Here is a 56,950-nt window from a genome sequence, read left to right as displayed (position 1 = left end):
TGCCCGCCAGACCGACGAAATGCATGGGGAAGAAGAGCACATTGACCGAAATGAGCGAGCACCAGAAATGCCACTGTCCGAGCCGCTCGTCATACATGTGCCCCGTCCATTTGGGCAACCAGTAATAAGCAGCGGCCAGGATCGAGAAGACGGCGCCGGTGACCAGCACATAATGGAAATGGGCCACGACAAAATAGGTATCGTGATATTGGAAATCGGCCGGGATCATGGCCAGCATCAACCCCGAGAAGCCGCCTATGGTGAACAGGGTGATGAAGGCGATGGCAAACAGCATGGGGGTCTCGAACGTCAGTGATCCCCGCCACATGGTGGCAACCCAGTTGAATACCTTCACCCCGGTCGGCACCGCTATCAACATGGTGGCGTACATGAAGAACAGCTCGGCGACCACGGGCAGCCCAGTCGTAAACATGTGGTGAGCCCAGACCATGAATGAAAGCAACGCTATGCTGCTGGTGGCATAGACCATGGAGCGATAGCCAAACAGCTGCTTGCGAGAGAAGGTGGGAATGATGCTGGAGACGATACCAAAGGCCGGCAGTATCATGATGTACACCTCCGGATGGCCAAAGAACCAGAAGATGTGCTGGAACAGCACAGGATCCCCGCCCCCGGCCGCATCGAAGAAGCTGGTCCCGAAATACTTGTCCGTCAGTACCATGGTCACCGCCGCCGCCAGGACCGGCATGACAGCGATGAGCAGGAAGGCAGTGATAAGCCAGGTCCAGACAAACAGCGGCATCTTCATCCAGCCCATGCCCGGCGCCCGCAGGTTGAAGATGGTGACGATGACGTTGATGGCCCCCATGATGGAAGAGATACCCATGATGTGGATGGCAAAGACGAACAGCGCCGTGCTGTTGCCGCTGTATTTGGTGGACAGGGGGGCATAGAAGGTCCACCCCGAGCTGGGGCCACCGCCCTCCATGAACAGGCTCGACAGCAGGATCAGAAACGCAAACGGCAGGATCCAGAAGCTCCAGTTGTTCATCCGGGGCAGCGCCATGTCCGGGGCCCCGATCATGATGGGGATCAGCCAGTTGGCGAGGCCGGTGAAGGCGGGCATCACGGCGCCAAAGACCATGATGAGACCATGTACTGTGGTCATCTGGTTGAAGAACAGGGGCTCGACCAGTTGCAGCCCGGGTTGGAACAGCTCGGCCCGAATGACCATGGCCATGGCGCCACCGGTGAAGAACATGGTCAGGGCGAACAGCAGATAGAGGGTGCCGATATCTTTGTGATTCGTGGTGTATAGCCAGCGCCTCAGGCCCGATGCAGGTTGGTGGGCGTGCTCGCTGTGCAGGGTATCCGTGATTCCATCACTCATGCTGGCGCCTCACTTGTCCTTGTTTGGATCGACTGGGTTCAGAAGGGACTGCACCTCTGCAGCCTGAATGAGATCACCGGTCTTGTTGTCCCAGGCATTGCGCTCGTATGTCACGACGGCGGCGAGTTCCTGGGCCGTCAGCTGCTTGCCGAAGGGCTGCATCGCCGTCCCGCTCTTGCCATGCAGGACTATATCCAGGTGTTGGGCCCTATGTTCTGGCAGCGTCGCCACCTTGCTGCCCTTGAGGGCCGGGAAGATGCCGGGCAACCCCGTACCCGCGGGTTGATGGCAGGCGGCGCAATGACCCAGGAACACCTTCTCCCCCAGCTCCATGGCCTGCGGCAGCGTCATGGTCTGGTTGGCCAAGTCTTGCTGCTGGGCCTTGGCTGCCGCCTGATCTGCCGCTGTCTTGGCGATCCAGCCATCGAACTCCCCGGCCGGTTTGGCCACCACCACTATGGGCATGAAGCCATGGTCTTTGCCGCACAGCTCGGCACACTGCCCCCGGTAGGTGCCAGCCTTGTCAATGCGAGTCCAGGATTCATTGATGTAACCGGGATTGGCATCTTTCTTCACGGCAAAGGCCGGAACCCACCAGGAGTGGATGACGTCGTCCGAGGTCATCAGGAATCGGATCTTCTTGCCGATGGGCAACACCAGAGGCTGATCCACTTCCAGCAAATAGGTGCCGCTCTTGGGCTCGTCCCCCGAGATCTGCTTCTTGCTGGTCGCCAGCAAGGAGTAGAACTCCACCGGATGCTCGAGGTATTTGTAATGCCATTTCCATTGCGAGCCCGTTATGAGCACGGTCAGATCGGCTTTGGAGGTGTCCTCCATCTTCAGCAGCGTCGAGGTCGCCGGGGCCGCCATGGCGACCAGGATCAGCACCGGGATGGCGGTCCATAACAGCTCGATGCGGGTGCTCTCGTGGAATTGGGCGGCCTTGGCGCCGCGAGACTTTCTGTGGTGGACTATGGACCAGAGCATGGCCCCGAAGACGATCAGGCCAATGGCGCAGCAAATATAGAAGATCGTCATATGCAGGTCATACACCTGCTGGCTGATGGCGGTCGCCCCGCGCGTCATGTTGAATGTGATGTCGTTGGCGGAAACACTGCTACTGGCGAGCCACACCATCCATGCGCCATGGTTGATTGCATTTTTTCCCACATTGCACTCCCTGTGCACGTTAGAAAAGATGGCAAGCATTGACAGTTCAAACGCTAACCATCTGAAAATAATGCATTTATTAAACGTTCAGTCACACTCAAGTATTAGTCGATATTCTGAAAAAACCAAAGTGATGCCAGCCGACGAGGGACTCGTCAGAGCAGTTGGCATCCTATCCGGGGTAAACGAGGGATGTGCTGGCGGCAGCCATTGCCCCATGGCATAACCCAGAACGGCTCAATCACAGGATCCCTCCGGTAGCGAGCAGCCAAAGCGCTCGACAAAAAAAGAGAAGGGGCCACCCGGGCCCCTTGTTCATCTGTGGTGACCAGCGGTGCCTTCTCGCGCCGCCGCGGCCAGGTCGTTCGTCGTCAGGCCATGGGCGCCGGTTTGTCCAACAGCCGGGCCAGCAGGCTGCGCAGCTGCTTGATCAGCGCAGGCTTACCAGCAACACCCAACGTCTTTGCCAACTCGGCCCAGGGCACATACTGCCAGATGGAGGCGATCAGCAGCCGACGCTCGTCGGGAAGCAGTTCATCCAGCACAGTCAACCGACTGGCCAGCCAGCGTTGCAGGCTGGCTTGGCACAGCTCGAACGGTTTGTGATGATGGGCAAAGCAGTCGATCTCCTGATACTGGAACTCATCCAGATCGGGCGCCTCTGCGGCCGCGTTTCCTCTCAGGCATAGCCAGACCAGCTCAGGATCCAGCCCCTTGAGCTCTCCTGCCAGCAGGGTGGGCAACTGGTTCACGAAGCGCCGTCGCCATTGGGCCAGCTCCGAATCGAGCTCCGCTTTCAGCGGTTTGAGCAACAAGGCCGCATGGCTGCCGCTGGCCGCATCCCGCTGCAGACCGATGCGCAATACCGTCAAGCCCCCCTTGAGCCAGAATGGCAGCACATCGGGACTCGCAGAAAAGGCTGACCCCAGATAGTCGTATCCCTGCGTGCGGTAGTGTGTTTCCAGCTGCACCAGCAACAGAGAACCCAGTCCCAGCCGATGCAAGGCGGGATGAATGGCGATGCGCATCACCCTGGCATAGGTACGCTCCCCTGCCGTGATGAAGCCCGCGTGTGCCAGCAGCGACTGGGGCAAGAGATGACCGCGGGGGCGTCTTCGCCCGCCCCAGATGTCATGAGCCAGCGCCGGCGCTATGTTTCCTTCCCGGGCCACCAGGGCAACACCGAGCAACTCTTTATCCTGCTCCAGCAGGTGGATATCGAGATCCGGGCTCTCCAGCAAATACCGCAGATCACTCGGACTGGTCTGATAATGGGCCAGGACGAGCAGACCGAACACCCGATTGAGCAGAGCCTCATCCCCGGCCAGCGTCTCCTGTTCCAGCCGTTGCCAGCTCGGTGCTTTCGGGGGAGCCGGTGCCACTATGTCGGCATTGAGGCCGAGCAGCCGGAAGATCAGCGGCTCCAGCGGATCATGCCGGCTCCAGCGGATGGGTTCCGCCAGATGCAGCTCCTGCCAATCCGGGGTCTGCCTGTCGAGCACCCGCTTGAAGCGCAGATGAAAACCACGCCCCGTCCCCTCATAGCCGTGCTCAGTGGTAGCGAATACGATGCGGCTGTGACGGGCCAGGATGGCTTCCAGCAGCGGGGTCGGAATGGCGGCGGCCTCATCCACCAGCAGCAGATCCGCTTGCACATCCCCTTGAACCACTCGGTCTGGCGACACATAGGTCAGTCCCGCCAGTCGCTCTGGCGTGTCTGCCAGCGCGGTCGAGGCATGGGCAAAGAGTGTGGCGACGGTCGCCTGGGAAGGAGCCGTCACCACTATCCGCAGGCCGGGATCCTGGCGCAGCAGATCGGCGCTGGCCAGACCCAGCAGCGCACTCTTGCCACGGCCACGATCCGCACTCAGCACCAGCGGACGGCGACGATGACCATGCAACACCTTGTGAATGGCTGGCAGCGCACGGGCTTGATCGGTGCTGAGTGGCCGGCTTGCGTCAAGAGGACACCAGGGCTCACCGCCGACGGGAGGGTTCAAAGAGAGGGCAGGATCCCCTGTCAGCAGCCGCACCAAGCGGGCGATAAAACCATGACCCGCCAGCTTTGCATCCTCAGGCTGGGCGACCAGTCGCAGCCTGTCCGGATCCGGGTAGGCTGGCCATGTCTCTCTGGGGGGCGTCAGCAGCAGCAGCAGACCACCGGCGCGCAACGTGCCCGCCAAGGCGCCGAAAGCATCGGGATGAAAGCCGCTGAAGGCGTTGAACACCAGGGTATCGCACTCCTGACCCAACCGTTGCAGCGCCTTGGCAGCGGGCAGCGGGCCATGGCATGCGGGGCCGTCCCCCAGCCAGAAGACAGCCTCCCCCAGCAAGGGTTCGGCACGGGTGATGCAATCGGCTTCGAGCCCTTCCAGCCAGATCAGGCGCCGTTCACCGGTGCGAGCGAGGGCCTGACGCAAGAGATCCACCTCGGATGGGATCATGAGGCTGAACTGTCGTCCGGCTTCACCCGTGGCTCAAACATGCGCTCCCCCATCTGATCGATGAAGGTATGGGCTTTTTGCACCATGAAACGCTCGGCGTCGGCCGGGTTGGCGAACAGATCGGAGCGGATGAAGCGGTGAGTTTGCAGCACACCATCCACATCCTTGGTGATGCGCCCTGCAAGCCGGAACTGCCCCCCTTCCGCCATGGGTTCGGGATAAATGAGATAGCCGGCGTATTCGGTGGGCGTGACGTCGGCGGTCTGGGCGGGTTGCCCCTTGAACAGGGCACTGAATAGTTTCTTGAGCATGTTCGTCTCCTCTCTGATGGTTGCATTCTCCTCAAGGGGGGAATCACTGGCAAGCAGGGGATCTTATTACCATTCGTTCTTTGCACTACGAACCATTCTCATTTAGATTTCATCTCATTCCAGCATGAGGTCCATTATTATGTACGTGTGTTTGTGCCGCGGCATCACAGATAACCAGATCCGCAAGGCGGTACAGGCAGGCAAGACCGAGTTCAGACAGCTGAAACAATCGCTGGAAGTCGGTGCCCAATGTGGCAAGTGCGTGCGCATGGCGATGGAGATCATCGCCACCGAGATCGACAAGATGGAGTCGGAGCAGGCGCCCCTTTATTACGAAGTGGCATGAAATACCTCTCCCCTCACCTCATCGAGCGGATGCTCTTCCTTTCGGGGTAGGCGATTCGCCATCCTCTTATGGTCATTTTTCTCGACTACGCTCTAGTGATCGGTGCCCTAGGCTCGAACACGAGGAGTAATGTCGATGAAAGGAGATCCCAAAATCATTGCCCACCTCAACAAGGTGCTGGCCAATGAGCTGGTTGCCATCAACCAATATTTCCTGCATGCCCGCATCTACGATGACTGGGGCCTCAAGGGGCTTGGGCACAAGGAATATCATGAGTCCATCGATGAGATGAAACATGCCGACGAGCTGGTCAAGCGGGTGCTGTTTCTGGAAGGACTGCCCAACTTGCAGGATCTGGGCAAGCTGCGTATCGGTGAGACAGTCGAGGAGATGTTGCGCTGCGATCTGTCACTGGAAATGGATGCCATTCCCGACCTGAAAGTGGCCATCACCTATGCCGAGTCCGTCCATGATTATGTCAGCCGTGACCTGTTCCAGGATATCCTGGAAGACGAGGAGGAGCACGTCGACTGGCTGGAAACCCAGCTGGATCTCATCGCTCGCATCGGCCTGGAAAACTATCAGCAATCCCAGCTTCATACCGCATCATCCTGAGTGCGGATGTCATTAAGACCTGCCCCCAACCCGCCAAGGCGGGTTTTTTCTGGGCCACCACCTTGAAGCCCAGGCATGAATTTGAAACATACGGGCATTACTCTCTGCCAGGCAGCTGGCCAACCGGGGTGTTTCCGTCAGCCAACCCCCTTCACGATACTGGGCGCACCGCCGGATCCGGCGAACGAGGCACAGCCCAAGCCGGATTGAACCATTGCAGTGATCACAGTTACGATGCAGGGCAAAGCAGCGCACGCCGCTTTCGATTAGGATACGGCCCTATTCCCATCACTTTGCTACGGATGATTTCCATGGAACTGATTGCACGTGAGATGGCCCCCCACAAGCGGGTGGCCCTGGTGGCTCACGACAACATGAAGACCCCATTGCTGAACTGGGTGCTGCGCCGCAAGGAGGAGCTCAAGCTCCACCACCTCTATGCGACCGGCACCACGGGTACCCTGCTCGGCAAGAAGGCACAGTTGCCCATCACCTGCCTCTTCTCCGGCCCCATGGGCGGCGATCAGCAGCTCGGCGCCCTGATTGCCGAGGGCAGGATCGACGTGATGATCTTCTTCTGGGATCCCCTCAATGCCGCGGCGCACGATCCGGACGTGAAGGCGCTGCTGCGCCTCGCGGCGGTCTGGAACATCCCGGTCGCCACCAACGAAGCGACGGCGGACTTCATCATGGACAGCCCGCACATGCAGCAGGCATTCAGCGTACAGGTGCCCGACTACGCCGGTTATCTCAAGGCAAGAACCGAGTAACCCCAACCAGATAGCAAAGAGCCGGACAGTGTCCGGCTCTTTTGTCTGAAGAATGGTGACGGCTCAGCGCTGGAAACTCTTCTGGGCGAACTTGGGTCTGGCGTTCATGATCTGCTCCACCTGCTCGTCGCTCATCTTGCCGCGCGACAGCCCCAGCACCTTGTAGGTCAGCAGCGGCCGTGCCGGCAGCGCAATCATCAGGGCGCGGATCTGGTTTTCGTCCTCTTTCTCTCGCACCGGCTTGCCATAGGCATAGGTCAGCACCCCGGCATCCATCAGGTTTTTGACGGCAGGCTCGGTGATCGGCAGGTTTATGACGCTTTTGCGTTGCAGCACGAACTCGCGCAGCACCGCCTTCTCGTTGAAGTCGAGGAAGCCTATCATCTGGGCCAGCTGATCCTGTTGACGACGGGATTGCCACTCGTCACAGGCCCATTCCCAGGCGATCAGGAAACCCTGGCTGCAGAAGTAGGAGATGGCAATCAGCATGCCGACCCCCAGCCAGGCGGCGTGAGCCGTAGCCCACTGGCTGACGGCGCCTTTCATCAGCCCGGCCGGGAACAGCAATATGATGCTGCAGCAGAGCAGCAGCCAGACCATCAGCCAATTGAGACGATTCAGCTGGTAAAAATGTTGGATCCACCGTTTCATCGTTCACCCTTCCCAAGTCAATGTGGACAGTAGTCAACTCATAGCAATCCCTGTGCCAAGGCGAGGATCCTGTGGGCGGGATCTGGATCCTGGCGGGCAGAACTGATGGGATGAGTCTGTGGCCAGGTTACATCCCCTTACAAGTTGCCGAGGGGACGAGCCGCCATTTTCCTTGTGGGGCGGCCCATCTCTTGGTAAAAAGCCCGCACTGTCATTGGGGAGTAGCAACCCGCCCGTGATCCGGGCAGGGCTCATGTCAACATTCTTGGATCATCAGATCCATGGCATGAGCGGCGATAGCATCTATCGCCCTGCAAGACCTTTGGCCTCGATACGCAAGCCAGCCGGGCGAGCCGTATCGGGTCCATCGGTTGTTCTGCTCGCCTGGCGGTTGCCTATTATGTTGATCACCCTGCTGTTATTTCTGCTCTCTGCCGTCACCATCTACCTGGCCTGCGAATATTTCGTCAACGGCATCGAATGGACCGGCCATCACCTCCAGTTCTCCCAAAGCGCCACCGGCTCCCTGTTGGCGGCCCTAGGCACTGCCTTGCCCGAATGCATAGTTACCCTGACCGCGCTGCTGATGGGGGATGCCCCCGCCCAGCAACAGATTGGGATAGGCGCCGCCCTCGGTGGCCCCCTGCTGCTCTCCACCATAGGCTATGCCGCCGTCGGCCTGACCCTGCTGCTGTGCATGAGCCCTGAACACAGGGCCATAGATGGCGAGGTGCAGCGAGAGACTGGTCGGGATCAGGCCTGGTTTGTCGGTATCTTCCTGGTGGCGGTGGCCCTCGGCATGGTGGCCTTTACCGGCAAAACCTGGCTGGCCCCGCTGTTCGTGCTGGTGTATCTGGTCTATGTGCGGCGCGAGCTGAAACAGACCGACAGCCACGAGACCCCGTTGCCAGAGCCCCTCAAGCTGGATCCCAAGGCGGGGATCCCGGCCCTTCGCAAGGTGCTGCTGCAGACCCTGGGAGCCCTGGTGGTAGTGGCGCTGGCGGCGCAGCTGTTCGTTCATCAGCTGGAGAGCATGGGCGAGTTGTTCGGCCTCTCCCCCGTGCTGGCGGCCCTGCTGCTGAGCCCGGTGGCGACCGAGATGCCGGAGCTGATGAACGTGCTGATCTGGGTGCGTCAGGGCAAGAACCGGCTGGCGCTGGCCAATATCTCCGGCGCCATGATGATCCAGGGCACGATCCCCAAGGCATTCTGCCTGCTGTTCACCCCCTGGTTGCTCGACAGCACCATGATGGTCTCTTCGCTGGTGACCCTGCTGGCGGTAGTGCTGCTGTGGTGGGGCTTCAGCCGTGGGCGGATGACGGCGGGCAGGCTGGCCTGCGTGGGACTGGTGTACCTGGGTTTCTGCGGCTGGCTGATGGTGAGCTGACAGCGCGCGCTATGTGAAGATGACGCCACGAACAAGGGCAGGATCCGATCCTGCCCTTTTTTCATGGATTTAGGTTAGCGGGTTGAGCCCCGGGATCAGAACTGCTGGAACCAGCGCTGGATCTGGGCCGGATCCTTGCTCTGGGTCAGGGAGAGCATCAAGAGGATGCGCGCTTTCTGCGGGTTCAGGGTGCCGGCGGCCACGAAGCCGTACTTGGCGTCATCGATCTCGGCATCCAGGGTGGTGGCGCCGGTCGGCACGCGGGCGGAGCGCACCACCCGGATGCCATCCTTGCTCGCCTTGGCCAGGGTGTCGAACAGTGTGTGGTAGAGGTTGCCGTTGCCCACCCCGGCGCTGACGATGCCGTCAAACTTGGCATCCACCATAGCCTTGGCCGGCAGATCGGTGGCGTTGGCATAGTTGTAGACGATGCCCACTTGCGGCAGCTTGTCGAGCTTGCTCACGTCGAACGGCGTCTTGCTGGTGTGCAGGCGGGCCGGGCTGCGCTGGTAGTCGATCTTGCCGTTGTGGATGTAGCCGAGCGGGCCGAAGTTGGGGGCGGCAAAGGTCTGCACCCCTGTGGTGTTGGTCTTGGTGACGTCCCGGGCGTCCAGCACTGTGTCGTTCATGGCGACCATGACGCCACGTCCCTTGGAGCTGGGGTCCGAGGCGGTGACCACGGCGTTGTACAGATTGAGCGGGCCGTCGGCACTCATGGCGGTGGAGGGACGCATGGCACCCACCAGCACCACCGGCTTGTCACTCTTGACGGTCAGGTTGAGGAAGTAGGCGGTCTCTTCCATGGTGTCGGTGCCGTGGGTGATGACGATGCCATCCACGTCATCCTTGGCCAGCAGCTCGTTGACCCGCTTGGCCAGCTTGAGCCACACCTCGTCGTTCATGTCCTGGGAGCCGATCTTGACCACCTGCTCCCCCTGCACCTCGGCCACGTTCTTCATCTCGGGCACGGCGGCGATCAGGGTCTCGATGGCCACCTTGCCTGCCTCGTAGTTGGATTGGGTGGCGGACTGCCCCGCACCGGCTATGGTGCCACCGGTCGCCAGAATATGAACCTGCGGCAGGGCCATGGCCAGGGGGGATAGGGTCATGCCGAGGACGACGGCGAGCAGGGTCTTGCGGATAGGGTGAGTCATGCTGCAATCCTTTTGGGTTAGTTGACTGCAGCATTTTCATCCACTTTAAATCGTTTTTAAGTGATCACTCTCAACAATAAAAACAAGTAAACAGAATATTGGTCTGATTTTTACCCATATAGGGATAAATCACTCCGCATTGAATCCCTGGGCTTCGATCAGCGCGATCAACTCGCCCTTGCTCAGTTCGCTCTCGATAACGGCCTTGCGGCTGCCAAAATCGACCCGGGCCTGGCTGACAGCGCTCTGGGCCAGCAGTGCCTTCTGCAGGCTGGCGGCGCAGCCACCGCAGGACATGCCGGAGACAGTGAGTTCTATGGTCATGGGATATCTCCTCTGTGGATGTGTTCCCAGCCTAAAGCTGACGCCCGCGGCAAGGTCAAGCCCTAGCGGGCTACCACGGATTCACGCACCACCAGGCGTCCCTGGAATTTCTGCTGCTCATCGGCTGGTCGCAGACTCTGCGCCAGCTGTGCTTGCAACACCCGCACGCTCTCCTGGGCCAGCCGCTCACTCGGGTATTCGATGCAGGTCAGCGGTGGGGTCAGCTGGCTCGCCAGGGAGGAGCCTTCCAGGCTGATGACGGAGACATCTTGAGGGATATGGAGGTTGAACTCGCGCAACAGCCGCATGGCGTCGGCAGCCTGGGCATCTTGCTGCACCACCAGCGCGGTGAAGGGCAGGTAGCGATTGAGCAAACCGAGCAGCGCCTGCTGGTTGTCGGTACCGTCGATCACCAGCTGGCTGTTATAGGGCAGGGATTGCTGCTGAAGTGCCTGCTGATAACCCTGGATGGCGCTCTTTCCGGCTGGGGACAGTTTGTCATCCAGCATCAGCACCAGCTGGCGATGACCCTTGCCGAGCAGGAAGCGACAGGCGCTCTCGGTGGCAAAGGTCAGGTCATAGCTGAGATTGAGGTTGCCGGTGTCGCTCACCCCATCGAGCTGAATGAGGCGCGGGTCCGGATTCAGAGCTTGTTTGGTACCGAGGACCAGGACGCCGTCACAACGCCCTCCCAGCAGTTCATCGACCGCCAGCTGCTGTTGCTGCGCCTCGTCGGCAAAGCGCACCAGCATGCTCTTGCCCGTCTTGGCCAGCGCTCCTTCCAGCAGCGGCAGCATGCTGGCCAGACGATTGCCAAGCTGGGGGGAGAGGATGATGCCCACACAATCCGTCGCCTGGGTCGCCAGGGAGCGAGCAGTGGCATTGGGTCGGAAATTCAGCTGTTCGGCGGCTTGCAGCACGGCCAACCGACTCTCTTCACGCACGCCGCGCGAGCCGCTCAGGACGCGGGAAACGGTGGCTTTAGACACATTCGCGAGGCGCGACACATCGGTAATATTGGCCATGGCTTCATCAACGGTAACCGGTTAACAGGCCTCCATCCTAGCACAGGCCAGCGACCTCCGGTAAGGGCCGGCAGCCTGACCAATGGAAAAGGGGGGCCCTTGCCCCCCTCTGCCAATATGACTTCCATCAGAAGAAATATTTGAAACGCACCCGGCCACCGTAGCGATCCATGTTGTCCACCTCGCCGCTGTCGACATTCAGCTGGGACCAGTAGGCTCCCAGATAGATATCGAAGTTACTGAGATCCAGCACGCTCGGGATCTTGTAGGAGGCGTAGACGGTGTTGATGCTGTGCTTGCCGACCATCTTGCTGAAGTCGGCGCTGGTGTTGTTCAGATTGGCGCTGCTGATGTCGTTGATGGCGTAGACATAACCCAGGCCGGCATTGTGCCAGAGCAGGTTGGCGCCCAGGGTGGTATCGGTTTCAGCCTCGGCATCCATGCGGGCCAGGTTGGCATTGATGACCAGGGCATCCTGGGTCCAGCTGGTGGTGAGGCCATAACCCATGCGATCGGACACCGAGACGTCGTCGCTGGTGACGATGGCGTCGCTGATCACATTGCCCTCGGCCCCCAGGGCGACTTTCAGGTTTTCACCTTTCCAGGCGATGACGGGACGAACAATGATGGAGTCTTTGGCCTTGGTTAGCGCATAGCCGTGGTATTGCTGGCCTGCAAACAGATTGGTGCGATCTCCGATCAGGGTGGAGAGCTCCAGATACCAGTTGCCCGCCTCCTTGTTGAGCAGCAGCTGACCCCCCTTGCCTGCCCGGCCACGACCCTCCTTGAGCATGTAAACATAGCCATTGCCATCGGAGTAGAGGTCGTTGGCGCTGTCACCGGAATGCTCGACAAAGATATCCTGACCCAGCGGGAACATGTCGTAGGCCTCGAAACGACCGACCTTCATCCCCCAGTTGCTGCGCTGGCCGAACCCAAGATACGCATCGTCGGCACCGGCACCACCATTGGTGCCTATGGTGGGCTGGATCTGGATCTGGCCATAGCGACCATCTTCCAGCTCCCGCACCCCGAGGAAGTTCAGCAGCAGGCGACCATCCTCGTCCCAGCGATCGGTGCGGGTCTCGCTGGTTTGACCCAGCACGTTGCCACGGGTGGTATTGGACGCGTTCAGGTTGATCTCCGCATCGCCCCCCAGGCTCAGGCGCCCGAAGTCAGTGTTGGTCTCCACCACGGCGCTGGCCATGAAAGGGGTGCTCAGGGCCAGGATGGCAAGGAGCTGGGCGGACAGGTTTGTCAGTTTCATTATTATCATTCCTTGAGTTTTATGTTTTTGATATACAAGCACTTATTTATCTGCCTCCCCGAAGGGAGGACAAATTCGGGCATGCCTTTCCCCCATCGCGACGCAATGTAGGGCAAAGGGCATGGATCAGATCGGGTGGAGGACTAGGGCCCGAGGCAGTGTCTCAGCCCCCGGCAGGCATAGCCCGCCGGGGCAGGCGAGTCGGCGCTCTCTCCTCGGCCAAGGCTCAGATGGCCCATGTGGTGGCTCCTTCGACGCAGCTCGGCAGCCAGGCGGCGCCGCGCACCCCGCTGCTGTCCCCGTAGCGGGCAGGCACTATGGGGGTGAGGCACTGCTCCGAGAACAGGTAGGGAATCACTGCCGCGGGCAGATCACGATAGAGGGAGGCGATGTTGGAGAGGCCTCCCCCCAGTACGATGACATCCGGGTCCAGCACATTGATCAGGCTGGCGACGCTGCGGGCCAGGGCCTGGATGAAGTGGTCATAGTGGACCTCGGCCTCCACATCCCCCTCGGCGGCGGCCGTGATGATCCCAAGCGGCGACAGCCCGCGGCCATGGCGCTCCACGAAACGGCCGGCAAACCCTGTCCCGGAGACGAACCGCTCGATGCAGTTGCTGCGCCCGCAGTAACAGGGCTGGGTTGGGCCATCAAGCGCCGGATCGTAGCCGGGCAAGGGGTTGTGTCCCCACTCCCCGGTGATGGCGTTGGGACCGACGATGAGCTGGCGATTGACCACCAAGCCGCCACCACAGCCGGTGCCGAGGATGATGCCAAACACCACCCTGCCCGCCTCTCCCGCCCCGTCGACGGCCTCCGAGAGGGCGAAACAGTCGGCGTCATTGGCGAGCCAGACCGGCTGGCCCAGGGCCTGGGTCAAGTCTTGCTTGAGGTCCTGTCCGTTGAGAAACAGACAGTTGGCATTCTTGATGCGACCCGTCTGCGGGTCGATTGCCCCGGGCAGCCCGATGCCGATGGTGAAGGCGCTGTCCATCGCCTGCCGTATCTCCCTCACCAGATCTGTGATGGCCGCCAGGAAATCGCCGTACCCCGTGGTCGGGGTCGCGATCCGTCTGCGCAGCAGGCTGACGCCCTGGCCATCGAGCAGTTGAGCCTCGATCTTGGTTCCCCCGATGTCGAGTCCGAGTCGCAACATGATCGTCTTCCTCAGGCAGCCAGCTTGCGATGCAGCTCGATGAGCTCGGTGACCAGCTCCCGGGCCAACATGGCGGTCATCAGGTGATCCTGGGCGTGGACCAGGATCAGCGTGACCGGGATCTTGCCCTCCCCTTCATCCGCCTCGATCAGCCTGGTCTGCACCCCGTGGGCCGCATTGGCTGCCTCGGCAGCCTGGCGCAGCAGGTCATCAGCTTCCGCAAACTGGCCGGCCCTGGCCTGACGCAGCGCCTCGAAACAGAGGCTGCGGCTCATGCCAGCATTGATGATAAGACCCATGACGGTCTCTTCCAGATCGAACATACACACTCCTTGGTGATGGGCGCCGGCCCTGGGGCTGGCGCTCTTTATAGGGGTCAAGTGACGGAATAATCAGTCGAAGCCATTCTCACGGGCGGCGGTGGCAAACCACTGGCCGCTCTTCTTGATGCGCCGGGTCTGGCTCTCCAGCTCCAGCTCGATGAAGCCGTAACGGTTCTTGTAGGCATTGCTCCAGGACCAGTTGTCGATGAAGGTCCAGAGGTGATAGCCCCGGCACTGACAGCCCTCCGACAGCCCCTTGTGCAGCCAGATGAGGTGATCCCGGATGAAGCCGATGCGGTAGTCATCCTGGATCTGGCCGTCCTCTCCCTTGAACCTGGCCTCCCCCTCCACCCCCATGCCGTTCTCGGAGATGTAGCTCGGGATGTTGCCGTAGTGGTCGCGCAGGTTGATCAGGATGTCGTAGATCCCCTGCTCGTAGATCTCCCAGCCCCGGTGCGGGTTCATCTTGCGCCCCGGCATCTCGTAGTAGTCGAAGAACCACTCCGGCATGAAGGGGCTGGCGGGATTGACCGCGTGGCTGCGTGCCTTGACCCGGCGCGGCTGGTAGTAGTTGACCCCCAGCAGGTCGATCTTGCCGGCCGCCAGCAGGGCGGCATCGCCCGGCTCGCAGGCCGGTAGCTGATCGTATTCCCGCAGCAGCTCGACCAGCTCGGCGGGGTATTCCCCCTTGACCGCCGGATCCAGGAAGCTACGGTTGAACATCAGATCCGCAATCTTGGCCGCCTTCAGATCCGCCGGGTGTTGCGAGCGCGGATAGGAAGGGGTCAGATTCAGGATGATGCCGATCTGACCATCCTGACCGAGCTCCCGGTAACGCTGCACCGCCATGGCGTGGGCCAGCATGGTGTGATAGGCCACGGTAGCGGCGCGGCGAAAGTCCACCACGTTCGGATAGTGGAAGTCGTAGAGGTAACCTCCCTCCACCGGCACGATCGGCTCGTTGAAGGTGAACCAGTGCTTCACCTTGCCCCCGAACAGCCTGAAGCTGGTCTCGGCAAACTCGGCGTAAGCCTCGATCACTTCCCGGCTTTCCCAGCCCCCCAGCGCCTGCATGCTCATGGGCATGTCGAAGTGGAACAGGCAGATGAAGGGCTCTATCCCCTCTGCCTTGAGCTCGTCGAGCATGGCGTCGTAGAAGGCGACGGCCTGTGGGTTTGGCTCCCCCCGGCCAGCCGGGATCAGCCTGGACCAGGCGATGGAGGTGCGGAAGCTGTTGTGACCAAGCTGCTTCAGCAGACGGATGTCATCGCGAAAATGCTCATAAAAACCTGAGGTCTGCGCCGGCCCTATCTGCTGATGGAAACGGTTGGGGGACTGCTCGAACCAGTGATCCCAGATGGTTGGGGCCTTGCCGCCCTGGAGGCTGGCGCCTTCCGCCTGGGCGGCGGAGGAGGCGCTGCCCCACCAGAACTGTTCAGGAAAACGGTATTGCATCTCGTGTTACTCCAAGCTTGAAAAAAGAGGCCGCCAGGCGGCCCCGGCAGGCAATCAACGGGTGGCGGCGGCCAGCTCCGGCGTTTTCGGACTCTCTTCCTGCTCTTCCTGTTTGAGCAGGGTGCGCTCATAGGCTTTCAGGAAGGGGTAATACATGGCAGCGGCGGAGCACATGCAGAGCAGGCTCAGCACCATGGGGCTGATGGCCCAGTTGGCAGCCCAGGAGGCGCCGATGGGACCAGGGGTGGTCCAGGGAGTGAGAGAGACAACCCGCTCCACCAGACCTATATCCAGGGCAAACCAGGCCAGAGTGGCGTTGATCATGGGTACCAGGATGAAAGGCAGGAAGAACACCGGATTCATCACTATGGGCGCACCGAACAGGATGGGTTCGTTGATGTTGAACAGGCCAGGCACCACACCCATCTTGCCGATGGATCTCAGGTGGGCGGCCTTGCTGCGCAGCAGCAGGAAGGCCAGCGGCAGGGTGGAGCCGACACCACCGATCAACAGGTAGTGATCCCAAAAGCCCTGCAGGAAGATGTGGGGCAGCGCCTCACCGGCCGCCATGGCGGCCTGGTTGTTGGCCAGATTGGCCATCCAGAACGGGTTCATGATGCCGGTGACAATCAGGGCACCGTGGATCCCCGCGAACCAGAGCACCTGGCATACCAGCACCGCCAGCAACATGGCAGGCAGGGAATCGGAGGCCGCCACCAGCGGTTTGACCAGTGACATGATGGCCTCCGGCAAAATCATGCCGGTGGTGCTCTCCAGGATCAGGTTGAGCGGGTGCAGGGTCAGGATGATCACCAGCACCGGGACCAGCACCTCAAAGGAGCGGGCGACCCCCGTCGGGACCTGGGGCGGCAACTTGATGGTGATGTTGTTGCGCTTGAGGAAGGCATAGACCTCGGCCGCATAGATGGCGGTGATCAGGGCAGTGAAGATCCCCTGGCCGGAGAAATACTGCATGGAGATGGCACCATCCTTGACGGGGGCCGCCACCAGCATGAAGGACATCAGGCAGAGCAGGCCTGTGGTGACGGGGTCCAGACCGTTCTGCCGCGCCAGGCTGGCACCAATTCCCACCGAGATGAACAGGGTCATCAGCCCCATGCTCAACTGGAACGGCAGCAGCAACTGGGACTGATAGGTCGACGAGAAGTCGAGCCAGGCACGGGCAAATCCCCATTGGGTCTGGGGCGAGAAGGGGGGGAAGATGAACACCAGCATGAAGCTGCCGACGATCATGAAGGGCAAGGCGGCGATGAAGCCGTCACGGATTGCCTGCACGTATTTCTGCTGTCCAATCCGGCCGGCCAGCGGGCTGACCCGGTTCTCTATGGTACTGACAAAGCGCTCGTAAAGGGTGTTCATGAAGGTTTCCTTGTGACATTCACTGGTTGGGGTCTGCGCATCAGCCGATCAGGGTGAGGGCGTGGTCGAGGACCTTGTCACCCCGTTGCATGCCGTAATCCATCATGTTGATGGTGTCGACAGGCACGCCATGAGCCGCCGCTCGCTGCTGCAGTTCGGCCTGCATGTATTTGACCTGGGGCCCCAGCAGCACCACCTGGTAGTGGGGCATCTGCAGATCGAACTCTGCCGCACCGAAGGCCTGTATCTCGGCGTCCAGTCCCCGCTTGTCCGCCTCCTCTTTCATCTTCTTGACCAGCAGGCTGGTGGACATGCCGGAAGAGCAGCACAACATGATTTTTTTCATTTCCCGATTCTCCAGACGTTCATAACGGATGGCGCATTCTGGATCGAATGGATTTACTTTGGAAACCGGTTTCCAAAGTAAATCCATTGATGTGTGAGCGGGATCGGCATTTTCCGGTTAAAGGGGTCGGGAAGTGTGAGCGAAGTAATGAAATGGCAAAATGGTTTCAGATATTACGGAAACAAAACCACAAAGCCGTCAAAATGGCGTCCAAGCCCCGTGATGACAAGGGGTATCAGGATGACAAGGAACCGAATAACGTGATGAATCTGCAATGGATGGCAATGCTGGTCGGCATGATAGAGCAGCGCATGGTACCGTTTGCCAACTGGCTGACCCGCAGTCGCCATGTGCTCTCGTTGCGCGATGGTTTTCAGCTGGCCATGCCCTTCGTCATCGTCGGCAGCCTGCTGGTCCCCATCCTCTATCCTCCCATAGCCCCCGACACGCCGCACGCCTTCGGACAGTGGCTGCACTGGCTGGCGCGGGCGCTGCATCCTTTCCTGTTTCCCGTCTACTCCCACACCCTGGGGTTGGTGGCGCTGATCATCGCCTTCGGTGCGGCGTCCAGCCTCGCCAAGGCATACGAAATGCCGGAGCGCCTGTGCGGCCTGGGGGGCTGCATGGCCTTCCTGATGCTGATCGACTTTCGCTCGCTGCAACCCGGGGTGTTTGGCTATCTGGGGGGGGCCGGGATCTTCACGGCCTTGCTGATGGCGTTCTATTCGGTGGAGGTGACCCGGCTCTTCTATCGTCGGGGCTGGTACATCCAGATGCCGGACGAGGTGCCGGTGATGACGAGGCGGGGCTTTCAGCTGATAGTGCCGCTGCTGTTCATCATGCTGTCGCTGAGCCTGCTGCGGCTCTGGTTGAAGCAGCAGTTCGGGATCAGTCTGCCGGACTTCATGGCCGCCCTGTTCCGGCCCCTGATCGTGGGGGCCGACACCCTGCCCGCCCTGCTGATCACCCTGCTGATCGCCCATCTGCTCTGGTTCATGGGGATCCACGGCGCCCTGATAGTGACCGGATTGCTGTCACCCTTCTGGATGGCCGGGGTGAGCGCCAACCAGGCCGCGCTGATGGCGGGAGAGCCCCTGCCCCATATCTTCCTGCAAGGGTTCTGGGACTACTACCTGCTGATCGGGGGGATTGGGACTACCTTGCCACTGGTGTTCATGGCCATGCGCAGTCGCTCTCACTCGATTCAGTCGGTGGGCAAGCTGGGTTTCATCCCCTCGATGTTCAACATCAATGAGCCGCTGCTGTTCGGTTTCCCCATCATCATGAATCCGCTGTTCTTCCTGCCCTTCATCGGCGTCCCCCTGATCAACGCGGTGCTCGCCTGGCAGCTGACCCAGTGGGGGTTTCTCGACAAGTTCATCGCCCTGCTGCCCTGGTCAATGCCCTCTCCTCTCGGTGCCGCCTGGGCGGCCAACGGCAGTTGGAGCAATGGCCTGATGAGCCTGGTCTGCATCCTCAACAGCTATGTGCTCTACCGCCCCTTCTTCCTGGCCCATGAAAAAATGGTGCTGGAGCAGGAGCGTGAACGCAGCTGAGACCCTGAGCTCGAACGATAGGCTGTTCAACCCCCAGGCCAGTGGTAGCGAGCGAACCCAGGGGCATGGCGGCAATGAGGCTCGCAGCCAATGTGCACCCCATGGCTGGGGTCATCACATCCCGACAGTGCCTTATCCCATCAGCCCCAGGTAGTTCATCAGGGCCGCCCCCAGGCTGGTAGTCACCAGCGAACCCAGGGTGGTGGTGGCGATGATGTTCGCCGCCAGGGCGCTGTCGCCCCCCATGGCGCGGGTCATCACATAGCTGGCGGCGGCGGTGGGGGTGGAGCTGATGAGGAAGAGGATGCCGAGGGCCTGGGGACTGAAACCGAGCGCCCAGGCCCCCAGCACCAGCAGCACCGGAATGCAGAACAGGCGGTTGGCGGTGGCCCAGCCGGTCAGTATGGCGCCGCCGCGCAGGGCCTTGAGGTTGAGGCTGGCGCCGGTACAGAGCAGCGCCAGCGGCAGCGTCATGCTGGCGAAGTAGTTGCCCGTGGTGATCACCAGCTGGGGCAGCTCTATGCCGAGCAGGCCGAACGGCAGGGCCGCCAGTATGGCGATGATGAGGGGGTTTCTGACGATCCCCTTGAGGATGGGCTTGAGCCCTTTTCCGCCCCCCAGGCTGCGGGTCAGGGTGATCACCGCGAGGATGTTGTAGAGCACAGTGATGGAGCCCACCAGCAGGGCGGCGGCCCCTATGCCCTCGGGGCCGTAGGCGTTCTGCACATAGGCCAGCCCCATGATCCCCATGTTGCCGCGAAAGCTGCCCTGCACGAAGATGCCGCGCAGACGCCGCTCGGGGATGAAGCGAGCCGCCAGCAGCTCGAGCACCAGGAAACCGGCCAAAGTGCCTAGCAGGCCGTAGAAGATGAGCCAGGGGCTCGGCATGGTGGAAAAGTCGGTGCGCACCATGCTGAGGAACAGCAAGGCCGGCAAGGTGACCTGAAACACCAGCCGGGAGGCGGACTCGACGAAACTGTCGGGCAAGAGACCGAGCCGCTTGAGCCAGATCCCGAGTACCAGTACCAGGCAGATGGGGCCAGTGATGGAGAGGGAGAAGTGCAGACTTGCCAACAGATCCATGATGCGCGTCCTGTGCAATGGCGGGGGAGTCGCCTGGGCAAATTGGCATTCTAACGCCATGGGCTTGTATTCACAGGACTTAATCACAACAATGTCTGCATCCCGGTTGTCGCCCTCCCCTGTCACGGATCCCCATGGAAAAGAAACTGACCATCCTCGATATCGCCCGCCTGAGCGGGGTCGGCAAGTCGACCGTCTCCCGGGTGCTCAATCAGGATCCCAAGGTCAACGCCCAGACCCGAGCCAGGGTCGAGGCGGTGATCGCCCAGCACGACTTCGTGCCGAGCAAGTCGGCCCGGGCCATGCGCAGCCAGAGCCAGCAGGTGATCGGCATAGTGGTGTCACGCCTCGACTCCAGCTCGGAGAACCAGGCGGTGCGCGGCATGCTGGAGACCCTCTATGCCCGCGGCTACGACGCCGTGCTGATGGAGAGCAAGTTCTCCCCCGCCAAGGTGAGCGAACACCTGGCCGTGCTGGAGCGGCGCGGGGTGGACGGCATCATTCTGTTTGCCTTCAACGATCTGGACTACGCCGCCATGGCGCCGCTCAAGGAGAAGCTGGTGCTGATGGTGCGCGAGCACCCAGGGTTCTCTTCCGTTTGTTACGATGACGAGGGGGCGGTGCGAGCCGTGCTCGAGCACCTCAGGGGGCTGGGCATAGACCAGGTGGCCTATCTGGGGGTCGAGCGCAGCGATCTCACCACTGGGCTGCGCCGTCACCAGGCTTATCTCGACTACTGCGAGGCGCTGGGTCGCACGCCCCGCAGCGCCCTCGGGGATCTCAGCCTGCACAGCGGCTACCGGCTGGCGGCCGAGCTGGTCACCCCCAGCATCCAGGCGCTGGTCTGTGCCAGCGACACCCTGGCCATAGGCGCCGCCAAATACCTGCAGGAGCAGGGGCGCACCGACATCCTGGTCAGTGGCCTCGGCAGCAACCCCATGCTCACCTTCCTGTTTGCCAACGCCCTCAACCTGGATTTCGGCTACAAGGATGCCGGCATTCTGGCCGCCAGACAGCTGCTTGACCAGATTGAAGAGGGCCAGGCCCCCAGAGCCACCATAGCCCCCTGTCAGCCCCTGTAGTCTATCTTTTCCTCTCATTATCGGCGTTTTGCACTTTTTGTGACCACCGCCACGAATTGGGAACGTTCCCATTGCTGATGTAGGCCGCTGGCTTCATGCTGATTGGGAACGATACCAATAAGCGGGCGGTCATTGGCCAGCCGGCAAAGAAACGACCATTATTCATCGAGTCACAGAGGGAAGGCTCATGTCAAAAGTCAACACACAGCATCTGGCACAGCTGATCGAACGGATCGGCGGCAAGGACAACATCACCACAGTCAGCCACTGCCTGACCCGGCTCAGGTTCGTGCTGGCCGATCCGGCCAAGGCCGATCCCAAGGCCATCGAGACCATACCGGCGGTGAAGGGCAGCTTCACCCAGGGCGGTCAGTTCCAGGTGGTGATCGGCAACGAGGTGGATCAGTGGTACAAGGCGCTCACCGAGGAGATCGGGGTGAGCGGCGCCAGCAAGGATGCCGCCAAGCAGGCGGCCCGCCACAACATGAATCCGCTGGAGCGCGGCATCTCCCACCTGGCGGAGATCTTCGTGCCCCTGCTGCCCGCCATCATCACCGGCGGCCTGATCCTGGGTTTTCGCAACGTCATCGGCGACATCAAGATGTTCGACGACGGGACCCATACCCTGGTGGAGATCAGCCAGTTCTGGGCCCAGGTCCACGCCTTCCTCTGGCTGCTGGGTGAGGCCATCTTCCACTTCCTGCCGGTGGGCGTCTGCTGGTCTGCGGTGAAGAAGATGGGGGGATCCGAGATCCTCGGCATAGTGCTGGGTATCACCCTCGTCTCGCCGCAGCTGATGAATGCCTACGGCATAGGTCAGCAAACCCCGGAAGTGTGGGACTTCGGCCTCTTCGTCATCCAGAAGGTCGGCTATCAGGCCCAGGTCATTCCGGCCCTGCTGGCGGGTGTCTTCCTGGCCTGGGTGGAAACCAGCCTCAAGCGCATCATTCCGGCCTACCTCTACCTGGTGATAGTGCCCTTCATCTCCCTGCTGCTGGCGGTGATAGTGGCCCACGCCTTCATCGGCCCCTTCGGTCGCTGGATTGGTGAGGGCGTCGGCTTTGCCGCCAAGGCCGCCATGACAGGGTCCTTTGCCCCCATAGGCGCCGCCCTGTTCGGCTTCCTCTATGCGCCCCTGGTCATCACCGGCATCCACCACACCACCAACGCGGTGGATCTGCAGCTGATGCAGAGCATGGGAGGCACCCCCATCTGGCCGCTGATCGCGCTCTCCAATATCGCCCAGGCCTCGGCGGTCGTCGGTATCATCCTTATCAGCCGCAAGGAGAACGAACGGGAGATCTCGGTCCCGGCCGCCATCTCCGCCTACCTGGGCGTGACCGAGCCGGCCATGTACGGCATCAACCTCAAGTACAAGTTCCCCATGCTGTGCGCCATGGTGGGCTCCAGCCTCGCGGCCCTCATCTGCGGCTTCAGCGGCGTGATGGCCAACGGCATCGGGGTGGGCGGCCTGCCGGGCATCCTCTCCATCCAGCCCCAGTACTGGGCCATCTACGCCGTCGCCATGCTGGTGGCCATAGTGGTGCCCGTGGTGCTGACCCTGCTGGTCTACAAACGCCAGCAGGCGGCCGGCAAGCTGGATCTGGCCACCGCCTGATCCCCAAGACATCGGCGGAGCCCAGGCTCCGCCCTTTTTATTGGCCTGTTCAACCCAGTTTCAACCAATGAGCGATCCAACCATGACACAGACCCCCTGGTGGCAAAGCGCCGTGATTTACCAGATCTACCCCAAGAGCTTTCAGGATTCCGCCGCCCGCGGCACCGGCGATCTCAAGGGGATCATGGCCCGCCTCGACTACCTCAAGACCCTAGGCGTCGATGCCCTCTGGCTGACCCCGGTCTACGTCTCCCCCCAGGTGGACAACGGCTACGACATCGCCGACTACCTGGCCATAGACCCGGCCTACGGCACCATGAGCGATTTCGAGGCGCTGCTGGCGGCCGCCCACGAGCGCGACATCCGCATCGTGATGGACATAGTGGTCAACCACACCTCCACCGAGCACGCCTGGTTCAAGTCGGCGCTGGGGGACAAGAACAGCCCCTACCGCGACTACTACATCTGGAAAGATCCGGTGGAAGGCGGCGTGCCCAACAACTGGCAGTCCAAATTTGGCGGCAGCGCCTGGGAGCTGGACCCGGCCACCGGCCAGTACTATCTGCACCTGTTCGCCCGCGAGCAGGCGGACCTCAACTGGGAAAACCCGGCGGTGCGCGCCGAGGTCAAAAAGATCATCCACTTCTGGGCGAAGAAGGGGGTCGACGGTTTCCGTCTCGACGTCATCAACCTCATCTCCAAGGATCAGCGCTTCCCGAGCGACGAGGCGGGGGATGGCCGCCGCTTCTACACCGACGGGCCACGCATCCACGAATTTCTGCAGGATGTGAGCCGCGACGTCTTCGCTCCCGTGGGGGCCATGACGGTGGGGGAGATGTCCTCCACCAGCCTGGAACACTGCCAGCGCTATGGTGCCCTTGATGGCTCAGAGCTCTCCATGGTGTTCAACTTCCACCACCTCAAGGTGGATTACCCCAATGGCGACAAGTGGACCAAGGCGCCGTTCGATTTCCTCGAACTCAAGCGCATCTTCAACCACTGGCAGAGCGGCATGCACGGCAAGGGGTGGTCGGCACTCTTCTGGTGCAACCACGACCAGCCGCGCATCGTCTCCCGCTTCGGCAACGAGGGCGAACATAGGGTTGTCGCCGCCAAGATGCTGGCCAGCACCTTGCACGGGTTGCAGGGCACCCCCTACATCTATCAGGGGGAGGAGATTGGCATGACCAATCCCGGCTATCAGTGCATCGACGACTATCAGGATGTGGAGAGCCGCAACATCTTCGCCATCAAGCAAGCCGAAGGGATGGAGGATGCCGAGATCCTGGCCATTCTCGGCGCCAAGTCCCGGGACAACTCCCGCACCCCCATGCAGTGGAGCGCCGCCCCCAACGCAGGCTTCACGAACGGGATGCCCTGGCTGAAACCCGCCGCCAATTACCCCGAGATCAACGCCGAGGCGGCGCTGGCCGACCAGAACTCGGTGTTCTGGCACTACCGGGATCTGATCCGGCTGCGCAAGGATCATCCCATCTTCACCCAGGGGGATTATCAGGAGCTGCTGGCGGGGCACCCGCAGATCTGGGCCTATAGCCGCAGCGCCGGCGGTCAGACCCTGCTGGTGGTGAGCAACTTCTACGGCAGGTCTGTGACTTTCGAGCTGCCCGCCGAGCTGGCCGGTGACGAGGGTCGCCTGCTGCTTGGCAACTACCCCGATAGCCCGGCCCAGCCGCAATCCTGCGAGCTGCGTCCTTATGAATCCCTGATCTGGCTGATGGAGCAATGATGACTAAGACAATCACAGCGCCGCGGGCAGCCGAGCGCTGCCCCGAATGGCAGAAGATGGTGGCGGGAGAGCCCTATGATGCGGGCCACCCCGAGCTGAAGGCGGCACGCGAGCGCTGCCGCAGCCTCTATCACAGCTTCAACACCAACTGGCAGGAGAAGCCGGAGCGGGATGCCCTGCTCCATGATCTGCTCGGCGGCCGAGGCGATCTGTGCGCCATCAACCCGCCATTCTTCTGCGACTATGGCGCCAACATCTTCGTGGGGGAGAACTTCTACGCCAACGTCAACTGCACCATCCTCGACGTGTGCGAGGTGCACATTGGTGACAACGTGCTGCTGGCCCCCGGGGTGCAGATCTACACAGCCGCCCATCCGGTGGCGGTAGCGCCCCGGGTGGCGGGGGTCGAGTTCGGCAAGCCGGTGCGCATCGGCAACAACGTCTGGATAGGGGGCAGCACCGTCATCTGCCCGGGTGTCACCATAGGGGACAACAGCGTCATAGGGGCGGGATCCGTGGTCACCAGGGATATTCCGGCGGGGGTGGTCGCGGTCGGCAACCCTTGTCGGGTGTTGCGCCCCATGACGGCGCAGGAGCTGGCGGAGATCTGACACGACCGGGGCAGCTAATACTGCCCCGGCTTGTACTCGGCCCTGTGGCCAAGACCTGCAAACCACTCTTGTTCACGACAGCCTGCCAATGGTGTGCAGGCACGACCCCGCAACGAATTCCCCACCTCAGGCTGGCAACAAGGCCCCGCAGCGCTTGTGCTGCCCCATGACCACCAGGGTCTTGAAGCTGCGCACCTGCTCCCTGGCATGCAGCACCCGCCGGGTGAACTGCTCGTAGCTCTGCATGTCCCGCGCGGCCACCTGCAGCACGAAGTCCTGCTCACCCGTCACATACCAGAGGTCCATGACCTCAGGCTCCCCCTTCAGGCAGGCAATCATCTCATCGACGATACGGCCATGATCCCGCTCCAGGGTGACGAGCACCAGCATGGTGATGGGCCAGCCCATGGTCGCCGGTGCCACCAGCGCCACCTCCCGCTCTATAAGTCCCGCCTCCCGCAGCGCCCGGACACGGCGGTAACAGGCGGGCGCCGAGAGGCCGACCCTGTGGGCCAGCTCTGGAATGGGCAGACGGGCATCCTGCTGCAGCTCGGCCAGGATGAGCAGATCGAACTTGTCGGTCATGGGGGATAAGGAGATAAAAATTATCGAGTGGGGCCAGTTTTAGACCGAAATTACGGCTATCGCCAGATATATTTTACTTCCCCCTCCCTGCTCAGGTTTGAACAAGATGCCACCGACCACCACAGCCCTCTCCTCCCTGCTGGCGGTCATGCTCGCCATGCTGTCGATCACCCTCGGCGCCTCCCTGGCCAAGTCGCTGTTTCCCTTGATCGGAGCCGCCGGCACCACCTTGTTCCGGCTGGGATGTGCCGCCCTCCTCCTCTCCCTGGTGTTTAGAGTCTGGCGAGCGCCACTCGACAGACGCACCCTGCTGGGGGCCATCCCTTACGGACTCTCGCTGGGAGCCATGAACCTGCTCTTCTATCTGGCCATAGAGCGCATTCCCCTCGGCGTGGCGCTGGCCATCGAGTTCATAGGTCCACTGACGGTGGCGCTGCTCAGCTCCCGCCACCGGGAAGACTTCATCTGGCTGGCGCTGGCCATCGTCGGTCTGCTGTTGCTGCTGCCGCTGCGGGCCGCCGAACAGGCCATAGATCCCCTGGGGGCCGCACTGGCCCTCGGTGCCGGCGTGTTCTGGGGGCTCTATATGCTGACCGGCAAGCGGGCCGGTGCCTTGCTGGGGGCGCAAGCCCCGGCCCTTGGCATGTGGGTGGGAACCCTGCTGGTACTGCCCTTCGGCCTCGGCGGGGCGAGCGAGGCCAGCTTCACCCTCCCCCTGGTGCTGACCATAGCGGGGGTGGGGCTGCTCTCGAGTGCCATCCCCTACTCCCTCGAGATGTTTGCCCTGCGCCGGTTGCCGCTCAAGAGCTACGGCATACTGACCAGCGGCGAACCCGCCATGGGCGCCCTGATGGGGTTGCTGTTGCTGGGAGAGCAACTGCCCCCGTCCCAGTGGCTGGGAATAGCCGCCATCATAACCGCTTCGATGGGCACCACCTGGCATGGGGGACGACGGCGCGCCGACCCGGCGTGATCCCCTCAACTGAGACGGCGGCCGGCCTCATTGCGGCAACAGTTCTGCTGGCCGCTGGCGGGTGCAGTTCCGACGCTGGCGGTCCGGGATGGCGACCCTTCACATTTTGTTCATATTTTTTGAATATCTAGACCAGTTTATCTCGCTAACAACCAAGCGATGACCTGTTTACCATGCATTCATCGCTTAGGCAGGATCGCCAAGCGGCCAAATAACAAGTTGTTCCAGGCTGGGATACCCAAAACAGGGTGTCTGATGTCAGTAAAAGAACTACATAGTATTTGAATAACCTCTTGCAAGGATGCATTGATGCGGGCCTCTCCGGCCTTGCCAATGACATAAAAATCAAGAGAGTGAATGAACATGAAAAACCTAATCAAGATGCTGGCCGTCGCAGGCCTGATGACTGCCGGTGTTGCCCAGGCTTCGGTTCCTGCCGATTTCAATGCCGCCCCTGGCGTATTGTTCGTGAACTGGCACGCCAGCGCGACCATGGTTGGCAAGGCCAACCCCATGCTGGAAGTACGCGACGAGTCTGGTGATCTCGTGGCCTCAGTCCACGCCAACCTGATGGGCACTCAGCAGGTGCAGATCCCGAGCCGCGCCCAGGGCAACCTGACAGTGAGCCTGGGGGACCAGAGCAGCGACTACCGAATCCCCTTTGGCATCGGCAGCGGCAACCCGCGCTGATCCCGGCCTCGCGACCAACGCTTTCACTCCGTCCGGTTGCCACAACCCGGCCAGAAAGCGTGAGTGAGCCCCATGACAAAGGCGCCATAGAGGCGCCCTTGTCGTTTCTGCAGGTTCGTCAGCGGCTAATGGGTAAACACGGGGCCAAAGCCGGATCCCCAAAGAATGGCCGTGGCTGCCAGCACGCAGACCAGCAGCACCAGACCGACGGTGACCACAGAGCTGGCGTAGATGAACCCCTGCTCCTTGGGGATGTGCATCAGAATAGGCACCCCCACATAGAGCAGGTACACCGAGTAGCTGAGCCCGATGAGTCCGATGATCATCATGAACCAGAGGTGCGGGAAGAACGCGGAGAAACCGACCATGAACAGCGGCGTGGAGGTGTAGGCCGCGAGCTCTAGCGACGTCGTGTAGCTGGGATCCGAACCGAAGGTATGGCCCATCCAGTGCACCAGATAGGAGAGCGCGAGAACGCCGATGATGAGCGTCACGTACATGGCGATCGACAGCATGAGGGCGCTGTTCGCGGTCAGGGTGATTGGCTCACCGACGCCAATGCTCCAACCTATGTGCACGGCGGAATAATAGGCACAGATGGGCGGGATAAGGGCCACGATCAGGATATGAGTCAGACTGTTTCGGAAACTGTCATGTCTCTCGTCTATGGTATGCCATTCGGTGTGAGGATGCGCATACAATCCCCATAAGTGATTCAATATCATAGCGTTATTCCTTCTCTGCTTCGATTGTGGACTGGTCGATACCGCTCTCGCTCCCTTGTTTTTTTCTCGTGCAACATTCGGTGCGCCATCCATAGCAAGCGCGACCCATGACTCTAAATAAAGTCGCTCCACTGCCGGTGCGTCAAGGAAGAACGCCATCCCCGCCGTGCTGGCGGGTTCTGGCGGTTGGCCAGTCCCTGGCGGCGGGGCAAGTGGTGCACCGCCGCCAGCGCTATCGTCAATACTGCTTGGTCTTTGAAGCAAAGCCGGCGAGGAAGAGGCCGGTCAGAAACATGCCGCAGAACGCCTCTATGGCCGACAACAACTGGAGGGGAGAGGAAGTCTGGGAGATATCGCCGTAACCCAGGGTCACGAAGGTCACTATGCTGAAGTAGAGGGAACGCCCCAGGTGGCCATGGGTCACGGACTCAGGCGCCAGGAAGTAGGTCAGGGTCGCCAGCAATATGACCCCCATCGACATCAGCAGACTTCTTATCGGCCGCTCGCCAAATCCCCAGGTAATGAAGCTGACAAACTTGCTGGCGCACTTGAGGTAGCACAGCAGGGAGAGCCACCCCTTCGTCATCAGGCCGCTGCGCAGCCAGCGCTCCCTGAACAGCTCCCTCGGGCTTGCCAGGGATTTCATCTCGTGCAGCTTCTCCTTGTAATAGCATTCACCGGCATCGACGGTGTCCCCCACGCTGGAGAAGATGCGCTTGGCATTGCGGTACAGCTTGCTGGCCTCGTTGTGATCGATCCGGCCATTCTCGTTGTAGACCACCTGCACCTTGTCCAGATTGGTGTGCTCCATGGTGGCATCGAAGTTCTTGGCACTGACGTTGAAGTTTTTCAGCACGGCCCGGGAGGAGTGAAAGCGGATCTCCTCGCACTCTATGGTGAAGTCCTGAAACACCCCGTCCTCCAGCGCCAGCTCCCGCTTCTTGGCCCAGGCCCTGTGATCCCACAGCAGGGAATCGAACAGATCGAGCCCGATCACCCCGCCATTGACCCTCACCCCCTTGGCCGAGCAGTGCCACAGATAGACCTTGGAGTTGTTGACGGCGCCATCCAGCGAGAGCTCGTCGAGGCAGGTGAAGTCTAGCAGACGGCCGGAGATGATGGGGCTCTTGAGCTCGACGCCACCGATGTTGAGCAGCCGATGCTTGCCCAGCACCTGGGCCTCCCCCTTGTTGTTCTCGGAGACGGAGAGCAGGCTCTGCACCCGCTTCACCTCGGCTTTGCCATGCCTGGCGGCCAGCCACATGGCATAGGGCTCGAAGCGCGTCTCGGAGCGGACGAGGCCGCTCTTGCGCAGGGACTCCAGCGCGCTCGAGGCGGTCTCATAGAGCCTTATCTTGTCGTCGCTCATGTAGACGCAGAGGCTGAGCACGGATCGCGAGCTGATGAAGCGGGCTATGCCGATCTGGAAGATGACGCTTTTCTCTATTTTCTGCTCTGTCATCCAGTCGTCGAAATGGGGCAGCGAGGCCACCAGCAACTCCCAGATCAATGGATAGTCATTCTCCCGTCGCCACTCGTTGAATTGTTCGGGAGAAAGCTGCCACAGCTCAGTCGCATTCATAGATTACCTCGATCATGGATTTGTCCCTCCCAGGAGTGCCGAGGGAGAGGATCAGAAGCCTGCACGCCCAAAGAGAGCGGCCAGTTCGCAGGAAAACGGGGGCACAGGCCGGTCACGCCATCATACTAGCCGAGAGGATGGCTGTAACTCACTGACAGGGAAGGTATAAGGGGCGGGGTGCGACAAGTTGTCGCGGGACTGAAGAGGAATCAGGCGCCAGGATCGCCGTGCCAGGCGGCCTCGCCCATCCGGGAAGCGAGAGGCTTGGACAAGCAAAAGGGGATGCCATGGCATCCCCTCTTCACATCAGCTGAGCTGACGTCAGCTTATTGCTGTACTTCCTGCACGCCGGAGACGCGGACTTCGACACGGCGATCTGGTGCCAGGCAGGAGATCAGCTCGTTCTTGCCCTTGACGCCGTCACACTGGGTGCCGGTGACAGGGTCGGCTTCACCGCGGCCCTCGATGGCGATCTTGCTGGTGGCCAGCCCCTGGCTCACCAGGAAGTCGGCCACGGTACGGGCACGGGCTTCGGAGAGCTGCTGGTTCTGGGCATCGGAACCTATACGGTCGGTGTAACCAACGACGATGGCGCTGCCATCCTTCGGCTGGAATTCAACGATCTGCTGGTACAGACCGCTCAGGGCTTCCACCCCTTCCGGCTTCAGATCTGCCTTGCCAAAGGCAAACAGCACGTCGGAGTTCAGGGAAAAGTTCTTCTCGACAACCACAGGGGCCGCTTCTGCTACTACAGGAGCAGCTACAGGCTCAACGTAGGAGGTGCGGAACGGGTGATATACGGCTTCCAGCGTCGCTACGCTCTGGTTGGATTTGTACTGCTCACCGGTGGAGGTGGTCAGATCGGCCACGTCCCACATGTAGCGGTAGCGCGCCTGCAGATCCAGGGCATCGTTCAGCTTGTAGGTCAGACCGACGCCGGCCAGCGGAGAGACGCGGGTGTCGCTGTTGTCCAGGCCGTCGGTATGAGCCCAGTAGGCACCCGCTTCACCGAACAGGGAGAAATCTTCGCCAAGGGGCAGACGGGCGATACCGGACAGGGTCGCGCCCTGGTTCTCGTAACGCTCACCATCGGCACTACCACGGCCAGCGTACTGGTAACCCAGTTCGGCACCGAAGGTCTCGTTGAAGTTGTAACCCATGAAGAGGTTGGTCGCGGCGGCATCTTCAGTGCCGGTTTCGACGGCAGCGTTGTTCAGGCCGTTGAAGTGAGCGGCACCGACACCGGCACCAAAGTAGATGTCGTCGGTAGCGTGAGCGGCTGTGGTTGCCAATGCCAGTGCAATCCAGACAGGGGTCAGTCTTAAGTTCATTTATAGCCTCATCAATACTAAATGGCGGGCGTTAGGCCCTTGTTATATGTGGTCTCCATTTTATAGGTGAAATCATGTACAGGACCTTAAGCGCAGGCTATTTACCGCCCATTTTACTGCTTGTTTTTCATGCACTTCTCGGCTTTCAGCAGAAAAACGTTTTCACTCGATAGCGGGTCTTCCATGCCCTGAAATGCGGGTGCCGGCGGCTGCCTGAGGAGCCATGGGATTATCGAGCACATAAAAAAAGACCCTTGTCTTGCGACAAGGGTCTTTTTGAAATGGCTCCTCCTACTGGACTTGAACCAGTGACATACGGATTAACAGTCCGCCGTTCTACCGACTGAACTAAGGAGGAATTGTAAGTGGTGCCCAGAGACGGAATCGAACCGCCGACACGGGGATTTTCAATCCCCTGCTCTACCGACTGAGCTATCTGGGCAAATGGTGCCGGCTACCGGAATCGAACTGGTGACCTACTGATTACAAGTCAGTTGCTCTACCTACTGAGCTAAGCCGGCACACTTAAACTATTGTGCATGAACAAATTTTTCTTTCATGGCACCAAAATTGGTGCCCAGAGACGGAATCGAACCGCCGACACGGGGATTTTCAATCCCCTGCTCTACCGACTGAGCTATCTGGGCGTGGGCGCTATTAAACGGATTTTAAGGCGGGTGGTCAACGGGAAATTTCACTTTTCGTCTCGTTCGTCTCTTTTTTGCGCAGCGTCACTCGTTTTAATCACTTCTGTGGGAGAAGCCGCGCCTCGGCGGCCCCAGAGTCGAGATTCCTCACCCCTGAGCAGGCGGGTGATGTTCTCGTGATGGCGCACCAGGATGAGGCAGGAGAGCAGGGAGACCGGCAGGGTATATTCCGGTTTGAGCAGGTAGGTAAAGAGCGGGGTCAGCAGCACTGTAATGATGGAAGCCAGCGACGAGTAGCCGCTCACCAGCAGTACCAGCAGCCAGGTGGCGATCGCCGCCCCCCCCATGGCAAAGCCGATGGGCAGCATGGTGCCGAGCGCAGTGGCGACTCCCTTGCCCCCCCGGAAGTGGAAGAAGATGGGGTACATGTGGCCCAGACAGGCAGCGACGCCGATGAACCCCAGGTAGACGGGCTTGATCTGCAGATACCAGGCGAGGTAGACGGGAGCCATGCCCTTGAGCACGTCGAGCAACAGGACGATGAGCGCCGCCATCCGGCCACCGAGGCGCAGCACATTGGTCGCCCCCGGGTTGTGGGAACCATGGTCGCGGGGATCCGGCAGACCCGTGAGGCGGGAAACCAGCACGGCGCTGGACAGCGAGCCGCCCAGATAGGCCAGAATAATCATCAAAATCGTCAGGGCCGTCATCTTGGTCGTTTTTACCACGATATGAATGGGGTATGATGCGGGCCACATTCTCTGGTCTGGGCTTGCCCGAAAGCCTGTCGCCCAAACTGGCCGCCAGCGGCAATCGGCTTGCCAGGCCTGCATCCCTGCGCTGTTTTCACAGCCCATCAAGAGTAAAGAAGAAGTACTGTCATGGACAAGGTGTTTATTCGCGGACTCGAGGTTTTGACCACCATAGGGGTATATGAGTGGGAGAAAGGCATTCGCCAGAAGCTCTGTTTCGATCTCGAGATGGGATTCGACAACCGACCCGCCGCCGCAACCGACGATATCAATCTGGCACTGGATTACGCCACCCTCTCCCGCAAGATCTGTGATCACGCCCAGAGCAAGGTCGTCGAGCTGGTCGAAACCATGGCCGAGCAGGTGGCCGCCCTGGTGCTGGCCGACGAGCGGGTGCAGTGGGTCAAGGTCACCCTGACCAAGCCGGGTGCCGTGCCCAATGCCGCCGGCGTCGGGGTCGAGATCCTGCGCCACCGGACCCCGGCCGCGAGCGCCTGCTGATGACCCGCATCTATATCAGCCTGGGATCGAACCAGATAACAGGGAGCGCTGCATGACCCCTATCTACATCAGCCTGGGTTCCAATATCGAGCGGGAGCACCACATCCGGGCCGGCCTCGATGCCCTGCATGCCGAGTTTGGCGAGTTGCAGGTTTCCCGGGTGTTCGAGAGCGAGGCGGTAGGCTTCAACGGCCGCCCCTTCTATAACCTGGTAGTCGGCGCCGACACAAACCTGCCGCTGGCGACCCTGTGCCAGCGGCTGCGGGCCATGGAGTTCGCCCACGGCCGCGAGCCGGATGCCAAGAAGTTTGCCCCCCGCACCCTGGATCTCGATCTGCTGCTCTATGGGGATCTGGTCTGCGACGAGCCTCTGGTACTGCCCCGTGGCGAGATCCTCACCAACGCCTTCGTGCTCTGGCCGCTGGCGGAGCTGGCCCCCGGCCTGCGCCATCCCACCGATGGCCGCCCCCTGGGCGAGCTGTGGCAAGGCTATGACAAGTCCTCCCAGCGCCTCGACCCCATCCCCTTCCACTGGACGCCGAGCGGCATCCTGGCCGATATCCAGGCCTGATCCACGCCAGCATGGGCGCCCGGGCGGTTTCCTCCGCCCGGGCGCCCTCGCCCTCCCTCACTAGCTCCGCCTCAGGTCAGGGGCGACGCCAGACTATTTCGCTACATGACAGTGGGATGACAGAACCCATCGAATCCCAAACGCGAAACCGGCGGAATAAAATGCTAAAGCCACCTTCAGAATATATCTTCAGCGCCGATACGCTAGCCAACTCCTTTGCCCCTTGAGGTCGTCGTGAACGTCAAACAGAAACTTGTGTTATCCGCCATCCTGGTGGCCGGGATCCAGGCCGTCGTCATGGGGGTCATGTTTTACTTCTCCGGGCAGGAGTCGCGCAGCAACGCCGAAATGCTGCAGGCCAAGCAGGTGGAGGCCGACCTCGTCGCCCTCACCCTGCAGGAGAGAGAGTTTCTGTTGAGCCGGAACCCCGCCGCCGCCACCGCCTTCACCACCCAGAGTGACCAGGCCAGCCGCCTGCTCGCCGAGATGGCAAGAGACCATGGGGGCACGCAGCAGGCCGACATTCTGGGCTTTGCCAGCCAGCTCAAGGAGTACAGCCGCCAGTTCGAGACCCTGCGCGCCCAACAGGAGAAGATAGGGCTCACCCCCACCAGCGGCCATTACGGCGCCCTGCGTCAGGCCATCCACGCACTGGAGCAGGAGCTCAAGGCCCGGGGCCAGCAGCAGGAGAGCCTGCTGATGCTGCAACTGCGCCGGGACGAGAAGGACTTCATGCTGCGCCGCGACATCAGCTATCGTGCCAAGTTCGAACAGAACCTGGCCCCCCTGGCCGAGGCGCTCGCCGGTGAACCGGCCCTCGCCGCCCTGCTGGAACGCTACCGCCAGAACTTCCTCGCCCTGGTCACAGAAGAGCAACGCCTGGGTCTGAGTGCCAGCGAGGGGCTGAGGGGCGAGCTAAATCGCAGCGCCGAACAGATGCGCCAGGCGGGCATGACCCTGACCCAGGCCCTGACCCGGGAAGCCGACGCTACCCATGAACGCACCCTCAGGGTCATGGTACTGCTCTGCCTCCTCGGCATACTGGCCGCCCTCGGCCTCAACCTGCTGATCGGTCGCGACGTCATGACCGGCCTGCAACGGCTGGCGGACACCATGCGTCGGGTCACAGCCAGCAGCGATCTGACCCTGCGCGCCCGCATCGGCTCCAGGGACGAATTTGGCGCCATGGGCCGCGACTTCGACACCATGCTGGAGCACTTCAACCAGGTCATAGGCCAGGTCGTCTCCTCGGTCACGGATCTGGAACGCCTCACAGCCCAGTTGCAGCGCAACGCCAACGCCGCTCAGGAGGGTACCCAGCAGCAGTTGCAGGAGAGCGATCTGGTTGCCACCGCCGCCACAGAGATGGAGAGCACTGTGCAGGAGATCGCCAGCAACACGGAAAGCGCCGCCGAGAGCGCCCGTACCACCAACCTGAGCGCCCAGCAGGGCCGGGAGAGCGTGGAGACCACGATGGCGGTGATCCACTCCCTCTCCGCCAAGCTGGAGGCCTCGGGCAAGGAGGTGATCGCCCTGGCCGAGGAGAGCCGTCAGGTGGGCAATGTGCTGGAAGTGATCCAGGCCATCGCCGAGCAGACCAACCTGCTGGCCCTCAACGCGGCCATCGAGGCCGCCAGAGCCGGCGAGCAGGGACGAGGTTTCGCCGTGGTCGCCGACGAGGTGCGCAACCTGGCCATGCGCACCCAGCAGAGCACCAGCGAGATTGCCGCCATAGTCTCCGGCTTGCAGGCCCGTACCCAGAGCGTGGTCACCCTGATCGGCGAGTGTCGCACCCAGGGGGAGCGCAGCGTCGAAGCCGCCGGAGAGGCAAGCACCCAGCTCGCCAACATCACCCGTCAGATGGACCAGATGATGGACATGAGCACCCAGATAGCCACGGCGGTCGAAGAGCAGAGCTCGGTGGCGAGCGAGATCAATCGCAATGCCGTGGTGATCCGCGACATCGCCAACGACGCCCTGACCCAGGCCGAACAGAACAGCCGCGCCAGCCAGAACGTGGCCGAGCAGGCGAGCCTGCTCCACCGGGCTGTCGATCAGTTCAGGGTCTGATCCCCCAATGAGAGAGGGCGGCCAGGGCCGCCCTCTTTTTTTGCCGCGCCACCCGCGTGGCCATCAGACCGGACCTTGGCGGCGTCCTTCCTTCACATTATCTCTGGCAAGCTGGGCGAAGATCAGCGCCGCCAGCATGGACATCAAACCTATGCACAGATAGGTGAGGTGGAAGCCACCTAGCCAGCGTTCGCTCGCCTGGGCCGGCTGACCGGCGGAGAAGAGCCCGAGCAGGCTGGCGGCGATGGCCACCCCCAGACTCATGGATAGCTGCATCACCACCGACAGCAGGCCGTTGCCGCTGCTGGCGTGCTCGGCACTCAGGTCTTGCAGGGTCAGCGTATTCATGGCGGAGAACTGCAGGGAGTTGATGGCACCGAAGACCGCCAGCCAGACCAGCAGTACCCAGTGCGGCACCTGGTTGTCGATGAAGTAGAAGCTGGCGATCATCACCCCCAGCGCTAGGGTATTGCCGATCAGGATGCGACGATAGCCGATGCGCGGGATCAGCTTGTTCACCAGCGTCTTGGTCAGCATGGCGCCTATCACAGTGGGGATCATGGTCATGCCCGCCTTGCTCGGCGAGAAGCCCAGCCCCAGTTGCAGGAAGAGCGGCGTGAGGAAGGGCATGGCACCACTGCCGAGGCGGGCGAACAGGTTGCCCCAGATGCCGATGGCGAAGGTGGTGGTCTTGAACAGCGCCAGGCTGAAGAGCGGCTGCGCCACTGTGGCGGCATAGAGCCAGTAGCTCGCCATGGCGGCCAGACCGAACAGCAACGCAAACAGGGCCCAGCCGGTGGAGATGCTGTGCTCCCCCAGCCCCTGCAGGCCCACCGACACCAGCACCATGCCGACGCTGAACAGCACGAATCCCTGCCAGTCAAACCTGGCGGTGTGCTGGCGCAGATCGGGCATGAAGTACCAGCTAGCGATGAAGCCGAGCACGCCCACCGGCAGGTTGATGAGGAAGACCCAGTGCCAGCTCGCCACTTCCACCAGCCAGCCCCCGAGTGCCGGGCCCATGAGGGGCCCCAGCAGACCAGGGATGGTGACGAAGGACATCACCCGCAACAGCTCATGCTTGCTGTAGACCCGCAGCACCGCAAGGCGCCCTATGGGCATCAGCAGGGCGCCGCCCACCCCTTGCAGCACCCGGGCGGCGACCAGCATGGGCAGGGTATTGGCGGCCGCACAGGCCAGGGAGCCCAGGGTAAACAGCAGTATGGCCGCCAGGTAGACGCGGCGGGTGCCGAACCTGTCCGCCAGCCAGCCGGAGGCGGGAATGAGCAGGGCCACCGTCAGCATGTAGGCGATGATCACCGACTGCATCTGCAGCGGGCTCTCCCCCAGGGCCTCTGCCATGCTGGGCAGGGCGGTGTTGAGTATGGTGCCATCCAGCGTCTGCATGAAGAAGCCGACCGCGGTCAGCCAGGGTAGCCACTTGCGTTGGGCGGGAGTCACCATGTGTGTGCTGTCAGGCATGAGTCTTTGTCTCCTCAACAGATAAGAAAAGACCCGCACGGGCGCGGGTCATATCAGCATATCAGGCATCCGGCTGGCCGAGCATGGCTCTGAGCTGCTCTTCCAGACTGGGCTCCGGGGCCTTGAGCGTATCAAGGAACAACCGCTCTATCCCCGCCTTGTCCTGGCTCTTCACGATGAACACCAGCCGGGACTGGGCCTTGCCCTCGGGCCACTCCCCCAGGGCCTGCAACGGATAGAGCTGGCCGTGCACCCCGTGGATCACCACGGGCTGGCTCTCTCCCTCCAGCTGCAAGATCCCCTTGAGGCGCAGCAGGGCGTCGCCATACTGCCCCTGCACCGCATCGATGGCGGCCAGCAGGCGGGACGGCTTGAGCGGCTCGCCGATGCGCAGGGAGAAGCTCTCTATGTTGCCATGCTCGAAATGGGTCGGCGCGGCCGTGCCTACCTTGGCGACAAAGGGCTGCATCTTCGGCTGCATGGGAGATGCCAGCCCCTGCCGGGGTGACTCGGTGCGCAGCCAGGCCAGCAGCTGGCGCAGGTCGCGCCCCGCCGCCTCGTTGTAGGCGCCGAGCTTCTCCAGCACCGCAGGCGAGAGCTCGCCGTTGCTGACCCGCTCGATGGGGGCCGCCGGGTTGAGTGAGGCCAGCTGGCTTTCGACCCGCACCAGGGTCTCTTCCTCCACCAGGTCCCCCTTGCTCACCACCAGCAGATCCGCCAGCGCCACCTGCTTGACCGCCTCGTATTGCTGGCCGAGCTGCTGCTCTATATGACCGGCATCCACCACTGTCACTGTGCCATCGAAGCGGTAGCGCTGGGCGATGAAGCCCTCTTCCTTGAGGGTAAAGAGCACGGGCGCGGGATCCGCCAGGCCCGTGGTCTCGATAATCAGCCGCTTGAACGGCTTTATCTTGCGCTGAATGGCCTTCATAAAGAGTCCCTGCAACGCCTCCACCAAGGAGCCCTGCACCGAGCAGCAGATGCAGCCGGAATCGAGCAGCACCACCTGCTCGTCCACCTGCTGTACCAGGTGATGATCCAGCCCCACAGAGCCGAACTCGTTGATCAGCACGGCGCACTCGCCGAGCTCCGGCTGCTTGACCCAGTGGTTGAGCAAGGTGGTCTTGCCGCTGCCGAGGAAGCCGGTCAGCAGAGTCACGGGGATTCTGGTGTCTTGTGGGTCTGTCATGTCACATCCTTAGCGCCTGTCGTCATGGGGCTTGAAGAGGCTGTCTCTTCCCCTCCTCCCCAACCCCTCTCCCACCAGGGGAGAAGGGAGAAAAAATATCGCCCCTTTCCAAGGGGCCATCCTCACCGGTTGGCGAACAGTTCGCCGAGCCAGCGGTTCTCGAAGCGGCCATGGGGGTCGAGCTCGGCCTTGAGGGCCAGGAAGTCGTGCCAGCGCGGCAGCAGGGTCGGGAAGTCGTAGAGATCCATCGCCAGGTGCTTGCCAAAATGCGGCGTACCGCCGAGCGGCACCAGCAGTTGCTGCAGCTCGCGCATCTGCTCCATGGAGCCGCCCACGAAGGTGCCGTCCGCAGCCAGATAGACCAGGAACCCTATCCAGCACACCGACTTGCCATAGGCGGCGCTAAGCCAGGCCTCGGAGGGGCCGGTGCAGCGCAATATGAAGGGGTAATGCAGCGCTCCCGGGTTGCGCTCCTGCCAGTGCTGCAGGATCTCGAGCGCCTCCTGCATCCGCTCGAGGGGCACAGCCACCTCGCAGTTGATCTGGGGCGCCGGTATCCCCTTGCAGAGGATCTGGTAGACGTTGCCCACCAGGTCAGAGGCATCCTTGAAGCGGCGCACCGTCTCGAAATGCTCCCCGGCCCGCGCCTCGTCCTTGGTGTCCCGCGCCATCTTCTGCAGGGTGGCGTCTATGGTGTCATTGAGTGCGGCGTTCATGGCGCTGCCAACGTCCTCCTCCAGCAGCAGTGGCTCGCTACCCCCGGCGCGGTAACGGGCCACCTCCTCCTCGGAGGCGGGATCCACCAGCCAGATGTGGCTCTCGCCGGTCCAGGCGAACCACCAGCTCTTCACGAAGCCGTGTTCGCGGTTGAGCCGCTCGTTGTGTTCCAGCAGGAAGGGGTAGTCGGTGGTGAACTTGGTGCAGCGCATGATGCGATTTGGCACAGTGCGAAGGCGCACGTCGAGCAGCACACCTAGCATGCCCATGCCCATCACGAAGGCGCCGAAGCGCGGATCGGTGCGATCCACTTCAATGATGTCCCCATTGGCCAGCATCACCGTCAGGGCTTCCACCGCATCGCACAGGGAGGACTGGTGCAGCCCCTGGCCGTGGGTGCCTGTGCTGAGCGCGCCCCCCAGGGTCTGGATGCCGATGACGCCGGGGGACGCGGGCAGCATCCGATCCATGGCGATGAGATCCCCATAGACGGTATCGAGGGGCGTGCCCGCCTGGTAGGTGACGGTATCGGCGGTTTTCGCCAGCTGGCCGCGCAGATGGTGCAAATCCACCAGCAGCGCCTGACTGCCCTCGGCATAGACGCTGTGAATGGGTTCGAAGGAGAGGCCGGAGCCGATCAGCCGCAGCTTGCGCGCCGGGTATTCACGCAGCAGCGCCTGCAGCTCGTCGCGATTCTTCGGGCGCCACACCTGATCCAGGGCGCCGAGGGGGTTGGTCCTGGACCAGTTGAACAGCACCTCCCGATTGCCAATCGCCTTGATGCTGTGAAATGCCTGGAACCTGACCGTCATACCGCGCCTCATCTGACTTCTAAATGAGCGGCAATTCTACCGAAAAGCGAGCGCCAAGGCATGAAAAACAAGCCCCTACAGTCGAGGGTAGATAAGGGGGACCAGCCCCCTTCCCCTCAGCGTGATTGCTGGGTCAGTGCCAGCAGCATGCCGAATCCCACCAGCAGACCGCCAAACACCCGGTCGATCCAGTGGCGCACCGCCAGCAGACGAGCCCGTACCGACTCGCTGGAGAAGAAGAGCGCCACGGCGCTGAACCAGAGGGCATGGGCCAGCACTATGAAGGCGCCGTAGCCGAGCTGAACCGCCAGCGGCGTCTGCGGCTGCACCACCTGCATGAAGAGGCTGACGATGAAGATGGTGGTCTTGGGGTTGAGCACATTGGTCAGAAACCCGGTGCGCAGTGCCCCCAGGCTGGAGAGGGCTGGCTGACTGGCCATCTCTTCACCGGTCGCGGGCTGGGCCCGCAGCATCTTGATGCCGAGGAAGATGAGGTAGGCCGCCCCCGCCAGCTTGATGAGGTTGAACAGCCAGAAGGACTGCTGGATAAGCAGGCCCACCCCCAGCAGGGTGTAGCTCACGTGGACGCAGACCCCGGCCGCGATGCCGATCGCCGTCAGCACGCCGGTGCGACGGGAGAGCAACAGGCTGTTGCGCGACACCATGGCAAAATCGGGGCCCGGGCTGATGACGGCAAAGAAGGTAATGGCGACTACGGCTAACAGTTCGGTCATGAAAATAGTCCTGATCACTTGGGATATCGGCTATTTTATTTCGCATTAACCCCAATGACGAACGATAACTTCTGACATGAACGGTGAGAAAAATTCACAGAAAAGCCTGTCGCTACCCTCCCTGACGGCCCTGCGCTGCTTCGAGGTGGCGGCCCGCACCGAGCACTTCGGTCGCGCCGCCGACGAGCTGCACCTCACCCATGGCGCCATCAGCCGGGCGGTGCGCCTGCTGGAGGAAGATCTGGGCGTCAGGCTGTTCGAGCGGCGCCAGCGCCGGGTCTTTCTGACCGAGGCGGGCGACCGGCTCTATCTGGCGGTCAGGGAGGGGCTGGGCCAGATCCGGGAGACGGCCCAGGCGCTGCGCCAGCAGAGCAAGCCCCAGTCGCTGGTGCTCTCCTGCGAGCCCACCCTGCTGATGCGCTGGCTGATCCCGCGCTGGCCGGCCTTCCAGGCCCTGCACCCCGAGCTGGACGTCCACCTGATGGCGGGGGGCGGTGCCCTCAGCTTTGGCAGCGGCATCGATCTCGCCATCCGGCGCAATGACTTCGACTGGCCCGAGGATCTGCACAGCCAGCTGCTGTTCGAGGAGCTGACCGGGCCTGTCTGCCAGCCGGGCAAGGTGGCGCAGTTTTTCGAGCCGCGAGGGGAAGAATCCGCCCTGCGTCCCTCGGCCCCCCGCCTGCACACCAAGACGCGCCCGGATGCCTGGTCACGCTGGCAGGAGAATGCAGGGCAACCCCTGAATGACGAGGCACCGACCCAGACCTTCGAACACTTCTACTTCAGCCTGCAGGCAGCCGTGGCGGGCCTTGGCGTCGCCATAGGCCCCTGCCGGCTGGTGTGTGACGACCTGGAGGCTGGGCTACTGGCAGCCCCGCTCGGCTTCGTTCCTGATGGCACCGGCTACCACCTGCTCGCCCCCGCCAGACCCGAGCCCGGCAGCGCCCACGAGAAACTGGCAAACTGGTTGCACAGCCTGAGCTGAGCGCTCACTGCACCTCCCCGCACGGCAGTGTTGACCTCGGGGGCTCACGACAGCCAGCCGTGACCTGGCTCAGTTGGCCCGAAAGGCACTGCCACTCTGTTGCGCCGCCAGCAGCAAGGCATCCACCAGGACGCGCACCTTGAGCGGCATGTGCTGGCTCCTGGCCCAGAGGAGATTGATCGGCATCTCGCCGCCGGAGTGATCATCGAGCACCGAGACGAGGGCGCCCGATCCCAACTGCTCGTTTACCAGCCAGGTCGGCACCTGCACCAGGCCAAGGCCGGCCAGTGCCGCTGCCCGCACGGCTTCCCCATCCCCCATCTCGTAGCGTACCGGGATGTCACGGGCTTCCGTTTTGCCCGCCCCATTGCTGAGCAGCCAGCCATGACGATGACCGGCTCGCCAGTCGATGATGCAGTCGTGCCGTGACAGCTCATCCGGGGTCAAGGGCACCCCGCGCCTGGCCAGATAGGAGGGCGCCCCGCAGATGACGAGCCTCTGCTCCCCCAGACGGCGCGCAACGAGATCCGCCTGGTCCTCCAGCGCCCCTATGCGTACCACCAGATCGATGTTGGCCTCGACGAGATCGACCTTGCGCTCGTTGAAGGTCACCGACAGATCCAGCTGTGGATGCTGGCCAGCCAGTTCCAGCAGGATAGGCAGCACGTGCCTGCGGCCAAACGCAGCGGGAAGATCGATGCGCACGCGACCCGACGGGCTCTGCTTTCCCGATGCAAGGCTCTGCTCCGCCTCCTCCAGCACCCGGATAGCCTGAAGACAGCTGGCCAGATACGCCTCTCCCTCCGGGGTCAGGCTCACCCGACGGGTTGTTCTGTGCAGCAGCTTGACCCCCAGTCGAGCCTCCAGACGCACTATGCTCTTGCTCAACGCCGAGCCGGTCAGCCCCAGCCCCAGCGCCGCTGCGGTAAAACTGCCCGTCCGAGCCACGGCGACAAAGTGTCTGACGCTCAGAAAGGGGTCCTGTACTGTCATCGACTCGGTCCTTGAAGGAATTAGAGATTGGAATGATAGCTACTTAATCAACCTCAAGGAATCAATCACACTGTAAACCGGTTCATTCAACACCACTCCTTGCTTGGGGTGGCCTGGATAGCCTTGAGTTCCCAACTCGCTCAGACCTTGCTTTATCACCAGACAGGAGAGATCAGATGTTGACCGTCAAACCCCTCAGTGGACAAGTGGCCTTCGTACAAGGTGGTTCACGCGGCATAGGTGCCGCCATTGTGAAGCGCCTCGCTCGCGACGGTGCCGCCGTGGCCTTTACCTATGTCTCTTCCGCCAGCAAGGCAGAAGAGCTTGTCGCGACCATCACGGCGGCGGGCGGCAAGGCCCTGGCCATCCGTGCCGACAGCGCGGATGCCGTGGCCGTACAGCACGCCATACGCCAGAGCGTCACCAGCTTCGGGCGGCTGGACATTCTCGTCAACAACGCCGGGGTACTGGTATGGGGCCACCTTGAGGAGCTGACTCTGGATGACCTGGATCGCACCCTGGCGGTCAACATCCGCAGCGTCTTCGTGGCCTGTCAGGAGGCGGCCCACCACATGGGCAAGGGAGGGCGCATCATCAACATCGGCAGCACCAATGCCGATCGCATCCCCATGGCGGGCGGCTCCGTCTACGCCATGAGCAAGTCTGCCCTGGTCGGCCTGACCAAAGGCATGGCACGGGATCTGGGTCCGCGGGGCATCACGGTCAACAACGTGCAGCCAGGCCCGGTCGATACCGACATGAACCCGGCTGACGGGGAATCGGCGGAGCAGCTCAAGGGGATGATGGCGCTGGCACGCTACGGCAAGGATGACGAAATCGCCAGCTTCGTCGCCTACCTGGCGGGACCTGAAGCAGGCTATGTCACAGGCGCCAGTCTGACCATAGATGGCGGCTTCTCCGCCTGACTTTCCCTTTGACCTCAGATACAAAAGCCCCGGCACTCGCCGGGGCTTGCTCATCAGGGGGCACCACTGCCGCACACTCGTGATGCGGCTTGCTGGCAGGTCCGCTTCAGGCTGGTTCAGGCTGTTCCTCTTTGGCCTCAATCACTGGCGAGGCCGCCTGCGCCAGCTGCTCGTCGCAGAATTGCCGGACGGGCACGGGACGGCCGAACAGGTAGCCCTGCAGATAGGCCACCTTGCCCTTGAGATACTCCGCCTGCTCGCGGGTCTCGACCCCTTCGGCCACCAGCGCCAGGCCGAGGCGGTGGCCCAGATCGATCACGTTGTCGACTATGTGCTCGGAGAGGGACTCGGTACCGATACGACGAATGAAGGACTGATCGATCTTGAGGTAGTCCACATGGAACTGCTGCAGATAGACCAGGCTGGAGTGGCCGGTGCCGAAATCATCCATGGCCAGCTTGACCCCCATCTCGTTCAACGCCTGGAACAGCGAGAGGGTATGGGGATCCGCCACCAAGAGCTCCCGCTCGGTCAGCTCCAGCACCAGCGTCACCTTGCCCGGTGCGAAGCGGGCGAGGAAGCTGCGGCACTCCTCCAACAGGCTGTCGTCCCGGCAATGGGCCGCGCTGATGTTGAAGCTGATGTGGAAGCCATCGGGCAACTGCGCCTGGCTTGCGACCAGCTGCTGCCCCACCCTCCCCATGATGAGGCTGGTCATGGGCACTATCAGGCCACAGGCCTCCGCCTGGGGAATGAAGAGATCCGGCCTGATCAGGCCCACGTCAGGATGCTGCCAGCGCATCAGCACCTCGACCCCCATGATGCGTTCGCTGCCGCTCTCCACCAGGGGTTGCAGGTAGGGGACGAACTCTTTGGCCCGCAGGGCCCGGGCCAGCTCGCTGGTCGGGGAGCGGGGGCGACCCAGCAGCCACCACATGAGCACGGCAACACCGGCACTGAAGGCAAACAGCAGCCAGATCCCGAAGCCATGATGACGCCACAGCCCCATCAGGGTGGGAGCAGAGGAGTAGCCTGCATAGATGGAGAGCGGATAGCCAGCAGCCTGGAGCTCGACATGCTCCTGACTCGCCAGGGAAGGCGTGGCGGCGAAGAAGTGGCCCTCCTCGTCGAGCCAGCCATCGCCCACCCTGAGCATCAGGGGCATGGCTCCCTGGTTGAGGCTCAGCATGAAGTTGAGGTAATCCCCATCGATCAGGGTCATCACGGCCCCTTGCACAGTGCCGGTGCGCACCGAGAGGACGGGATGATGCCGCCGCACCTCGTTCCCCTCCATCAGGCGCAGCTGGCCCTGGCTGTACTGCTCGGCGGTATAGGGGATCCGGCGCCGGCCAAACTGGGAGGTACAGTAGACGCTGTCCCCCTGGCTCAGGTTGACCGAACGCACGAAGGGCACCATGGCGACCAGGGATCTGAGGGTCGGCAGCGCAGTGGCGCAGGGCTTGCCCAGAAATGGCAAGGCCTGGCGATTGGCCGCCTGGGCATGAGACAGCATGGTCTCCATCAGCGCCAGGGTATGGCTCGCCGCCTGATGGGACTCCCACTGCAGATCGACCCGATAGCGAACGAGCATGGCCCAGTTGCCGAGCAGCATGGGCAGCGCGAACATCAGCAAGGTGATCAGCAGTCTTGGCCTGGGTCTGGCCGTGTCGGCCGCGGAGCAATAACGCATGGCGGATCCCGTTCGTAAAGGGTCGCCATCTTAGCAACCCAAGCTGAACCCAGGCCTAACCGGTCAAATAACGAGCAGCCACACTGCGGGACTCAGGCGGAGGAGGCGCGACCGGCAACTGGCTGGCTATCCGCCTCCCCTGCCGTCAACCCCTGACAGAACTGACGCAGCGGCTGGGGGCGCGCGAACAGGAATCCCTGCAGATAATGCACCCCCTTGCCCCTGAGGTAGGCGGCCTGATGCTCGGTCTCGACCCCTTCGGCGACCAGGGCCAGGCCCAGCCTGCGACCGAGATCGATCACGTTGTCGACTATGTGTTCGGAGAGGGACTCGGTGCCGATCCGCCCGATGAAGGAGCGGTCGATCTTGAGATAGTCCACATGGAACTGCTGCAGGTAGATCAGGCTGGAGTGGCCGGTGCCAAAGTCATCGATGGCGAGCTTGACCCCCATCTCGTCCAGCTGTGCGAACAGGGAGAGGGTATGGGGGTTGGCCACCAGCAGCTCCCGCTCGGTCAGCTCCAGCACCAGCGCCACCCGCCCCGGCTGGAAGTGGGCGAGGAAGGCGCGGCACTCCGCCAGCAGGGAGAGATCCCGGCAGTGGGCGGCGCTGATGTTGAAGCTGATGTGAAATCCCTCGGGCAGCTGGCTCTGCACCTGCTTAAGGCGATGGGCCACCACCTTCATCAGATGGGTGGTCATGGGCACTATCAGCCCGGACTCTTCCGCCTGGGGGATGAAGAGATCCGGGCGGATCAGCCCTGAACTCGGGTGCTGCCAGCGCATCAGCACCTCGGCCCCCACCATGCGGCTGTCCTTGCTGGCCATCAGGGGTTGCAGGTAGGGAACGAATTCCCCCGCCCGCAACCCGCGCCTCAGCTCGTCGGTCGGGGAGCCCGGGCGACCGAGCACCCACCACACCAGCAGCGCGAGCAGCACAGAGGTGCCGGCCAGCCACAGCAGGGCCAGATGGCGGGCCTCCCACAGGGAGTGCCAGTAGAGCGGCATGGCATAGCCCGCATGGATGGCGAAGGGGTAGCGGTGGGAGGAGAGTTCAAGACGAGTCTTGCTGTGCAGCCTGGGGGGCTGGCTCTGATGATGGCCGGACTCGTCGATCCAGGCCGACCCGACCTGCAGATAGAGCTCGCTGGCGTCGCTGCTCATGGCGAGCATGAAGCTGAGCTGGGTGCTGTCGATGGCGCTCAGCACCGCATCGCGCCCGCGATCATGGCGCACCACCAGCAGCGGATGATTCTGACGCACCCTGTTGCCGCGCATCAGCAGCAACTTGTCCTGCGTGTAGACCGACCTGTCATCCACCTCCTGGACAGGTCCAAACAGCGAGGTGCAGTTGATCACCCCGTCGCGCACCAGATTGACCGAGCGCAGGAAAGGCTCGAGGGCCACTCTCTTGCGCAGTTGCAGCAGATTGCCGGTACAGGGCTGGTTCACCAGCGGCAATGCCTCCAGGTTGGCCTGCTCGGCCTGATCCAGCATGCGCTCAAGCAAGGTTCTCGCCTTGTAGGCGGAGGCGCTGGCGTCGCTCTTCAACTCCTGCTCATAGCTGCGGTGCACCATCCAGCCCCCCGCCAGCAGTGGCAGGGTCAAGACCAGCAGGGCACAGCCAAGGCGCCATCTCGTACGGGCAAGATCAATCCGGAACAGGAACATAGTAACCACGCCGCAATTCGCAGGCTTGCCCTGGCAAGCGCCGCAGTGAAATAACGCCCATCTCGCACAGAAGACAATGGGACCATTCAGGCCAGACAACCTAACGCAGCGCGCTGGTAAAAGAAATCGACGACGCAGTGGCGGGAGATTGGCGGCCCATTATCGCGCAACCCCCACAAATGGAAAATGCCGCGTCAGGACGCGGCATTGTTATTTCCAGTGGTCAGACCGACCAGGCTTAGACCGCCTGTTGCAAAATCACCGCATCGGCCTTCTTGGTGTAGGAGGCGATTTCGTTGAAGTTGAGGTAGCGGTAAGTGTCGGCCGCCGTAGCATCCAGGGTCTTGGCGTATTGCAGGTACTCCGCCACTGTCGGGATCTTGCCGATGATGGCGGCCACCGCGGCCAGTTCGGCAGAGGCCAGGTAGACGTTGGCACCCTTGCCCAGACGGTTCGGGAAGTTGCGGGTGGAGGTGGAGACCACCGAGGCCCCTTCCGCCACGCGCGCCTGGTTGCCCATGCACAGGGAACAGCCCGGGATCTCGATGCGGGCACCGACGCGACCAAAGATGCCGTAGTAGCCCTCTTCGGTCAGCTGATCCTTGTCCATCTTGGTGGGCGGGGCAATCCACATGCGGGTTGGCAGCTCGCCCTGGTACTTCTCGAGCAGCTTGCCGGCGGCACGGAAGTGGCCAATGTTGGTCATGCAGGAACCGATGAACACCTCGTCGATCTGGCTGCCGGCCACGTCGCTCAGCAGGCGGGCGTCGTCCGGATCGTTCGGCGCACAGAGGATGGGCTCCTTGATGGTGGCCAGATCGATCTCGATGATTTCGGCGTACTCGGCGTCCTTGTCCGCTTCCATCAGCACCGGATTGGCCAGCCACTCCTCCATCCCCCTGATACGACGGGTGATGGTGCGCACGTCGCCGTAGCCTTCAGACAGCATCCACTTGAGCATCACGATGTTGGACTTCAGGTACTCGATGATCGGGGCCTGATCCAGCTTGATGGTGCAACCGGCGGCGGAGCGCTCGGCGCTGGCGTCCGCCAGCTCGAAGGCTTGCTCTACTTTCAGAGTCGGCAGACCTTCGATCTCGAGGATGCGGCCGGAGAAGATGTTCTTCTTGCCCGCTTTCTCGACGGTCAGCAGCCCCTTCTGGATGGCGGCGTAGGGGATGGCATGGACCAGATCACGCAGGGTGATGCCAGGTTGCAGCTCGCCCTTGAAGCGCACCAGCACGGATTCCGGCATGTCCAGCGGCATGACGCCGGTGGCGGCGGCGAAGGCCACCAGGCCAGAGCCCGCCGGGAAGGAGATGCCGATGGGGAAACGGGTGTGGGAGTCACCGCCGGTACCCACGGTATCCGGCAGCAGCATGCGGTTCAGCCAGGAGTGGATGACGCCGTCACCGGGACGCAGGGAGACGCCACCGCGGTTCATGATGAAGTCCGGCAGGGTGTGGTGGGTCTGCACGTCGATGGGCTTGGGATAGGCCGCGGTGTGGCAGAAGGACTGCATGGTCAGATCGGCGGAGAAGCCGAGGCAGGCCAGATCTTTCAGCTCGTCACGGGTCATGGGGCCAGTAGTGTCCTGGGAGCCGACCGTGGTCATGCGCGGCTCGCAGTAGGTGCCCGGGCGTATGCCCTGCACGCCGCACGCCTTGCCCACCATCTTCTGGGCCAGGGTGTAACCCTTGCCGGTGTCGGCCACAGGCACAGGGCGACGGAACACGGTGGAGAACGGCAACCCTAAGGCCTCGCGGGCCTTGTCGGTCAGGCCGCGACCGATAATCAGCGGAATACGGCCACCGGCGCGCACTTCGTCGATCAGCACCTCGGTTTTCAGTTCAAAGCGGGCCAGCACCTCGTCGGTGCCGTGACGGGTGATCTTGCCCTCATAGGGGAAGATGTCGATCACATCGCCCATTTCCAGCTTGGAGACATCCACTTCGATGGGCAGGGCACCGGCATCTTCCATGGTGTTGAAGAAGATGGGGGCAATCTTGCCGCCGAGGCAGACGCCGCCAGCGCGCTTGTTCGGCACGAAGGGAATGTCGTCGCCCATGAACCAGAGCACCGAGTTGGTGGCGGACTTGCGGGAGGAGCCGGTACCGACCACGTCACCGACGTAGGCCAGCGGGAAGCCGGTCTGCTTGAGCTCTTCGATGGCCTTGACCGGGCCTATGACGCCGTCTTTGTCCGGGGTGATGCCGGGGCGGGCGTTCTTCAGCATGGCCAGGGCATGGAGCGGGATGTCAGGACGGGACCAGGCATCCGGTGCCGGGGACAGGTCGTCGGTGTTGGTTTCGCCGGTCACCTTGAACACGGTGACGGTGATCTTCTCGGCCAGGGCGGGGCGGCTTTGGAACCACTCGGCATCGGCCCAGGATTGCAGCACCCGCTGGGCGTGGGCATTGCCCGCCTTCGCCTTCTCTTCCACGTCGTGGAAGGAGTCGAACATCAGCAGGGTGTGGGACAGCCCCTTGGCGGCAAGAGGAGCCAGGGAGGCGTCGTCCAGCAGATCGATCAGCGGCTGGATGTTGTAGCCACCCTGCATGGTGCCGAGCAGCTCGACCGCTTCGGCGGCGGTCAGTATGGGTGAGTGGGCCTCGCCCTTGGCGACGGCGGTGAGGAAGCCGGCTTTGACATAGGCCGCTTCATCAACACCCGGGGGAACGCGGGAGGACAACAGTTCTTTCAGAAAATCATGTTCACCGGCGGGCGGGTTCTTGAGCAGTTCAACCAGGGCGGCGACCTGCTCTGCATCCAGAGGTTTGGCAACCACGCCCTCGGCGGCACGTTCTGCGACGTGTTTACGGTATGTTTCAAGCACGACTAATTCCTCTTTGGTCTTTTTTTTGGGGTTCGCCCAAGCTCGCGGCGATCGTCCTTGCGGGACACCCGTAGGGTGCCCCCCACTATATAAGTTTTAACGAGTAATTAAAATCCAAACCCTGTGCAGTTATTCGCCAAACCAGCATAACCATATAAGCCGGTTAGGTTTTTTTAAACTGACAAGAGACACAGCACAAACAAGTTAACAAAAAGTCAGCATTTCACCCTTATTGGAACGTAGTGCCCAATTGCAGATAGAACATGTCGTGTCCCCCCTCCGCCATGCCATAGCCGAGGAAGATGGGGCCGAGGAAGCTCTCCACCCCCACATAGACGGAGCCCGAGGTATAGGAAGATTCCAGGCTGATGTCGGCCCCCTTGTTCCAGACCCCGCCCTGCTCGAGGGAGCCCCCGAGGAACAGGGGTGCCTTGATGGCCCCGAAGTCGTTGTCCGCCACCCGATAGATGTAGCGCAGACCGCTGAACAGGCTGTAGCGGCCGCTCAACTGGTAGTGCTGGAAGCCGGAGAGCCGGAACAGGCCGCCGAGATCCTGCACGAACAGCGGCACCTCTTCCTCCGAGGAGGAGCCGCCCCCTTCCAGCATCAGGTTGAGGCTGTGCCGCCCCCATGACCAGGGCTTGATCATCGCCATGTGGTAGTTGAGCCCCTCGGTGTTCTCCGTCGGCTCGCCGGTCGGCTCTATCTTGATGTGGGAGTAGCCCCCCTTGATGTCCCAGTAGACCCCCGCGTAGGGGAAGTAGCGACTGTCGAGGGTGTCGTGTTCGAAGCGAATGTAGGGCCCCCAGGCGGTGGCATCTGCGTTCGCGTCGGACAGGTTCTGGACATCGACGCCGCCCACCTGGCCTTCCAGCCCCAGGGACAATCTGCTCCAGGGCTGGCGGTTCCAGCCGACGGCGAGATCCATGCTGGTGAAGCTGTACTCAGAGTCCAGATAACGGACCCCGGACGATTTGACATCCTCCTCCGGGAAGAAGACCCGGCGCTGGGTCTTGTCATAGGCCAGGCTCGCCTCCCCATAGAAGGTCTGGGAAGGCTCGAGCGGCGTGTAGAAGTCGGTCTTGAGGTGCTTGGCCGTGCCGAGCGACGCCTCGGTCAGCCACTCGGCGCCCCAGTCGTTGACGTTGGTCAGGGTATAGGACATGCCGACGTTGTAGTTGGAGCTGCTCTCGAAGTCATCGGAGAAGCCGAGCTGGAAGTTGAGATAGCCCGGGCCCCAGTTCTTCTCGCTGGCATCCACCACCAGCACGTTCTCGCCGTCCCGCTCCTCCACCTCGTAGGTGATGCGGTCGAACGACTCCAACGCATAGAGGCGGCGGATCCCGGCCTCCAGGCTCTCATAGGTCTGCACCTTGTCCGGGCGCACCTTGAGCATGGCCCGCACCGTCTCGTCGGAGAGGCGCGACTTGTTGAGGATCTCCACCTTGTCGATGTAGTAGGCCGGCTGCCCGCTGCGCTCGGCGCGGCGGCTCAGCTTCTTGTTGCGGTAATCCGCGTAAGCGTCGGGGGAGAGCGACAGGGCATCGAGCTGGGCAGAGGCGCGGTCGGCCACCGCCTCCCCCTGCTTGATCCCCTCCGGCATGCGGGCAAAGTCGGCGATCCCCATGTCACCGAACTCAGGACTGAGCAGCACGTCCTTTGGCCCCAGCAGCGCCTTCTGCTTCTCGGTGCCGACCTGGGTCATGTAGGTGGTGAGCTGGTCTATCATGGCCAGCCCGGATTTGAGCGACTCCCGGGTGCGCAGCTTGGCGCCTATGTCCACCGCTATCACCACGTCGGCCCCCATGGCCTTGGCCACGTCCACCGGCATGTTGTTGACTGTGCCACCGTCGGCCAGGATATGCCCCTCCCACTCCACGGGCTTGAGGGCACCTGGGATGGACATGGAGGCCTGCATCGCCTTGGCCAGGCTGCCACTGTCCAGCACGAAGGGGGTCACCGTCTCCATGTCGGTGGCCACGGCGCGGTAGGGAATGGGCAGATCGTCGAAGCTCTTCTGCGCCGGCAGGTTGGAGGTGGCATGGCGCAGCAAACTGGCCATGGATTGGCCCTGGAAGAAGCCGTCAGGCAACTGGGTGGAATCCCCATTGACCCCGATGTCGGTGCGCAGCTGGTACTTCTCGCTCTGCTGCTTCTTGCGCAGGGAGAGCTCGTCACGACCGACCTTGTCCTGATAACCCTTGTTCCAGTCGATGGCGAGGGTCATGCGCTCCACCTCCTCGGCACTGAGCCCCATGGCGTACATGCCCGCCACATAGGATCCCATGCTGGTGCCGACGACGATGTCGACCGGGATCCGCTTCTCTTCCAGCACCTTGAGCACCCCTATGTGGGCCGCCCCCTTGGCGCCGCCGCCGCTCAGCACCAGGGCTATCCTGGGTCTCTCCGCCTTGCCTTCGCCGCCGTGCACCCTGGCCTTGGGCCCGGTGTCACTGGCCTGGGCTATCCCCGCCAATGGCAGGGTTGCCAGCAGAAGCATTAGCAGATGGGTCCATCCCCGATGAAAGATGCGCATATGAGTGTCCATTGATCCGTGCGAGTCGAGCGAGCAGTCCGCCGACATGAGTGCTGCCAACTATAAGTTCCAGAACTTTAACTGCAAGCGCCCCTGCTGGCGAGATGTCATCACCCCCAGGGGCCCCAGAGCCAGGGATAACTGGCGCCAATCCAGTCCCAGCCTGATGTGAGCGCAAACGTTAATCGGCAATAATCGCCGCCGCCACCTCAAGAGCGCGCCAGATCAGCCGTTAATATGTACTCAACCTTAGGCCCACACCCCGAGTCACCCTTATGTTCGCAAGCCTGACACTCAAACAGAAAATTCTGGCCACCGTCATCCTCGCCGTGGCTCTCTCCTGCCTGCTGGTGGGCTACTTCAGCCAGCGCTCGGCCCAGCAGCTGATCGAGACCCGCATGTTCGAGCAGGAGCTGCCCAACCTGACCCAGCGCATCGGCAAGGAGATCGAGAAGGATCTCACCTCGGTCGCGAGCGCCGCCAGACAGCTGGCCAATGACCGCTTCGTGCTGGACTGGGTGGCCCGCGGCATGCCCAAGGAGCAGGAGTCCATCCTCATCGACCAGCTCAAGGACATGACGAGCCAGTATGGCCTGGTCACCGCCTCCTTCGCCGATCGCCAGAGCGCCGCCTACTACAACCAGGACGGCTTCCTGCGCATCCTGAATCATGAGCAGGACAACTGGTTCTACGACTACACCAAGAGCGGCCAGGACCTGATGCTCAGCATCTTTCGCGAGAGCAATGGCGAGGTGAAGCTGTTCGTCAACTTCCAGCAGCTCGACGGGCGCGGCCTGGCCGGGCTTGCCAAGTCTCTCGACAGCATGGTCAGCATGCTCGCCAACTTCCGCATCGGCGACAGCGGCTTCGTCTTCATGACAGATGGCAGCGGCAAGGTGAAGCTGCACCCGGACGCCGCCCGCATCGACAGAGACAGCCTGAGTCAGCTGGCAGGCCCGGGCGCCGGCGCGCTGATGACCAAGCAGCCCTTTGCCGCCACCCACGCCGAAATAGATGGCCAGCCCGTGGTGCTCGCCACCAGCTATATTCCCCTGCTCGACTGGTATCTGGTAGCCCAGGTGCCGGAAGCCGAGATCTATGCCGAGCTGGACAAGGCGCGGCTGCACATAGTGTTGGTGAGCCTGCTCATCGCCGTCGGCATGGGGCTGCTTGGCGTCCTGCTGGCCGGCTCTGTCAGTCGCCCCCTCAACGAACTGGCTCGCCTGTTCCGGGAACTGGGCAGTGGTGACGGGGATCTGACCCAGCGCCTCAAGGTGGAAGGACGGGACGAACTGAGCCAGGTCGCCACCGGCTTCAACAACTTCGTCGCCAAGATCCACGGCTCCATCGAGCAGGTGGCGAGCAACTCCCGCCAGCTCGCCGCCACCGCTAACGAGGTGGCCGCCAAGGCCCAGCTGACCCAGCACAACTGTACCGCCCAGCGGGATCGCACCGTCCAGGTCGCCACCGCCATCCACGAGATGGGCGCCACAGTGAGCGAGATCGCCGGCAATGCGTCCCTGGCCGCCGATGTGGCCAAGCAGGCCAACGATCAGGCCGATGCGGGGGCGGTCGTGGTGGCGCAGGCCCGCCACGGCATAGTCGGCCTCTCCGGTGAGATCGAGCAGGTGGCCGGAGTCATCGAATCCCTGGCGAGCCAGACCGACTCCATCGGCAGCATACTCGACACCATCCGCAGCATCTCGGAGCAGACCAACCTGCTGGCGCTGAACGCCGCCATCGAGGCCGCCCGCGCCGGTGAACAGGGCCGCGGCTTCGCCGTGGTGGCCGACGAGGTCCGCAACCTCGCCAGCCGCTCCGCCGCCTCCACCGCCGAGATCCAGGGCATGATCAACCGCCTCCAGGAGCAGAGCGCCCGCGCCGTCAGCGCCATGGCCCAGGGCCGCAACCAGAGTCTGGAGGTGGTCACCCAGGCGGATGCCGCCAACGGGGCGCTCGGTCAGATCACCGCCCACATCACCCAGATCAGCGACATGAACATCCAGGTCGCCACCGCCACCGAGGAGCAGTCCAGCGTGGTGGGGGAGATCAACCGCAACGTGGAGGACATCAACCAGCTCACCACCGAGACAGCCGACATAGCCCACCAGCTGACGGAGTCCAGCCGCAGTCTGCAGCAGCTCTCCGGCGAGCTCGACAAGCTGGTCGGCAACTTCCGGCTATGAGATGAAAGAGCGCTTCGGCGCTCTTTTTCGTCCGGGTCGGCAGGGAGTGTCGGCCCGGGCATGACGGCAAACCGTCATGACAAGCCGCTACATTAGCGACATAGCAACACACCAAGGAGCCATCATGCTGGCAGGCAAGATCACGATCAAAACCCAACTCATCCTGGCCGTTACCGTGCCCTGTCTCGCCCTGTTGCTGGTCGGCGCCGCCAGCCTGCGCAGCATGGGCAACATCAAACAGCAGGCCGATGAGCTGTTCCAGAATACCGCCACCCCCATGCGGGCCATGGCGGAAGTGGCCTCCCGCATCCCGCGCATGCGCGTCGGCATCGACATGATGCTGCTGCAAGACACCTCCCTGCGCGACGAGAAGGGGGTGCTGACCCGGGTCAAGGAGACCCGCGAGGAAGATATTCCCGAGATGCGTCAGGCCATGCAGCAGGCGGTGACGGCCCAGGTCGATCCCGCCGCCCGGGCCGAGGCCGAACGGCTGCTCGGCCAGTTCGAGAAGATGGAGCGTGAGGAGCTGATCCCCATGCTGCAGGCGCTGGAGAAGGATGAGATGGAGGTGGCCCGCACCATTTATCGGGACAGCTACAGCCAGACCTATGGGGAGATGCGCAAGGGGGCCAACGCCCTGCTCGACGGTCTCATCGGCCAGGCCCAGCACCGCAACGAGCTGAGCCAGAGCAGCTATGACAGCGGCCGCAACCAGATGATCGCCATCATAGTCATCGCCATTGCCATCTCGCTGCTGGTCTCGACCCTCATCCTGATCGGCTTGCGCCGCCGGGTCTCCTTCCTGCAACTGCACATCGGGGATGCCGCCCGCCATCTCGCCCTCGACAGCAGTGCCAGCCTCACCGGCAAGGACGAGCTGGCCGAGATAGCCAGCAGCTTCAACCAGTTCGTGGCCCGCATCCACGGTGCCATAGAGCAGGTGGCGAGCAACTCCCGCCAGCTCGCCACCACCGCCAACGAGGTGGCCGCCAAGGCCCAGCTGACCCAGCACAACTGCACCGCCCAGCGGGATCGCACCGTCCAGGTCGCCACCGCCATCCACGAGATGGGCGCCACCGTCAGCGAGATCGCCGGCAATGCGTCGCTCGCCGCCGATGTGGCCAGGCAGGCCAACGATCAGGCTGATGCGGGTGCGGTCGTGGTGGCGCAGGCCCGCCACGGCATCGTCGGTCTCTCCGGTGAGATCGAACAGGTGGCCGGGGTCATCGAATCCCTGGCGAGCCAGACCGACTCCATCGGCAGCATACTCGACACCATCCGCAGCATCTCCGAGCAGACCAACCTGCTGGCGCTCAACGCCGCCATCGAGGCCGCCCGCGCCGGTGAGCAGGGCCGCGGCTTCGCCGTGGTGGCCGACGAGGTGCGCAACCTCGCCAGCCGCTCCGCCGCCTCCACCGCCGAGATCCAAGGCATGATCAACCGCCTCCAGGAGCAGAGCGCCCGCGCCGTCAGCGCCATGGCCCAGGGCCGCAACCAGAGTCTGGAGGTGGTCACCCAGGCGGACGCCGCCAACGGGGCGCTCGGTCAGATCACCGCCCACATCACCCAGATCAGCGACATGAACATCCAGGTCGCCACCGCCACCGAGGAGCAGTCCAGCGTGGTGGGCGAGATCAACCGCAACGTGGAGGACATCAACCAGCTCACCATGGAGACAGCCGACATAGCCCACCAGCTGACGGAGTCCAGCCGCAGTCTGCAGCAGCTCTCCGGCGAGCTCGACAAGCTGGTCGGCAACTTCCGCCTGTAATCTTCCAGCGCCTCTTTCTGACCCATACAAGGGCGCTGCAGCGCCCTTCGTCATAACCACGGCAAGCCATGACGCACGGGCTTTGCGCCGTATCCAACCGCCCTGCCACAAACCTCATAATCAGGAAAACAAGAGGAGGTGTTATGGGCAAGCTGGTAGTGATGATCATGCTGGGCGGGCTGCTCGCTGCCTGCAGCAGCGGGCCGGTGCGGGTGCACGGCGCCGATGTGAGCGTGGACGATACCCGGATCCGGGTCAGCGACGGGGATCGCGGGGGCTACGGCACCTTCTGTCCACCGGGACAGGCCAAGAAGGGGCGCTGCTGACCGGCCACCTGATCCTGGTGTCTAGTCCTGAAATAGGTTTACACATTTTCGTCTAGCTTCACGTGACTCAGAACCCCCGATGCACTGCATCGGGGGTTCTGTATTTCAACCCATGATGCGGTCGCTCCAGGTTGTAAATATCCACCGCCTCACGCACTATCTCCCTCGCTTGCGCCAGGTCCTGCGGGCTTTGTAGCAGCAACTCCCCTTTCAAAATTCCGTTCACCCGTTCTGCCAACGCATTCTGGTAGCAGTCATAGCCATCCGTCATCGAGCATTTCACCCCGTGCCGTTCATGCAATGACTGATACAGCCCCGAGCAATACTGCACGCCACGGACCGAGTGATGGATAAGCTCCCCGCCGCCACGCCGTTGCTTCAGCGCTTGTCTGAACGCCATCGCCACCGACTCGGCGTGCATCCCTTCGTGCACGTGATGACCCACTATCTTGCGTGAGTAAGCATCCGTCACCAAGCTCAGGTACAGTGGCCCGCTCC

At 62.2% G+C, this 56,950-nt stretch carries 49 protein-coding genes, 4 tRNA genes and 1 riboswitch (1 of these 54 cut by a window edge); of the genes, 19 read left to right on the top strand and 34 right to left on the bottom strand.

From position 1 onward, the window contains the following. The 4 genes from ctaD to G4923_RS15240 form a co-directional block, all read right to left on the bottom strand. Positions 1-1,351, bottom strand: the 5' portion of a protein-coding gene (gene ctaD / locus G4923_RS15255; protein WP_163137577.1) for a cytochrome c oxidase subunit I. 236 nt of this gene lie to the left of the window's left edge; the window shows 1,351 of its 1,587 coding nt (coding positions 1-1,351); it begins with the start codon at positions 1,349-1,351; its stop codon lies beyond the left edge, outside the window. 9 nt (positions 1,352-1,360) lie between these two features. Continuing rightward, on the bottom strand, positions 1,361-2,521 hold the full coding sequence (gene coxB, locus G4923_RS15250; RefSeq protein WP_163137576.1) for a cytochrome c oxidase subunit II: 1,161 nt from the start codon (positions 2,519-2,521) through the stop codon (positions 1,361-1,363). Positions 2,522-2,892: 371 nt separating this feature from the next. Beyond that, positions 2,893-4,965: a tRNA(Met) cytidine acetyltransferase TmcA gene (locus tag G4923_RS15245; protein WP_163137575.1), complete on the bottom strand. Its 2,073-nt coding sequence runs from the start codon at positions 4,963-4,965 to the stop codon at positions 2,893-2,895. Beyond that, on the bottom strand, positions 4,962-5,276 hold the full coding sequence (locus G4923_RS15240; protein WP_139745641.1) for an HlyU family transcriptional regulator: 315 nt from the start codon (positions 5,274-5,276) through the stop codon (positions 4,962-4,964). The genes G4923_RS15245 and G4923_RS15240 overlap by 4 nt, the downstream gene beginning before the upstream one ends. A 139-nt stretch (positions 5,277-5,415) precedes the next feature. Between G4923_RS15240 and G4923_RS15235 the strand changes: the two genes are divergently transcribed. From G4923_RS15235 to G4923_RS15225, 3 genes are all read left to right on the top strand, one after another. Continuing rightward, positions 5,416-5,622, top strand: coding sequence for a bacterioferritin-associated ferredoxin (locus tag G4923_RS15235; protein ID WP_010675777.1), 207 nt, complete (start codon positions 5,416-5,418; stop codon positions 5,620-5,622). A 135-nt stretch (positions 5,623-5,757) separates the two neighbouring features. Then, the gene (gene bfr / locus G4923_RS15230; protein ID WP_163137574.1) at positions 5,758-6,237 is read left to right on the top strand and encodes a bacterioferritin; all 480 of its coding nucleotides are present in this window, start codon (positions 5,758-5,760) and stop codon (positions 6,235-6,237) included. Positions 6,238-6,548: 311 nt separating this feature from the next. Further along, complete coding sequence (locus G4923_RS15225) at positions 6,549-7,007, top strand: methylglyoxal synthase (RefSeq protein ID WP_162520173.1); 459 nt, start codon at positions 6,549-6,551, stop codon at positions 7,005-7,007. A gap of 63 nt (positions 7,008-7,070) precedes the next feature. Here G4923_RS15225 and G4923_RS15220 read toward each other — a convergent pair whose 3' ends face one another. Beyond that, entirely contained in the window at positions 7,071-7,658 is a 588-nt protein-coding gene (locus G4923_RS15220) for a superinfection exclusion B family protein (protein ID WP_025328396.1), read from the bottom strand. A gap of 204 nt (positions 7,659-7,862) precedes the next feature. Beyond that, positions 7,863-7,970, top strand: a riboswitch (yybP-ykoY riboswitch). 88 nt (positions 7,971-8,058) lie between these two features. Between G4923_RS15220 and G4923_RS15215 the strand changes: the two genes are divergently transcribed. After that, positions 8,059-9,045 (top strand): sodium:calcium antiporter, encoded by a 987-nt coding sequence (locus G4923_RS15215; RefSeq protein ID WP_163137573.1) that lies wholly within the window; start codon positions 8,059-8,061, stop codon positions 9,043-9,045. A gap of 95 nt (positions 9,046-9,140) precedes the next feature. Here the strand turns inward: G4923_RS15215 and ansB are convergent, their stop codons facing one another. The 9 genes from ansB to G4923_RS15170 form a co-directional block, all read right to left on the bottom strand. After that, on the bottom strand, positions 9,141-10,199 hold the full coding sequence (ansB, locus tag G4923_RS15210; protein WP_163137572.1) for an L-asparaginase 2: 1,059 nt from the start codon (positions 10,197-10,199) through the stop codon (positions 9,141-9,143). Positions 10,200-10,328: 129 nt separating this feature from the next. Next, complete coding sequence (locus G4923_RS15205) at positions 10,329-10,523, bottom strand: heavy-metal-associated domain-containing protein (protein ID WP_111911060.1); 195 nt, start codon at positions 10,521-10,523, stop codon at positions 10,329-10,331. Positions 10,524-10,585: 62 nt separating this feature from the next. Continuing rightward, positions 10,586-11,548: a LacI family DNA-binding transcriptional regulator gene (locus tag G4923_RS15200; protein ID WP_163137571.1), complete on the bottom strand. Its 963-nt coding sequence runs from the start codon at positions 11,546-11,548 to the stop codon at positions 10,586-10,588. Positions 11,549-11,675: 127 nt separating this feature from the next. Next, positions 11,676-12,815, bottom strand: a complete 1,140-nt coding sequence (locus tag G4923_RS15195) for a carbohydrate porin (RefSeq protein ID WP_139745636.1) — start codon at positions 12,813-12,815, stop codon at positions 11,676-11,678. Positions 12,816-13,041: 226 nt separating this feature from the next. Then, positions 13,042-13,971 carry an ROK family protein gene (locus tag G4923_RS15190; RefSeq protein WP_163137570.1) on the bottom strand — a complete coding sequence of 310 codons (930 nt, stop codon included), beginning with the start codon at positions 13,969-13,971 and terminating at the stop codon, positions 13,042-13,044. Between the two features lie 11 nt (positions 13,972-13,982). Continuing rightward, positions 13,983-14,294: a PTS N,N'-diacetylchitobiose transporter subunit IIA gene (gene chbA / locus G4923_RS15185; RefSeq protein WP_106885692.1), complete on the bottom strand. Its 312-nt coding sequence runs from the start codon at positions 14,292-14,294 to the stop codon at positions 13,983-13,985. A 69-nt stretch (positions 14,295-14,363) separates the two neighbouring features. Further along, a complete protein-coding gene (locus G4923_RS15180; RefSeq protein ID WP_163137569.1) occupies positions 14,364-15,749 on the bottom strand; it encodes a glycoside hydrolase family 1 protein in 1,386 nt (461 codons plus the stop codon). A gap of 54 nt (positions 15,750-15,803) precedes the next feature. After that, positions 15,804-17,129, bottom strand: a complete 1,326-nt coding sequence (locus G4923_RS15175; protein WP_163137568.1) for a PTS sugar transporter subunit IIC — start codon at positions 17,127-17,129, stop codon at positions 15,804-15,806. 40 nt (positions 17,130-17,169) lie between these two features. Then, complete coding sequence (locus G4923_RS15170; RefSeq protein ID WP_041204936.1) at positions 17,170-17,475, bottom strand: PTS sugar transporter subunit IIB; 306 nt, start codon at positions 17,473-17,475, stop codon at positions 17,170-17,172. Between the two features lie 263 nt (positions 17,476-17,738). On the opposite strand from G4923_RS15170, the gene G4923_RS15165 reads away from it, so the two are divergent. Next, positions 17,739-19,031 carry a PTS sugar transporter subunit IIC gene (locus G4923_RS15165; RefSeq protein WP_163137567.1) on the top strand — a complete coding sequence of 431 codons (1,293 nt, stop codon included), beginning with the start codon at positions 17,739-17,741 and terminating at the stop codon, positions 19,029-19,031. A gap of 132 nt (positions 19,032-19,163) precedes the next feature. Here G4923_RS15165 and G4923_RS15160 read toward each other — a convergent pair whose 3' ends face one another. Then, positions 19,164-20,114, bottom strand: a complete 951-nt coding sequence (locus G4923_RS15160) for an AEC family transporter (RefSeq protein ID WP_163137566.1) — start codon at positions 20,112-20,114, stop codon at positions 19,164-19,166. Positions 20,115-20,248: 134 nt separating this feature from the next. On the opposite strand from G4923_RS15160, the gene treR reads away from it, so the two are divergent. The 4 genes from treR (at position 20,249) to G4923_RS15140 (ending at position 25,172) form a co-directional block, all read left to right on the top strand. Then, entirely contained in the window at positions 20,249-21,196 is a 948-nt protein-coding gene (treR, locus tag G4923_RS15155) for a trehalose operon repressor TreR (RefSeq protein ID WP_163137565.1), read from the top strand. A 187-nt stretch (positions 21,197-21,383) separates the two neighbouring features. Continuing rightward, on the top strand, positions 21,384-22,814 hold the full coding sequence (treB, locus tag G4923_RS15150; RefSeq protein ID WP_005323487.1) for a PTS trehalose transporter subunit IIBC: 1,431 nt from the start codon (positions 21,384-21,386) through the stop codon (positions 22,812-22,814). Between the two features lie 82 nt (positions 22,815-22,896). After that, the gene (gene treC / locus G4923_RS15145) at positions 22,897-24,561 is read left to right on the top strand and encodes an alpha,alpha-phosphotrehalase (RefSeq protein WP_163137564.1); all 1,665 of its coding nucleotides are present in this window, start codon (positions 22,897-22,899) and stop codon (positions 24,559-24,561) included. After that, positions 24,561-25,172 carry a sugar O-acetyltransferase gene (locus tag G4923_RS15140; RefSeq protein ID WP_163137563.1) on the top strand — a complete coding sequence of 204 codons (612 nt, stop codon included), beginning with the start codon at positions 24,561-24,563 and terminating at the stop codon, positions 25,170-25,172. The genes treC and G4923_RS15140 overlap by 1 nt, the downstream gene beginning before the upstream one ends. A 126-nt stretch (positions 25,173-25,298) precedes the next feature. On the opposite strand, the gene G4923_RS15135 is transcribed toward G4923_RS15140, so the two are convergent. After that, positions 25,299-25,757, bottom strand: coding sequence for an Lrp/AsnC family transcriptional regulator (locus tag G4923_RS15135; protein ID WP_163137562.1), 459 nt, complete (start codon positions 25,755-25,757; stop codon positions 25,299-25,301). 106 nt (positions 25,758-25,863) lie between these two features. Here G4923_RS15135 and G4923_RS15130 point away from each other — a divergent pair, with 106 nt between their 5' ends. Together G4923_RS15130 and G4923_RS15125 are read left to right on the top strand one after the other, a co-directional pair. Beyond that, complete coding sequence (locus tag G4923_RS15130; protein WP_163137561.1) at positions 25,864-26,730, top strand: EamA family transporter; 867 nt, start codon at positions 25,864-25,866, stop codon at positions 26,728-26,730. A 357-nt stretch (positions 26,731-27,087) separates the two neighbouring features. Beyond that, positions 27,088-27,420, top strand: a complete 333-nt coding sequence (locus G4923_RS15125) for a hypothetical protein (protein WP_163137560.1) — start codon at positions 27,088-27,090, stop codon at positions 27,418-27,420. 125 nt (positions 27,421-27,545) lie between these two features. Here G4923_RS15125 and G4923_RS15120 read toward each other — a convergent pair whose 3' ends face one another. The 8 genes from G4923_RS15120 to plsY form a co-directional block, all read right to left on the bottom strand. Beyond that, entirely contained in the window at positions 27,546-28,145 is a 600-nt protein-coding gene (locus G4923_RS15120) for a Yip1 family protein (protein ID WP_106885681.1), read from the bottom strand. A gap of 238 nt (positions 28,146-28,383) precedes the next feature. Continuing rightward, entirely contained in the window at positions 28,384-29,727 is a 1,344-nt protein-coding gene (locus tag G4923_RS15115) for a potassium channel family protein (protein WP_111911076.1), read from the bottom strand. A gap of 326 nt (positions 29,728-30,053) precedes the next feature. After that, on the bottom strand, positions 30,054-31,058 hold the full coding sequence (locus G4923_RS15110; protein WP_111911078.1) for an OmpA family protein: 1,005 nt from the start codon (positions 31,056-31,058) through the stop codon (positions 30,054-30,056). A 282-nt stretch (positions 31,059-31,340) separates the two neighbouring features. Continuing rightward, a tRNA-Asn gene (locus G4923_RS15105) sits at positions 31,341-31,416 on the bottom strand. Positions 31,417-31,424: 8 nt separating this feature from the next. Further along, positions 31,425-31,500: transfer RNA gene (locus G4923_RS15100), tRNA-Phe, on the bottom strand. Between the two features lie 3 nt (positions 31,501-31,503). Continuing rightward, positions 31,504-31,579 (bottom strand) — tRNA-Thr (locus tag G4923_RS15095). Between the two features lie 50 nt (positions 31,580-31,629). Further along, positions 31,630-31,705, bottom strand: a tRNA-Phe gene (locus tag G4923_RS15090). A 47-nt stretch (positions 31,706-31,752) separates the two neighbouring features. Continuing rightward, positions 31,753-32,415 (bottom strand): glycerol-3-phosphate 1-O-acyltransferase PlsY, encoded by a 663-nt coding sequence (plsY, locus tag G4923_RS15085; RefSeq protein WP_159392282.1) that lies wholly within the window; start codon positions 32,413-32,415, stop codon positions 31,753-31,755. 171 nt (positions 32,416-32,586) lie between these two features. Here plsY and folB point away from each other — a divergent pair, with 171 nt between their 5' ends. The 3 genes from folB to G4923_RS15070 all read left to right on the top strand — a co-directional run bounded on the left by folB (position 32,587) and on the right by G4923_RS15070 (position 35,599). Continuing rightward, on the top strand, positions 32,587-32,958 hold the full coding sequence (folB, locus tag G4923_RS15080; protein WP_106885677.1) for a dihydroneopterin aldolase: 372 nt from the start codon (positions 32,587-32,589) through the stop codon (positions 32,956-32,958). Positions 32,959-33,010: 52 nt separating this feature from the next. Then, complete coding sequence (folK, locus tag G4923_RS15075) at positions 33,011-33,529, top strand: 2-amino-4-hydroxy-6-hydroxymethyldihydropteridine diphosphokinase (RefSeq protein ID WP_163137559.1); 519 nt, start codon at positions 33,011-33,013, stop codon at positions 33,527-33,529. A 297-nt stretch (positions 33,530-33,826) separates the two neighbouring features. Then, positions 33,827-35,599, top strand: coding sequence for a methyl-accepting chemotaxis protein (locus G4923_RS15070; RefSeq protein ID WP_163137682.1), 1,773 nt, complete (start codon positions 33,827-33,829; stop codon positions 35,597-35,599). A gap of 63 nt (positions 35,600-35,662) precedes the next feature. On the opposite strand, the gene mdtD is transcribed toward G4923_RS15070, so the two are convergent. From mdtD to G4923_RS15050, 4 genes are all read right to left on the bottom strand, one after another. Continuing rightward, on the bottom strand, positions 35,663-37,081 hold the full coding sequence (gene mdtD, locus G4923_RS15065; RefSeq protein ID WP_163137558.1) for a multidrug transporter subunit MdtD: 1,419 nt from the start codon (positions 37,079-37,081) through the stop codon (positions 35,663-35,665). A 61-nt stretch (positions 37,082-37,142) separates the two neighbouring features. Next, positions 37,143-38,270 carry a CobW family GTP-binding protein gene (locus G4923_RS15060; protein WP_163137557.1) on the bottom strand — a complete coding sequence of 376 codons (1,128 nt, stop codon included), beginning with the start codon at positions 38,268-38,270 and terminating at the stop codon, positions 37,143-37,145. 122 nt (positions 38,271-38,392) lie between these two features. After that, complete coding sequence (locus tag G4923_RS15055; RefSeq protein WP_163137556.1) at positions 38,393-39,799, bottom strand: D-arabinono-1,4-lactone oxidase; 1,407 nt, start codon at positions 39,797-39,799, stop codon at positions 38,393-38,395. A gap of 116 nt (positions 39,800-39,915) precedes the next feature. Next, positions 39,916-40,533, bottom strand: coding sequence for a LysE family transporter (locus G4923_RS15050; protein ID WP_163137555.1), 618 nt, complete (start codon positions 40,531-40,533; stop codon positions 39,916-39,918). A gap of 76 nt (positions 40,534-40,609) precedes the next feature. On the opposite strand from G4923_RS15050, the gene G4923_RS15045 reads away from it, so the two are divergent. Then, positions 40,610-41,518, top strand: a complete 909-nt coding sequence (locus G4923_RS15045) for a LysR family transcriptional regulator (protein WP_163137554.1) — start codon at positions 40,610-40,612, stop codon at positions 41,516-41,518. Between the two features lie 69 nt (positions 41,519-41,587). Here the strand turns inward: G4923_RS15045 and G4923_RS15040 are convergent, their stop codons facing one another. Then, positions 41,588-42,511 (bottom strand): LysR family transcriptional regulator, encoded by a 924-nt coding sequence (locus tag G4923_RS15040; protein WP_163137553.1) that lies wholly within the window; start codon positions 42,509-42,511, stop codon positions 41,588-41,590. Between the two features lie 176 nt (positions 42,512-42,687). Between G4923_RS15040 and G4923_RS15035 the strand changes: the two genes are divergently transcribed. Continuing rightward, positions 42,688-43,437, top strand: coding sequence for a 3-oxoacyl-ACP reductase family protein (locus tag G4923_RS15035; RefSeq protein ID WP_163137552.1), 750 nt, complete (start codon positions 42,688-42,690; stop codon positions 43,435-43,437). A gap of 106 nt (positions 43,438-43,543) precedes the next feature. Here the strand turns inward: G4923_RS15035 and G4923_RS15030 are convergent, their stop codons facing one another. From G4923_RS15030 to G4923_RS15015, 4 genes are all read right to left on the bottom strand, one after another. Continuing rightward, entirely contained in the window at positions 43,544-45,127 is a 1,584-nt protein-coding gene (locus G4923_RS15030; protein ID WP_163137551.1) for an EAL domain-containing protein, read from the bottom strand. Between the two features lie 92 nt (positions 45,128-45,219). Beyond that, entirely contained in the window at positions 45,220-46,797 is a 1,578-nt protein-coding gene (locus G4923_RS15025; RefSeq protein ID WP_163137681.1) for an EAL domain-containing protein, read from the bottom strand. A 238-nt stretch (positions 46,798-47,035) separates the two neighbouring features. Then, entirely contained in the window at positions 47,036-49,633 is a 2,598-nt protein-coding gene (gene acnB / locus G4923_RS15020; RefSeq protein WP_163137550.1) for a bifunctional aconitate hydratase 2/2-methylisocitrate dehydratase, read from the bottom strand. Positions 49,634-49,862: 229 nt separating this feature from the next. Beyond that, the gene (locus G4923_RS15015; protein ID WP_111911098.1) at positions 49,863-52,169 is read right to left on the bottom strand and encodes a patatin-like phospholipase family protein; all 2,307 of its coding nucleotides are present in this window, start codon (positions 52,167-52,169) and stop codon (positions 49,863-49,865) included. A gap of 275 nt (positions 52,170-52,444) precedes the next feature. Between G4923_RS15015 and G4923_RS15010 the strand changes: the two genes are divergently transcribed. The 3 genes from G4923_RS15010 (at position 52,445) to G4923_RS15000 (ending at position 56,452) form a co-directional block, all read left to right on the top strand. Beyond that, positions 52,445-54,355: a methyl-accepting chemotaxis protein gene (locus G4923_RS15010; protein WP_163137549.1), complete on the top strand. Its 1,911-nt coding sequence runs from the start codon at positions 52,445-52,447 to the stop codon at positions 54,353-54,355. A 124-nt stretch (positions 54,356-54,479) separates the two neighbouring features. Next, positions 54,480-56,126, top strand: a complete 1,647-nt coding sequence (locus tag G4923_RS15005) for a methyl-accepting chemotaxis protein (RefSeq protein ID WP_163137548.1) — start codon at positions 54,480-54,482, stop codon at positions 56,124-56,126. A 143-nt stretch (positions 56,127-56,269) separates the two neighbouring features. Next, positions 56,270-56,452 carry a hypothetical protein gene (locus tag G4923_RS15000; protein WP_163137547.1) on the top strand — a complete coding sequence of 61 codons (183 nt, stop codon included), beginning with the start codon at positions 56,270-56,272 and terminating at the stop codon, positions 56,450-56,452. 67 nt (positions 56,453-56,519) lie between these two features. Here the strand turns inward: G4923_RS15000 and G4923_RS14995 are convergent. Further along, positions 56,520-56,950 (bottom strand): integrase core domain-containing protein (locus tag G4923_RS14995; protein WP_163137546.1); only part of this gene is annotated, 431 nt, incomplete at its 5' end.

It is taken from the genome of Aeromonas rivipollensis, from assembly GCF_010974825.1.
Classification (GTDB): Bacteria; Pseudomonadota; Gammaproteobacteria; order Enterobacterales; family Aeromonadaceae; genus Aeromonas; species Aeromonas rivipollensis.
This window is presented reverse-complemented; position numbering and strand designations above follow the sequence as displayed.

Excerpts from the sequence above, each read along its gene's own strand:
- G4923_RS15245 (WP_163137575.1), bottom strand. The coding sequence starts at position 4,965 with ATGATCCCATCCGAGGTGGATCTCTTGCGTCAGGCCCTCGCTCGCACC.
- G4923_RS15240 (WP_139745641.1), bottom strand. The coding sequence starts at position 5,276 with ATGCTCAAGAAACTATTCAGTGCCCTGTTCAAGGGGCAACCCGCCCAG.
- G4923_RS15235 (WP_010675777.1), top strand. The coding sequence starts at position 5,416 with ATGTACGTGTGTTTGTGCCGCGGCATCACAGATAACCAGATCCGCAAG.
- bfr (WP_163137574.1), top strand. The coding sequence starts at position 5,758 with ATGAAAGGAGATCCCAAAATCATTGCCCACCTCAACAAGGTGCTGGCC.
- G4923_RS15225 (WP_162520173.1), top strand. The coding sequence starts at position 6,549 with ATGGAACTGATTGCACGTGAGATGGCCCCCCACAAGCGGGTGGCCCTG.
- G4923_RS15220 (WP_025328396.1), bottom strand. The coding sequence starts at position 7,658 with ATGAAACGGTGGATCCAACATTTTTACCAGCTGAATCGTCTCAATTGG.
- G4923_RS15215 (WP_163137573.1), top strand. The coding sequence starts at position 8,059 with ATGTTGATCACCCTGCTGTTATTTCTGCTCTCTGCCGTCACCATCTAC.
- ansB (WP_163137572.1), bottom strand. The coding sequence starts at position 10,199 with ATGACTCACCCTATCCGCAAGACCCTGCTCGCCGTCGTCCTCGGCATG.
- G4923_RS15205 (WP_111911060.1), bottom strand. The coding sequence starts at position 10,523 with ATGACCATAGAACTCACTGTCTCCGGCATGTCCTGCGGTGGCTGCGCC.
- G4923_RS15200 (WP_163137571.1), bottom strand. The coding sequence starts at position 11,548 with ATGGCCAATATTACCGATGTGTCGCGCCTCGCGAATGTGTCTAAAGCC.
- G4923_RS15195 (WP_139745636.1), bottom strand. The coding sequence starts at position 12,815 with ATGAAACTGACAAACCTGTCCGCCCAGCTCCTTGCCATCCTGGCCCTG.
- G4923_RS15190 (WP_163137570.1), bottom strand. The coding sequence starts at position 13,971 with ATGTTGCGACTCGGACTCGACATCGGGGGAACCAAGATCGAGGCTCAA.
- chbA (WP_106885692.1), bottom strand. The coding sequence starts at position 14,294 with ATGTTCGATCTGGAAGAGACCGTCATGGGTCTTATCATCAATGCTGGC.
- G4923_RS15180 (WP_163137569.1), bottom strand. The coding sequence starts at position 15,749 with ATGCAATACCGTTTTCCTGAACAGTTCTGGTGGGGCAGCGCCTCCTCC.
- G4923_RS15175 (WP_163137568.1), bottom strand. The coding sequence starts at position 17,129 with ATGAACACCCTTTACGAGCGCTTTGTCAGTACCATAGAGAACCGGGTC.
- G4923_RS15170 (WP_041204936.1), bottom strand. The coding sequence starts at position 17,475 with ATGAAAAAAATCATGTTGTGCTGCTCTTCCGGCATGTCCACCAGCCTG.
- G4923_RS15165 (WP_163137567.1), top strand. The coding sequence starts at position 17,739 with ATGAATCTGCAATGGATGGCAATGCTGGTCGGCATGATAGAGCAGCGC.
- G4923_RS15160 (WP_163137566.1), bottom strand. The coding sequence starts at position 20,114 with ATGGATCTGTTGGCAAGTCTGCACTTCTCCCTCTCCATCACTGGCCCC.
- treR (WP_163137565.1), top strand. The coding sequence starts at position 20,249 with ATGGAAAAGAAACTGACCATCCTCGATATCGCCCGCCTGAGCGGGGTC.
- treB (WP_005323487.1), top strand. The coding sequence starts at position 21,384 with ATGTCAAAAGTCAACACACAGCATCTGGCACAGCTGATCGAACGGATC.
- treC (WP_163137564.1), top strand. The coding sequence starts at position 22,897 with ATGACACAGACCCCCTGGTGGCAAAGCGCCGTGATTTACCAGATCTAC.
- G4923_RS15140 (WP_163137563.1), top strand. The coding sequence starts at position 24,561 with ATGACTAAGACAATCACAGCGCCGCGGGCAGCCGAGCGCTGCCCCGAA.
- G4923_RS15135 (WP_163137562.1), bottom strand. The coding sequence starts at position 25,757 with ATGACCGACAAGTTCGATCTGCTCATCCTGGCCGAGCTGCAGCAGGAT.
- G4923_RS15130 (WP_163137561.1), top strand. The coding sequence starts at position 25,864 with ATGCCACCGACCACCACAGCCCTCTCCTCCCTGCTGGCGGTCATGCTC.
- G4923_RS15125 (WP_163137560.1), top strand. The coding sequence starts at position 27,088 with ATGAACATGAAAAACCTAATCAAGATGCTGGCCGTCGCAGGCCTGATG.
- G4923_RS15120 (WP_106885681.1), bottom strand. The coding sequence starts at position 28,145 with ATGATATTGAATCACTTATGGGGATTGTATGCGCATCCTCACACCGAA.
- G4923_RS15115 (WP_111911076.1), bottom strand. The coding sequence starts at position 29,727 with ATGAATGCGACTGAGCTGTGGCAGCTTTCTCCCGAACAATTCAACGAG.
- G4923_RS15110 (WP_111911078.1), bottom strand. The coding sequence starts at position 31,058 with ATGAACTTAAGACTGACCCCTGTCTGGATTGCACTGGCATTGGCAACC.
- plsY (WP_159392282.1), bottom strand. The coding sequence starts at position 32,415 with ATGACGGCCCTGACGATTTTGATGATTATTCTGGCCTATCTGGGCGGC.
- folB (WP_106885677.1), top strand. The coding sequence starts at position 32,587 with ATGGACAAGGTGTTTATTCGCGGACTCGAGGTTTTGACCACCATAGGG.
- folK (WP_163137559.1), top strand. The coding sequence starts at position 33,011 with ATGACCCCTATCTACATCAGCCTGGGTTCCAATATCGAGCGGGAGCAC.
- G4923_RS15070 (WP_163137682.1), top strand. The coding sequence starts at position 33,827 with ATGGGGGTCATGTTTTACTTCTCCGGGCAGGAGTCGCGCAGCAACGCC.
- mdtD (WP_163137558.1), bottom strand. The coding sequence starts at position 37,081 with ATGCCTGACAGCACACACATGGTGACTCCCGCCCAACGCAAGTGGCTA.
- G4923_RS15060 (WP_163137557.1), bottom strand. The coding sequence starts at position 38,270 with ATGACAGACCCACAAGACACCAGAATCCCCGTGACTCTGCTGACCGGC.
- G4923_RS15055 (WP_163137556.1), bottom strand. The coding sequence starts at position 39,799 with ATGACGGTCAGGTTCCAGGCATTTCACAGCATCAAGGCGATTGGCAAT.
- G4923_RS15050 (WP_163137555.1), bottom strand. The coding sequence starts at position 40,533 with ATGACCGAACTGTTAGCCGTAGTCGCCATTACCTTCTTTGCCGTCATC.
- G4923_RS15045 (WP_163137554.1), top strand. The coding sequence starts at position 40,610 with ATGAACGGTGAGAAAAATTCACAGAAAAGCCTGTCGCTACCCTCCCTG.
- G4923_RS15040 (WP_163137553.1), bottom strand. The coding sequence starts at position 42,511 with ATGACAGTACAGGACCCCTTTCTGAGCGTCAGACACTTTGTCGCCGTG.
- G4923_RS15035 (WP_163137552.1), top strand. The coding sequence starts at position 42,688 with ATGTTGACCGTCAAACCCCTCAGTGGACAAGTGGCCTTCGTACAAGGT.
- G4923_RS15030 (WP_163137551.1), bottom strand. The coding sequence starts at position 45,127 with ATGCGTTATTGCTCCGCGGCCGACACGGCCAGACCCAGGCCAAGACTG.
- G4923_RS15025 (WP_163137681.1), bottom strand. The coding sequence starts at position 46,797 with ATGTTCCTGTTCCGGATTGATCTTGCCCGTACGAGATGGCGCCTTGGC.
- G4923_RS15015 (WP_111911098.1), bottom strand. The coding sequence starts at position 52,169 with ATGCGCATCTTTCATCGGGGATGGACCCATCTGCTAATGCTTCTGCTG.
- G4923_RS15010 (WP_163137549.1), top strand. The coding sequence starts at position 52,445 with ATGTTCGCAAGCCTGACACTCAAACAGAAAATTCTGGCCACCGTCATC.
- G4923_RS15005 (WP_163137548.1), top strand. The coding sequence starts at position 54,480 with ATGCTGGCAGGCAAGATCACGATCAAAACCCAACTCATCCTGGCCGTT.
- G4923_RS15000 (WP_163137547.1), top strand. The coding sequence starts at position 56,270 with ATGGGCAAGCTGGTAGTGATGATCATGCTGGGCGGGCTGCTCGCTGCC.